Origin of the sequence: Psychrobacter faecalis, assembly GCF_016107575.1 — a bacterium.
Lineage (GTDB): Bacteria > Pseudomonadota > Gammaproteobacteria > Pseudomonadales > Moraxellaceae > Psychrobacter > Psychrobacter faecalis.
Genome location: NZ_JABAST010000006.1, coordinates 1 through 57,671 on the forward strand (window position 1 = coordinate 1; position 57,671 = coordinate 57,671).

43 protein-coding genes and 1 pseudogene (1 of these 44 running past the window's edge) are annotated in these 57,671 nt (G+C 43.3%); 31 read left to right on the forward strand and 13 right to left on the reverse strand.

Features of this window, described 5'->3' with window-relative positions:
• A pseudogene (locus JFC07_RS03080) lies at positions 1-358 on the reverse strand (IS982-like element ISPsma1 family transposase); the annotation flags it as partial.
• Between the two features lie 168 nt (positions 359-526).
• Between JFC07_RS03080 and JFC07_RS03085 the strand changes: the two are divergent.
• The 7 genes from JFC07_RS03085 (at position 527) to JFC07_RS03115 (ending at position 7,901) form a co-directional block, all read left to right on the forward strand.
• Positions 527-1,627, forward strand: coding sequence for a DUF2157 domain-containing protein (locus tag JFC07_RS03085; RefSeq protein ID WP_193030367.1), 1,101 nt, complete (start codon positions 527-529; stop codon positions 1,625-1,627).
• Positions 1,620-2,795 carry a DUF4401 domain-containing protein gene (locus tag JFC07_RS03090; protein ID WP_193030369.1) on the forward strand — a complete coding sequence of 392 codons (1,176 nt, stop codon included), beginning with the start codon at positions 1,620-1,622 and terminating at the stop codon, positions 2,793-2,795. Before JFC07_RS03085 ends, JFC07_RS03090 begins: the two co-directional genes overlap by 8 nt.
• The gene (locus JFC07_RS03095) at positions 2,792-3,418 is read left to right on the forward strand and encodes a GDYXXLXY domain-containing protein (protein WP_198328097.1); all 627 of its coding nucleotides are present in this window, start codon (positions 2,792-2,794) and stop codon (positions 3,416-3,418) included. Before JFC07_RS03090 ends, JFC07_RS03095 begins: the two co-directional genes overlap by 4 nt.
• 159 nt (positions 3,419-3,577) lie before the next feature.
• A complete protein-coding gene (locus JFC07_RS03100; RefSeq protein ID WP_193030373.1) occupies positions 3,578-4,555 on the forward strand; it encodes a zinc-binding dehydrogenase in 978 nt (325 codons plus the stop codon).
• Positions 4,556-4,821: 266 nt separating this feature from the next.
• Positions 4,822-5,802 carry a zinc-binding dehydrogenase gene (locus JFC07_RS03105; RefSeq protein ID WP_198328098.1) on the forward strand — a complete coding sequence of 327 codons (981 nt, stop codon included), beginning with the start codon at positions 4,822-4,824 and terminating at the stop codon, positions 5,800-5,802.
• Between the two features lie 53 nt (positions 5,803-5,855).
• On the forward strand, positions 5,856-6,860 hold the full coding sequence (locus JFC07_RS03110) for a YhdH/YhfP family quinone oxidoreductase (protein ID WP_193030377.1): 1,005 nt from the start codon (positions 5,856-5,858) through the stop codon (positions 6,858-6,860).
• Positions 6,861-7,052: 192 nt separating this feature from the next.
• Entirely contained in the window at positions 7,053-7,901 is an 849-nt protein-coding gene (locus JFC07_RS03115) for an HNH endonuclease (protein ID WP_193030379.1), read from the forward strand.
• 75 nt (positions 7,902-7,976) lie between these two features.
• Here the strand turns inward: JFC07_RS03115 and JFC07_RS03120 are convergent, their stop codons facing one another.
• Both JFC07_RS03120 and guaA read right to left on the reverse strand, forming a co-directional pair.
• Positions 7,977-8,963, reverse strand: coding sequence for a tetratricopeptide repeat protein (locus tag JFC07_RS03120; RefSeq protein WP_102076599.1), 987 nt, complete (start codon positions 8,961-8,963; stop codon positions 7,977-7,979).
• 48 nt (positions 8,964-9,011) lie between these two features.
• Positions 9,012-10,622 (reverse strand): glutamine-hydrolyzing GMP synthase, encoded by a 1,611-nt coding sequence (gene guaA / locus JFC07_RS03125; RefSeq protein WP_193030381.1) that lies wholly within the window; start codon positions 10,620-10,622, stop codon positions 9,012-9,014.
• A gap of 403 nt (positions 10,623-11,025) precedes the next feature.
• Here guaA and JFC07_RS03130 point away from each other — a divergent pair, with 403 nt between their 5' ends.
• The 3 genes from JFC07_RS03130 (at position 11,026) to JFC07_RS03140 (ending at position 16,209) form a co-directional block, all read left to right on the forward strand.
• Entirely contained in the window at positions 11,026-12,768 is a 1,743-nt protein-coding gene (locus tag JFC07_RS03130; protein ID WP_198328099.1) for an FAD-binding oxidoreductase, read from the forward strand.
• Positions 12,769-12,792: 24 nt separating this feature from the next.
• Complete coding sequence (locus JFC07_RS03135) at positions 12,793-14,475, forward strand: glycerol-3-phosphate dehydrogenase/oxidase (RefSeq protein WP_193030385.1); 1,683 nt, start codon at positions 12,793-12,795, stop codon at positions 14,473-14,475.
• Between the two features lie 165 nt (positions 14,476-14,640).
• A complete protein-coding gene (locus tag JFC07_RS03140; protein ID WP_193030388.1) occupies positions 14,641-16,209 on the forward strand; it encodes an FGGY-family carbohydrate kinase in 1,569 nt (522 codons plus the stop codon).
• A 79-nt stretch (positions 16,210-16,288) separates the two neighbouring features.
• On the opposite strand, the gene JFC07_RS03145 is transcribed toward JFC07_RS03140, so the two are convergent.
• Positions 16,289-17,452: a MalY/PatB family protein gene (locus JFC07_RS03145; protein ID WP_227678307.1), complete on the reverse strand. Its 1,164-nt coding sequence runs from the start codon at positions 17,450-17,452 to the stop codon at positions 16,289-16,291.
• Positions 17,453-17,485: 33 nt separating this feature from the next.
• Positions 17,486-18,292 (reverse strand): crotonase/enoyl-CoA hydratase family protein, encoded by an 807-nt coding sequence (locus tag JFC07_RS03150; RefSeq protein ID WP_193030390.1) that lies wholly within the window; start codon positions 18,290-18,292, stop codon positions 17,486-17,488.
• Positions 18,293-18,534: 242 nt separating this feature from the next.
• Here JFC07_RS03150 and rlmF point away from each other — a divergent pair, with 242 nt between their 5' ends.
• The gene (gene rlmF / locus JFC07_RS03155) at positions 18,535-19,587 is read left to right on the forward strand and encodes a 23S rRNA (adenine(1618)-N(6))-methyltransferase RlmF (RefSeq protein WP_068405776.1); all 1,053 of its coding nucleotides are present in this window, start codon (positions 18,535-18,537) and stop codon (positions 19,585-19,587) included.
• Positions 19,588-19,701: 114 nt separating this feature from the next.
• Here rlmF and JFC07_RS03160 read toward each other — a convergent pair whose 3' ends face one another.
• From JFC07_RS03160 to dnaA, 6 genes are all read right to left on the reverse strand, one after another.
• Entirely contained in the window at positions 19,702-20,310 is a 609-nt protein-coding gene (locus JFC07_RS03160; RefSeq protein WP_144297356.1) for a manganese efflux pump MntP, read from the reverse strand.
• A gap of 59 nt (positions 20,311-20,369) precedes the next feature.
• A complete protein-coding gene (locus tag JFC07_RS03165; RefSeq protein WP_198328100.1) occupies positions 20,370-21,851 on the reverse strand; it encodes a DUF6880 family protein in 1,482 nt (493 codons plus the stop codon).
• Positions 21,852-21,991: 140 nt separating this feature from the next.
• Positions 21,992-24,526 (reverse strand): DNA topoisomerase (ATP-hydrolyzing) subunit B, encoded by a 2,535-nt coding sequence (gyrB, locus tag JFC07_RS03170; protein WP_227678308.1) that lies wholly within the window; start codon positions 24,524-24,526, stop codon positions 21,992-21,994.
• A gap of 658 nt (positions 24,527-25,184) precedes the next feature.
• Positions 25,185-26,444: a DNA replication/repair protein RecF gene (gene recF, locus JFC07_RS03175; RefSeq protein ID WP_193030396.1), complete on the reverse strand. Its 1,260-nt coding sequence runs from the start codon at positions 26,442-26,444 to the stop codon at positions 25,185-25,187.
• Between the two features lie 80 nt (positions 26,445-26,524).
• Positions 26,525-27,700, reverse strand: a complete 1,176-nt coding sequence (dnaN, locus tag JFC07_RS03180; protein ID WP_068405050.1) for a DNA polymerase III subunit beta — start codon at positions 27,698-27,700, stop codon at positions 26,525-26,527.
• Positions 27,701-27,890: 190 nt separating this feature from the next.
• On the reverse strand, positions 27,891-29,336 hold the full coding sequence (gene dnaA / locus JFC07_RS03185; RefSeq protein WP_068405048.1) for a chromosomal replication initiator protein DnaA: 1,446 nt from the start codon (positions 29,334-29,336) through the stop codon (positions 27,891-27,893).
• 647 nt (positions 29,337-29,983) lie between these two features.
• Here dnaA and rpmH point away from each other — a divergent pair.
• The 8 genes from rpmH to JFC07_RS03225 all read left to right on the forward strand — a co-directional run bounded on the left by rpmH (position 29,984) and on the right by JFC07_RS03225 (position 37,662).
• A complete protein-coding gene (gene rpmH, locus JFC07_RS03190) occupies positions 29,984-30,118 on the forward strand; it encodes a 50S ribosomal protein L34 (RefSeq protein ID WP_007394757.1) in 135 nt (44 codons plus the stop codon).
• Positions 30,119-30,323: 205 nt separating this feature from the next.
• Positions 30,324-30,695 carry a ribonuclease P protein component gene (rnpA, locus tag JFC07_RS03195; protein ID WP_068405046.1) on the forward strand — a complete coding sequence of 124 codons (372 nt, stop codon included), beginning with the start codon at positions 30,324-30,326 and terminating at the stop codon, positions 30,693-30,695.
• A 1-nt stretch (position 30,696) separates the two neighbouring features.
• A complete protein-coding gene (gene yidD, locus JFC07_RS03200) occupies positions 30,697-31,074 on the forward strand; it encodes a membrane protein insertion efficiency factor YidD (RefSeq protein ID WP_198328101.1) in 378 nt (125 codons plus the stop codon).
• Between the two features lie 214 nt (positions 31,075-31,288).
• Complete coding sequence (gene yidC, locus JFC07_RS03205; protein WP_068405044.1) at positions 31,289-32,971, forward strand: membrane protein insertase YidC; 1,683 nt, start codon at positions 31,289-31,291, stop codon at positions 32,969-32,971.
• 351 nt (positions 32,972-33,322) lie between these two features.
• Positions 33,323-34,768, forward strand: a complete 1,446-nt coding sequence (gene mnmE / locus JFC07_RS03210; RefSeq protein ID WP_193030430.1) for a tRNA uridine-5-carboxymethylaminomethyl(34) synthesis GTPase MnmE — start codon at positions 33,323-33,325, stop codon at positions 34,766-34,768.
• A 108-nt stretch (positions 34,769-34,876) separates the two neighbouring features.
• Positions 34,877-35,335, forward strand: coding sequence for a transcriptional regulator NrdR (nrdR, locus tag JFC07_RS03215; RefSeq protein WP_068405041.1), 459 nt, complete (start codon positions 34,877-34,879; stop codon positions 35,333-35,335).
• A gap of 131 nt (positions 35,336-35,466) precedes the next feature.
• Positions 35,467-36,522: a bifunctional diaminohydroxyphosphoribosylaminopyrimidine deaminase/5-amino-6-(5-phosphoribosylamino)uracil reductase RibD gene (gene ribD / locus JFC07_RS03220; RefSeq protein ID WP_193030400.1), complete on the forward strand. Its 1,056-nt coding sequence runs from the start codon at positions 35,467-35,469 to the stop codon at positions 36,520-36,522.
• Between the two features lie 465 nt (positions 36,523-36,987).
• On the forward strand, positions 36,988-37,662 hold the full coding sequence (locus JFC07_RS03225; RefSeq protein WP_193030402.1) for a riboflavin synthase: 675 nt from the start codon (positions 36,988-36,990) through the stop codon (positions 37,660-37,662).
• 57 nt (positions 37,663-37,719) lie between these two features.
• On the opposite strand, the gene JFC07_RS03230 is transcribed toward JFC07_RS03225, so the two are convergent.
• Positions 37,720-40,653, reverse strand: a complete 2,934-nt coding sequence (locus tag JFC07_RS03230) for a response regulator (RefSeq protein ID WP_198328102.1) — start codon at positions 40,651-40,653, stop codon at positions 37,720-37,722.
• 183 nt (positions 40,654-40,836) lie between these two features.
• Here JFC07_RS03230 and fmt point away from each other — a divergent pair, with 183 nt between their 5' ends.
• From fmt to JFC07_RS03275, 9 genes are all read left to right on the forward strand, one after another.
• Positions 40,837-41,943, forward strand: coding sequence for a methionyl-tRNA formyltransferase (fmt, locus tag JFC07_RS03235; protein ID WP_198328103.1), 1,107 nt, complete (start codon positions 40,837-40,839; stop codon positions 41,941-41,943).
• An 84-nt stretch (positions 41,944-42,027) separates the two neighbouring features.
• The gene (locus JFC07_RS03240) at positions 42,028-43,614 is read left to right on the forward strand and encodes a transcription antitermination factor NusB (RefSeq protein WP_198328104.1); all 1,587 of its coding nucleotides are present in this window, start codon (positions 42,028-42,030) and stop codon (positions 43,612-43,614) included.
• A 41-nt stretch (positions 43,615-43,655) separates the two neighbouring features.
• Positions 43,656-45,077: a threonine synthase gene (gene thrC, locus JFC07_RS03245; protein WP_198328105.1), complete on the forward strand. Its 1,422-nt coding sequence runs from the start codon at positions 43,656-43,658 to the stop codon at positions 45,075-45,077.
• 239 nt (positions 45,078-45,316) lie between these two features.
• Positions 45,317-46,414 (forward strand): LysM peptidoglycan-binding domain-containing protein, encoded by a 1,098-nt coding sequence (locus JFC07_RS03250; RefSeq protein WP_198328106.1) that lies wholly within the window; start codon positions 45,317-45,319, stop codon positions 46,412-46,414.
• A gap of 79 nt (positions 46,415-46,493) precedes the next feature.
• Positions 46,494-47,744: a DNA-processing protein DprA gene (gene dprA, locus JFC07_RS03255; RefSeq protein WP_198328107.1), complete on the forward strand. Its 1,251-nt coding sequence runs from the start codon at positions 46,494-46,496 to the stop codon at positions 47,742-47,744.
• Positions 47,745-47,850: 106 nt separating this feature from the next.
• On the forward strand, positions 47,851-48,486 hold the full coding sequence (locus tag JFC07_RS03260) for an L-threonylcarbamoyladenylate synthase (protein WP_198328108.1): 636 nt from the start codon (positions 47,851-47,853) through the stop codon (positions 48,484-48,486).
• A gap of 159 nt (positions 48,487-48,645) precedes the next feature.
• Positions 48,646-49,608, forward strand: coding sequence for a TIGR01777 family oxidoreductase (locus JFC07_RS03265; RefSeq protein WP_068405021.1), 963 nt, complete (start codon positions 48,646-48,648; stop codon positions 49,606-49,608).
• Between the two features lie 195 nt (positions 49,609-49,803).
• Positions 49,804-50,877 carry a metallophosphoesterase gene (locus JFC07_RS03270; RefSeq protein ID WP_068405019.1) on the forward strand — a complete coding sequence of 358 codons (1,074 nt, stop codon included), beginning with the start codon at positions 49,804-49,806 and terminating at the stop codon, positions 50,875-50,877.
• Between the two features lie 116 nt (positions 50,878-50,993).
• The gene (locus JFC07_RS03275; protein WP_068405018.1) at positions 50,994-52,130 is read left to right on the forward strand and encodes a metallophosphoesterase; all 1,137 of its coding nucleotides are present in this window, start codon (positions 50,994-50,996) and stop codon (positions 52,128-52,130) included.
• 107 nt (positions 52,131-52,237) lie between these two features.
• Here the strand turns inward: JFC07_RS03275 and JFC07_RS03280 are convergent, their stop codons facing one another.
• Positions 52,238-53,725: an alpha/beta hydrolase gene (locus JFC07_RS03280; protein WP_198328109.1), complete on the reverse strand. Its 1,488-nt coding sequence runs from the start codon at positions 53,723-53,725 to the stop codon at positions 52,238-52,240.
• 477 nt (positions 53,726-54,202) lie between these two features.
• Between JFC07_RS03280 and grpE the strand changes: the two genes are divergently transcribed.
• The 3 genes from grpE to JFC07_RS03295 form a co-directional block, all read left to right on the forward strand.
• The gene (grpE, locus tag JFC07_RS03285) at positions 54,203-54,817 is read left to right on the forward strand and encodes a nucleotide exchange factor GrpE (protein ID WP_068405014.1); all 615 of its coding nucleotides are present in this window, start codon (positions 54,203-54,205) and stop codon (positions 54,815-54,817) included.
• Positions 54,818-55,060: 243 nt separating this feature from the next.
• Positions 55,061-57,004, forward strand: a complete 1,944-nt coding sequence (dnaK, locus tag JFC07_RS03290) for a molecular chaperone DnaK (RefSeq protein ID WP_068405012.1) — start codon at positions 55,061-55,063, stop codon at positions 57,002-57,004.
• 330 nt (positions 57,005-57,334) lie between these two features.
• Positions 57,335-57,671, forward strand: the 5' portion of a protein-coding gene (locus JFC07_RS03295; protein ID WP_068405010.1) for a porin family protein. The gene runs 200 nt beyond the window's last position; the window shows 337 of its 537 coding nt (coding positions 1-337); its start codon is at positions 57,335-57,337; its stop codon lies off the right edge, out of view.

A 57,671-nucleotide genomic window follows, 5' to 3' on the forward strand; every position in this document is an offset into this window, starting at 1 on the left:
CATAATGACAGACGGGTATCGGAAAGCCGTCCATAAAATGAATGTTGTCACGGCCTTCAATTTGACTGACGTTATCTTGTATCTGCTGTTTGACTTGCCACAGATTGGCGCAGTGCTTTGCGAAGTTAGGGTATGAGCCGATGGCTGGAAACCAGGCTTGCCAATGCTGGGAAAAGTATTGCCAAATTTGTTTGTCTTGATCAAGGTGTAAAAATTCACCGACCATCTCCATGCAAATAACCTCAGGATCACTTAGCTTTGGCGCGTAACCTGCACTTCGCAAGGGTTTGGTGACGACTATTTTGTAATATTGCTCTACCATTAAATAGATATTGATGATAAATTCGTCTATGGGCATCTCACAACTCCATTGTATTCTTGGTCGAAAACAATAGATTAGTGAGGTGCTCTTCTTTTTTCAATCACTTTCGAAGTTGAGAGTGGGGTAATTTATAAACTTTAGTACATTATGCCAGCGTAAAAACAGCTAAGATAGGCTACAAACCGTTTTTAATCAGAGGCGACTATGAGCCAAGCACGGCGTACTATCGAGCAGTTGCTACATCAAGGTCTTCTTCCCCTTAAAAATACCGAGGCGGCAGCAACGCACCTAGAAGTCTATCCTAGCAAACGCACCTGGCTGATATTTTTTGATAAAGCGCTGCTGATTATTGGCACGGTGGCGCTGGTACTATCCCTTGTGTTCTTTATCGCCTATAACTGGCAAAGCTTGGGCAAAATAGGCAAATTCGCTTTAGTTGAAGGAGCGCTGACGATCACTATTGCGCTTTATGTAGCACTGTCTTTTAGGCGACAATTTCAACTGATTCGGCAGTTATTATTACTTATCGCTAGTATTATTACCGGTAGCTTATTGGCGCTATTTGGGCAGGTCTATCAAACAGGCGCTGATACGTGGCAGCTTTTCTTTGCTTGGGCGATACTGATTACACCTTGGGTAGTTATCGCCCGTTTCCCTGCGCTCTGGCTGCTGTGGTTAGGCTTAATCAATGCCTGCTTGGTACTCTATTTAGATGTCGCAAATCTACAATTTATTAAATATAGCCTGCAAAACATCTCTCAAGTAGCCATCCTTGCGCTATTTAATTTTATTGCCTTTTATAGTTGGCTGATTGGTTTCGATAATAAAACTTCCTCTTCTACTCCCTATCTGTTTCATCGCATTAACGTTAAAAAATCCACTGCTCAAATAAACAGCGCTCAAACCAATTCCAGCTTGCATTGGAGCACTTATGTCGTCGGTTTATTAAGCACGTTTTTTATGACGTATCTGGCGATTGTCACGGTCTTTGATAATGGCAATATCTGGGCGACGCTTATCGCTACCATAGTATGGTTAGGCTGGTGCGGCTTTATGCTTTGGCAGTTTTATCAGCGCCGTCTTGATTTACTGATGCTGACCTATTTGTCGTTTTCTATCATTATTGTGGTGATGTTTTGGGTCGGCAAATGGCTGTTAGATGATTTTGAGGGGGGTGGATTTCTGCTATTAGCCCTGCTACTTATTGGCATGAGCTCGGCAGCAGTTGTGTGGCTGCGCAAAGTTGCTTATATCAACAATGATGACACTACCTCTTTTATTATTAAGGGAGACAGTGATGAATAATGAGCTGAATAATATCAATCATAACAAGCAACAGCCCGAGATTTTGCTATTACAACAGCAGGGATTCATCGACGCACAAAACGTCAATGATAAGCTTTTAAATAATGCAGCTGCAGCGCCTAGCCCGTGGTTTATCAGTTTGCTTTTTGGTTTTAATGGCGTATTTGCCAGTTTATTTTTTATCGGGTTTTTGACCTTAATTTTAGACAACACCGGTTTGCTGGATAGTACGCTAGCGCTATTTATTATTGGCGGCATATTAAGCGGCATTGGCGGATTCTTATTCTATAGCGCCCGCTTGCGCCATAGTTCTTTTTGGAATAGCTTAGCTTTTGCAGTTACGCTAGCAGGTCAAGGTTATATCGCCTATGCTTTACTGGCGAGTGAGATTACAGAGCCACTCAATATAATGCTATTGCTCCTTGTGCAACTGTTAATGACGGTTGTCATTCCCAATTTTATCTATCGTTTATTGAGCGCGACCTTAGCTTTAAACTGCCTGTTTTACTTATTAAATTACTATCACTTATCCGAAATCAGCTTAGGATTATTGGCGCTAATCACTAGCGTGACTCATTTACAGCGCTATACGCTGGCTGCTTTTATTCCGACCAAATGGCGCGCCAGCTTCTTTGATATTAGTAATGCTATTGGCTATGCGAGCGCCTATATTTTACTCAGTGTTTCCGTCTATTTTATTGCTGCGGAATATGGCAATAGATTTAATAACCTTGATAATTACGGTGAGTCCTTTAGCCATAACTACTATCTGTCCCAAGGGCTATTAACGCTTGCCAGCCTTTATGCCGCTTATCTCATTTTAAAGCGCTATCAGGTCAAATTGCGATCAACAGCAGGACTGCTCATTAGCGCTGCGATTGTACTACTTGGGATAATGTCTATTTATGTCTCAGGCTTATTGGCCACCAGTTTGATTATTATCATTGCTACTGCTAATAGCCAACGCGTGCTGTTAGGACTGGGCGTTATCGCCTCGGTCGGTTATATCTTTTGGTATTACTATCAGCTCGATACGTCTTTATTGGTCAAGTCTGCCTCTATGCTGGTCATCGGTAACGCACTACTGCTGCTGCGCTGGCTGCTTATCAAAAACTATTTTGCGCAGATAAAATCAAGCGCTAACGATCATCAGGAGCGGCTGTCATGAATGATAAAATTTTGACCAAGCGCTTGCTTAAAGCCACATCAAAGACCCATTGGCTACAAAAACCGGCAGTCACGATTATTATTGCCCTTCTTGGATTGGCGCTCGTATTGGTGGTGATGACGAGGAATATTATTAAATATGAAGCCCATCTGACGACTGGCGATACGGTTTTATTAGCGCTTGCACCCGTTGATCCACGCGGCTTTATGCAGGGCGACTATATGACCCTCAGCTATGCGCTAGAGCGTGACGTATTTGCCGCCTTAAATAAAGACCCCGGTAGCTATCCTATTAACGAACAAGGCTATGTCATTGTCGCTTTAGACCAACATAATGTCGGACAGTTTAAGCGCTTAGCGGCTAATCAGCCTAGAAATCTAGCCTCTAATGAGATGGCGCTTCACTACCGTATCCGTAACGGCGTAATGCAGCTTGCGACCAATGCTTTTTTCTTCCAAGAAGGTCATGGCGAAGCATTTGAGGCAGCAGAATATGGGCTATTTCGGATTAATGATAAAGGGGAGCCGCTACTGACCAATTTAGTAGATGACGATTTTAAGGTTATTAGTCCAGAGCAGGCACATGCAGAACAAATAACCACAGAACAAACTGCTAATGATTAATGAAACCAACTAAATGCTGCTCACTTAACGCTGACTACTTTGCTTTACCAAAGTAATATTGCGATAAGCAAGCTGGGTTTGCTACTGTTGATGGCTACAAATTTATTCGCTTGTCAAAAACATTTGAAAAAAACGTAACAATTAAAAAAAGGATTTATTATGCGTAGTGCAACTTATGATCATTTTGGCAAACCAACTGAAGTATTAAGCCTCGGCGACCGTCCTATCCCCGAGCCAAAAGCCAATGAAGTGCGCGTCAAAACCATTCTCGCCTCCATCCATAACCATGACCTGCTTACCATTCGCGGTCAGTATGGCTTTAAACCTGAAATGCCGGCTATCGGTGGTAGCGAAGCGTTAGGTATTATTGATGCCGTTGGTAGTGAAGTTAAAGACTTAAAAGTCGGGCAACGCGTGGCGGCTGCCAGTGTACAAGCAACGTGGGCAGAGTATTTTGTCGCATCAGCGGATATGGTGTTTCCTATCCCTGATAGTTTAGAAGATGAAATGGCCGCGCAGTTAATTGCCATGCCGCTGAGTGCGTTGATGCTATTAGAGTTCTTAGAAGTAGAAAGCGGTCAATGGGTTATTCATAATGCCGCCAACGGTGCCGTTGGTAAATCGCTTGCCATGCTAGCGGCGGCGCGCGGCGTCAAAACCATTAATCTGGTAAGAAGTGACGATGCCATAAAAGAGTTAGATACTCTCGGTATCAAAAACAATATCAACACCTCAGATGATGACTGGAAAGAGCAAGTCAAAGCGATCGTCGGTAATGATAAAATCAGTGCGGCGGTGGATTCGGTCGGCGGTGAAAATAGTGGCGATTTGTTATCGTTACTCGGTCATGGTGGCACCTTCGCCGCCTTTGGGGCGATGTCGGGCAGACCTATGGTCATCAATCCGACCCATATGATTTTCAAGCAAGCGGTGATGAAAGGCTTTTGGGGCAGTAAGCTCAGTCAAGAGATGAGTGTGGAGAATAAGCAGCGCCTAGTGAATGAGCTGATCGATAGAGCGGTAGACGGACAATTAAAACTGCCTGTAGAAGCGGTATTTGATTTGGCCGACATCGTAAAAGCGGTCGATGGCAAATTGCAGTCAGGCAAAAAAGGTAAGGTACTGCTAAAACCTTGAATTATTATTCATTTATTATTTAGCTAACCTTCGTTTTATTAACAATGGCAGCGTTCTTTATTAAGAGTGCTGCCATTTTTTATGGCGACTTTTTATAACCTATCTCTTATAGCCTACCGCGCAATATCTTGATAAATAGCAACAACGTTCCTTTACCAAAGTCAGGTTGCAGCTCGCAAGACCCGCTTGTTAAGGTTGATGGGCAATTATCTATTGACGTCGCTTAAAAATTACAACATTGAATTAAAATAATAAAGGAAATCATCATGCGTAGCGCAACTTATAACGAATTTGGCAAACCTTCAGAAGTACTGAGTATCACCGACAGCCCTACCCCAGAACCCAAAAACAACGAAGTCCGTATCAAAACCATCCTGTCCTCTATTCACAATCACGACATCGTGACCATAAAAGGCGAATACGGTCATAAACCTGTTTTGCCTGCCACTGGTGGCTCTGAGGCGGTTGGTACGATTGATGCGTTAGGTAAAGAAGTCAAAGGTTTTGTACAAGGTCAGCGTGTCGTCGTGTCTGGCGTATCAGGCACATGGGCGGAATATTTTGTTGCTCCGGCAAAAAGCCTTATCCCTATTCCAGACGCCATCGATGATGAAATGGCCGCCCAGTTAATTGCCATGCCGATGAGTGCGTTGCTGTTGATTGAATTTTTAAATATTAAGCCCGGTCAATGGCTTATCCAAAACGCCGCCAATGGAGCGGTCGGTGAATCGATGGCGATGCTGGCGCCTAAGCGTCATATCAATACGATTAATTTAGTGCGCAGTAAAGAGTCAGAACAAGAGCTTATCGAGCTTGGTATCACTGAAAATAACATCGTGACCGATGATGACGACTGGAAAGAGCAAGTACAAAAAATCGTTGGTGACGCCAAAATAAGCGGCGCGGTCGATGCGGTCGGCGGCAAATCAGGCGGTGAGCTGCTGTCCCTACTCGGTAAACATGGCGCAATGGCGTCATTGGGGTCAGTGTCTGGCGAACCACTGATGCTAAACCCAAGCAATCTTATTTTCAATTTGACTAAAGTTAAAGGCTTTTGGGCAAGCGATTTGATGCAAGAAATCAGCGCCGATGATAAACAGCGTTTAATTAAAGAGCTGATTGAGCGTGCCTCAAGCGGTATCCTAAAATTACCTACTGGCGGCATCTATAATTTAGACGATATTCAAAAAGCGGTTTCAGAAGACGTCCAATCGGAGAAAAAAGGTAAGATATTGATTGAGGCTTAAGCTGCTTGTGCAAAGAGCATTTACTATAAAAGCAATAAAAAAGGATTCAGACAATGTCGAATAACAAAACCTTTAAAGCCTTAGTGGTTCACGAAACCAGCAACGGTGAATTTGAAAAAAGTATTGAGCAGCGCAGTGCCAGTGACTTGCCTGAAAATGATTTATTAATCGAAGTCCATTATTCATCATTAAATTTCAAAGACGCGATGTCAGCATCCGGCAATAAAAGAATTACCAAACAATACCCGCACACACCCGGTATTGATGCCGCAGGCGTGGTGGTAAGCGATAAGTCTGGCACATTTTCCGAAGGCCAAGAAGTCGTGGTCTTTGGCTATGATTTGGGCATGGATACCGATGGTGGCCTCGCTCAGATGATATCTATCCCTGCCGATTGGGCAGTCGAATGCCCGTCATCGCTCACACTAAAAGAAGCGATGATCTATGGTACGGGCGGTCTGACCGCAGCGTTAAGTGTGCAAAAGCTTGAGAAAATGGGCGCAAAACCTGAAGACGGTCCAGTCGCGGTGACAGGTGCAACGGGCGGCGTCGGTAGTATCAGCATCGCCATATTAAGTCAGCTTGGTTATGAGGTCATCGCCTTTTCTGGCAAGCCTGAACAAAGCGACTATTTAAAAGCGCTTGGCGCAAGCGAAGTCCGTCATCGTGATACCATCAATGAGATCGGCGATAAACCTGTCGGTCGCGAGCTATGGGCAAATGCTATTGACACCATCGGCGGCGACTATCTGGCAAACCTACTAAAGCAAACCAAAGCGGGCGGCGCAGTGACCTCTTGCGGCTTGGCGGGCGGCGCTGAATTTACGATGACGGTATTGCCGTTTATCACTCGCGCGGTGTCCCTACTCGGTATCGATTCGGTCTATATTCCCCTGGCTGATAAAAAGGCTATTTGGGAGCGCGTCTCGACCGATATGAAGCTACCTAATTTAGAGAAGTATGCTGAAGAGATTACGCTTGAGCAAACACCTGAGTACTTAGATCGCTTTATGGCTAGTCAGACGGTTGGGCGTTATGTGGTGAATGTGCGGGGTTAAAGCTTAGATTGTTAACAGCTAAATTTTATAAGCAGTGGCGGTGTTCTTCACTTTGGAGAGCACCGCTATTTTTTTAAATCTTATAATAGAATTTTATAAACTCCAAAAATTGCGATTTAATGCAAGAACCATAAAAACACTTATCAACTATAGTAAACTCTATTAGCTTAATAAGAAAATAAGGAAGCCATAGTGTTTGAAATAGGAAAAATCTATAACCGTCGTTCTGATATACACAGTATATATAAAGGGCAACAATATGGTGGCATAGCAACGCCAGCCGAGCATCCATATATATTTATTTTTACCGGCGATGCTGGCGGCGAATATGGCTATATTGATGATTTTGACCCTAACGGCACCTTTAAATATACGGGTGAAGGCCAAGAAGGCGACATGAGAATGACCAAAGGTAATTTGGCAATTCATGACCATCAAAAAAACAATAAAGAAATTCTACTTTTCGAATCAACATCACGAGGCTTTGTACGGTTTTTAGGGTATTGTAATTATGTTTTTCATCATATTGAAGAACGGCCAGATAGAAATGGCGAGCTTCGTGGCGCTATCGTTTTTCATCTAGATATAGTTAATACTAAAAATATTGATACAACTCAAACTCTGCCATCTAAAGTAGTTGAAGCCCCTAAAGCCGTTTATATCACTAAGCCTAGTAAAGGTAAGTCATTACAGCAATTACGAGAGATTGCCTTAAGTTCAACACCAACCCACGCAAGCACTAAAGAAAAAATTCAATCTATTCAAAACCGTAGTACAGCAATTAAGCTGTATGCTAAAAAAAGAGCTAATGGTTTATGCGAGGGATGTAATGAGACAGCGCCATTTGAAACTAAATCTGGACCTTATCTGGAAGTTCATCATCTAACTAGATTGGCAGATGGTGGTGCGGACTTACCTCAAAACGTTATTGCGTTATGTCCTACCTGTCATCGAAAAGCTCACTACTCTTTAGGCCATTTAGAATTTAATAATAAGTTAATAAACAAAGTTGCTGCTATCGAAGCAAAACTTATCGAGTAAAACTTTTATGTTTAAAATAAAAAACACCCAACCAAGTTGAGTGTTTTAACTAAAGAGAAGTGCCGCTAAATCAAATTATTTTTTCTTCTTTTTCTCAGCACGTTTTTTCTCAATCAGGGTTTGAGCGGTAGTATTTTCTTCCCACCAATCGCCCATATCTTGCCAGTAGAGATAAGCCTGCTCTTTACCACCAATTTCGATACCATAACTATTGATACCCATACCGCGTGGTCTAGGATGACGCTTTTTAAGAATTTCATGCGCCACTTCAGGCAAGTTATCTTTTGCGATATCCCACTCTTTTTCAGCCTTATCTAATTTATCTTGATAACAGTAAGCCAGCACCTTACCGAAAGCGATATTTGCAAGCATATCCTCTGGATAGTTGTCGCAAATTCGAATTATTTTCTGATACTCTTCGGTAAACATGTACCATTCTATCAGCGCTTCACGCATACCTAGGTTGTCATTAGGGCAAACTTGTAGCAGCCTTTCTCCCTGCTCGCAGGCTTCATCAAAGCTCATATTGTCAGCATAGACATTTGCCAGCTGAAACAGCGCTCGCAAAAAGGGACGGTTCTCCATGATGCCCCATGGCAGCTTACTTTTTTGCCAATTAAAGTTTTTGGGGAAATACTCTAAGTATAGGCGCATACATTCGCGGCTACTCAATAGTGCTAAAAAGCTGTCATCATGCTGCTCACACAAAAATGCTAAGTTAAAGTAAGCATCAGGGTCATTCATATTCTCTAATACTAAAAACTGAGCAATATCACGAGCCACTTCATAACCTTCTTTTTCCAGCGTCATCTGTATCACTTGGAATGAGGTTGGCGGCTGCTCATCAAAGTCTTGCACAATTTCATGCTGAAATTTGGTCATGACTTCATTCATAATATCGTTGATATCACGACCTCTTTTTACCTCGGCATCTACAAAGGCTTTTATTTTAAGATTAAGCGCTCTACCAGCGCCAAGCGCATTTGATCTATTGTCAGCCGACTTATCGCTAACGTCATCTTCAAACATCCACTCGTTTTGTCCCACATGAACCAGTTTCATAGTCCATCACTCCTTTGCGTTGATATTACAATCATAGCATATGAATAATTATTCCCACTCAATCGTCGCAGGCGGCTTACTCGACACATCATAAGTCACGCGTGAGACATCAGCGATTTCATTCATGATGCGATTCGATACTGTCTCAATCAAATCATACGGCAGATGGGCAAAGCGCGCGGTCATAAAGTCCACGGTCTCAACCGCACGTAGCGCAATCACCCACGCATAGCGGCGACCATCACCGACCACGCCAACAGACTTGATCGGTTGGAATACTGCAAAGGCCTGCGCGGTTTTGTCATACCAGCCCGAACGCTCCAGCTCCTGCATAAAGATCGCATCGGCAAGGCGCAGGATATCAGCATATTCTTTTTTCACTTCGCCAAGGATTCGCACGCCTAGACCTGGGCCTGGGAACGGATGACGGTAAATCATCTTCTCTGGTAGGCCAAGCGTGATACCAAGTTTACGCACTTCATCTTTAAATAGATCGCGTAATGGCTCAACGAGTTCAAACGCCAAGTCATCAGGTAGACCACCAACGTTATGGTGGCTCTTAATCACGTGCGCCTTACCTTGGTGCGATTTGGCGGACTCAATCACGTCAGGGTAAATCGTCCCTTGTGCTAGGAACTCAATGGTTTTGCCATCGCTTTGTGCGCTGATTTCGCGGGCACTATTGGCAAACACATCAATAAAGGTTTTACCGATGATTTTACGTTTGGCTTCGGGATCAGACTCGCCTGCTAAGGCGTTTAAGAATAAATCTTCGGCATCGACACGGATGACTTTGACACCCATGTTTTCAGCGAACACTTGCATCACCTGATCGCCTTCGTGCAAACGCAAGAGACCATTATCAACGAACACACAGGTCAGCTGATCGCCAATGGCTTTATGCAATAGCGCGGCAACCACTGAGCTATCGACACCGCCGGATAAACCGAGCAATACTTGTTTGTCACCGATTTGCTCTTTGAGCTGTGCCACGCGCATATCGATAATATTATCAGGCGTCCAATCGCCGGCGCAGTCGCAAATCTGATGGACAAAACGACCCAATAACGCTTGACCTTGTAAAGTATGCGTCACTTCAGGGTGGAACTGTAGACCATAGTACTGCTTGTCGTCATTGGCCATAATGGCAATCGGACAGCTCGGCGTACTGGCGATAATATCAAAGCCTTGCGGCGCTTCGATCACTTTATCACCATGACTCATCCAAACGTTTAGCGTGGTCGCGTTGTCTTCACTGACGTGGTCTTCGATACCTTCGGTTAATTTTGAATGACGATCGACATTGATGGTCGCGGCACCAAATTCATGGATATCGCTGGCATGAACTTTACCGCCGAAACGATCCGCCATTGCCTGCATACCGTAGCAAATGCCCAATACTGGCACACCAAGCTCAAACACAGCGTCATTGATACGCGGACTGTTTTCAGCATGCACGCTCTCAGGGCCGCCCGATAGGATGACACCCTTTGCGCCAAAGTCCGTGATGCGCTGGGTGTCGATATCATAAGGGAACATCTCACAAAAAACGCCAGAGTCGCGTACACGGCGAGCAATCAGTTGGCTATATTGCGAGCCAAAATCAAGAATAAGAATACGATCTTCTTTGATAGTAGGGATAGCAGCGGCAGTGGTCATAAATCGATGTCCATCAAGAAAAAATTAGTGCCCTATTTTAACAAGTTTGCGCCTATTAATGGCTATTAGATGGTGAATTATTGACGATTTTTGCGAGATATTACGCCTTGATAAGAATAATACGCCAACGCGAACCCCAATAATGCCGCTACTAAATAAAAGTCATAAATTTTTATTATACAAAAGACGAGTCTATATGAAATATTTGTTTATATTGTGCTATGCTCAAACGATAAATATGTTTGCTTTAGGATTGGTGATTGGCATAAGCGCTTAATATCGTATGATTTTTACGATAACCCTGAGCCTAATCATTCATCTATGCTGAGTAGAAAAACTGAATCAGCTTCAACCGAATCCTTTAGTATAAAAACTGTGATAACGAATCGACAGGTATGTCCCTATGAGCATAATCAAATCTCTTATTCGTAAAACCACCAACTTTCCTGCTACCAAAAACACTGATAATAATTTAGAACCTATCCAAAAAAATAATACGGCTACTAATTCGACTGCCAATACGCCTATTGAGCAGACGCGCTGGAACGGTTGGGGCAATGTCAGTATCAATAAAACTGTCTCGCCGCATGGTGCAAAATTAATAAAATCACATATCGGTAAAACCAAAAAACTGTCCTCTGTGAGCTTACAACAGGTACTCAACACCGTACCAAAATCACGCCTGCCTGCTGCGCTCACCGACCTTAATATCGTCTCAACTGATAAAGAAGTGAGGCTCAGACACGCGCGCGGGCAAAGTTTTCCTGATTGGATAGCGATGCATGGCGGCGACTTTGAAGTATTTCCTGATGGCGTCGCTTTCCCAGAGTCGACCGCTGATGTCGAAAGCTTATTAACACTAGCCAGCGAGCATGACTTAATTGCCATTCCCTTTGGTGGCGGCACCTCCGTGGCCGGTCATATCAACCCACAAAAGGGCTCACGTCCAGTCCTTACCATCGCCATGAGTAAGATGGATCAGCTGCTTGACTTAGATACTGAGAGCCAAATTGCAACCTTTGGCGCGGGTACACAAGGACCAGCTGTCGAAGCGCAATTGGACGCGCACGGTTACCGTTTAGGCCATTATCCGCAGTCTTGGGAGCTATCCACCCTTGGCGGCTGGATTGCCGCGCGCTCTAGTGGTCAGCAGTCATTGGGCTACGGACGTATCGAACAGCTATTTGCGGGCGGTACACTCGTTACCCCGCAAGGTGTGCTTAATATCGCTGATATTCCAGCGTCATCAGCAGGACCTGATTTGCGTGAGATGATGATGGGCACTGAGGGTCGTGCTGGTATTTTTACGACAGTCAAAATGCGTGTACAACCGCAGCCTGAGGAAGAACTGTTTAAAGTGGCTTTCCTGCCTAATTGGGAAGCAGGTAAAGAAGTGCTTAGACAAGCGGTGCAAAAAAATGTTCGCTTATCTATGTTACGTCTCAGTAATGCCGTCGAAACTGATGCGCATCTGCATTTAGGCACGTCACCGAGCCAATTTTTAGCCATTAGCACCTATCTAAAAGCGCGCGGACTAAGCTCAGATAAGGTTATGCTCACTTACGGCGTATCAGGCGATAAAGCGCAGAATAAATTGGCGCTGACACAGTTTAATAAGCTGTTAAAGCAGCACGGTAGTGTCACGGGTAAAATCACTGATATCATGGGCAGTGTTTGGGCGCATGGGCGCTTTAAATTCCCTTATTTGCGTGGCACTTTATGGGACAAAGGCATCATGGTCGATACCTTTGAAACTGCTACTAATTGGAATAGTATCGACGAGCAGATGCAGCAGATGCAAGAAGCGGTGAGAACCTCTTTAACAGAGGAAAGCGAGGAGGTCATGGCCTTTACCCATATCTCACACGTCTATAAGCAAGGTGCGAGCCTTTATACCACCTACTTTTTCCGCGCGGCAAAAGACCATGCGACTACCTTACAGCGCTGGCAAAAAATTAAACATGCTGCCAGTGTTAGCCTTGCTCATGGTAAAGCGACCATCTCGCATCAACACGGCGTTGGCCGTGATCATGCGCCGTATCTTGCCGTCGAAAAAGGAAAGCTTGGCATGCAAGTAACCCATGATATGCTCAAAAGCCTAGACCCTGAACAGCGTATGAACCCAGGTGTATTGCTTGAGAAGTAATAAACAAATTAAGAAGAGTGAGATATGACTCAAACCAAGCAACGCCAACAAGCATTAGCGCCTTTATCTTGTGGCTCGTCTCAAGTAAAACCTTGGGACATGCTTATCATCGGTGGCGGCATTACTGGCGCTGGGATTGCGCGCGAAGCGGCACGGCGCGGCTTAGCAGTATTGTTAATCGAACAAAAAGACTTTGCTTGGGGCACCTCCAGCCGTTCAAGCAAGATGGTACATGGCGGATTGCGCTACATTGCCTCGGGTGATTATAAAACCACCTTGCTGAGCGTGCGCGAGCGTGAGCGTATGCTCAGTGAAGCAAGCGGCCTTGTGAATGAAATGCACTACATCATGCCGCATTATAAAGGCAAGTTTCCGCCGCCATGGATATTTAAAATTTTATTACGCGTTTACGATGGACTGGCGGGCAAGCGCTACTCTAAGTACTTTAAAAAAGATGCCTTTCTTAGCCTGAACCCAAATATCAAACAAGACAAATTTTTGGGTGCCAGTCAATTTAGCGATGCGGTGACCGATGACTCGCGGCTGGTGATGCGCGTCCTTGCTGAGGCGATTCACGACGGCGCGCAGGCGATTAATTACCTAAAAGCCGAAACGTTGATTACCAATGAACAAGGCTTGGTAGTAGGCGCAACACTAAAAGACACTTCTTCTGAGGACAATGCTCAAAATAATGTTCAAAGCAATGCTGAAAGTTACAATGTTTACGCCAAAGTGGTGGTCAGCGCGACTGGTGCTTGGGCGGATACTTTACGGATGCAAGCCAGTAAGCAAACCGAACAAAGCTTCCATAAGCAAATCCGTCCGTCACGCGGCAGTCATTTGGTCGTGAGCAAAGAGCGTTTGCCGATCGAGCAAGCCTATACCTTTTTGCATCCTGTCGATAAAAGAGCGGTATTTGTCTTTCCGTGGGAAAATCGTACGGTACTTGGCACCACTGATTTGGATCATCCACCTTTGGACGATAGCGAGGTCGGCATCACGAATGAAGAGGTCGATTATCTATTAACGGCGACTAACGAACTGTTTAATGATGTCAAGCTTAACCGAAAAGATGTCATCAGTACGTGGGCAGGTGTGCGTCCGCTGATATCAGAAGGCGGCGATGGCAAACGCGTCAGCCCCAGTAAAGAAAAGCGCGACCACAGCGTGTGGCTCGACAATAACCTCGTCACCGTTAGCGGCGGCAAGCTAACAACCTTTCGCCTTATTGCTTTAGATGTCCTTGAAAAGTGTCAAGAAGTGCTCACCCTTGATAAGTCTGTCATTCAAAAGCAAACCTTAAATGATGATCACGTTTTTAGCAATACCGCGCCAACCAATCCTAAATTTTTTACTTTACCAAAAGCTCTACAACAACGCTTACAAGGGTTTTACGGTCGCCAGCTTGATACTTTACTTGAGCTTGCGCATGAAGATGATTTGGCTTATGTCACCGACAGCAATACCATTTGGGCAGAGATCCGTTTTGCCGCGCGCCATGAGCAAGTCATGCATTTAGATGATTTATTACTGCGGCGTACGCGCTTGGGTTTAATCCTACCGAATGGGGCAATGACGCCGTTAATTAGCGCTAGACTGAAGCAGATATGTCAGCAAGAGCTCGGCTGGAATGAGCAAAAATGGCAGCAAGAAGCCCAGCGCTATCAAAATTTATGGCAACGCTATTATCATTTGCCTGCGGCTTAGCGCTTTTCTATTATATTAATAGCCATTGCTACTGGTATAACTTTTTCTTGCTCGCTGTGCCTGCGTAGACAGAGGCTGCGGAAAATTTACATCAGTAGCAAGCGATAATCATAGTGTGTTTTTATTTTGCGCTACCTATCTATTTTTACATAGTTAAGGACGACTATGACCACTACTTTTGATGCACCTATTTACTTCTTAGCCATCGATAATGGCACCCAAAGCGTCAGAGCACTTATCTTTGATCAATTTGGCACTGAGATTGTTAAAGCGCGCGTTCCTATCGAGCCTTATTTCTCTACTGAGCCCAATTTTGCTGAGCAGCACGCTGACTATTATTGGCAAAAGCTAAGCGAATCTTGTCAGCAATTGTGGCAAAGCTGCGATATTAAACCTGAGCAAATCGCGGGCGTTAGTCTCGCCACCCAGCGCTATACCATGATATGTCTGGATAAAGATATGCAGCCACTGCGCCCAACTATTGTATGGATGGATTTACGCCGCGGCGAAACCAACGATATTGGTTTTTTAAGCCCACTAACCAAAATTATTGGCATGGGCGAATTGGTACAAGAGGCACAGCAAAAAGCCCGCTGTAATTGGCTTGCATACCATGAGCCAGAGATGTGGGCAAAGACCGCCCATTACGTCAATCTATCTGCGTATCTTACTTATCAGCTGACAGGCGAATTAGCCGATTCCAACGGCCATGCCCTAGGCTATCTGCCTTACGATTATAAAGCGCAAACATGGCTGAAACCTAAAGATCTTAAATGGCGCTTCTTTAGCTGTCGACCTGAGCAAATGCCTAAGATTGTTCCGCCAGGTCAGCCACTTGGTCATATTAGCGCCAAAGCGGCTAAAGCCACAGGGATTTTAGAAGGTACGCCGATGATTGCTGCCGCTAGCGATAAAGCGTGCGAAGCGTTGGGGTCGGCAGGTCTCGCTGCTGACACTGCCTGCTTAAGCTTTGGCACTACTGCGACTATCAATACCACCTCGAGCAATTACGTCGAAATCCTTAAGCATATGCCCGCCTACACCGCAGCCGCGCCAAACTACTACAATCATGAGTACATGATTTATCGCGGCTTTTGGATGGTCAGCTGGTTTAAAGAGCAATTTGCTCACTATGAAGAACAACTTGCGAAAACCCAAGGCATCGATACCGAAAAACTCCTCGATCAAGCAGTTAAAGATATTCCAGCCGGTTGTATGGGGCTGATGATGCAGCCGTATTGGTCACCTGGCGTCCGTCATCCGGGACTTGAGGGCAAAGGCGCGCTCATTGGTTTTGGTGATGTGCATACGCGGGCGCACGTTTATCGCGCTATCTTAGAGGGGCTGGCTTACGAGCTGAAACTGGGCTTTGATACCATTGAAAAACGTACGAGTAAAACTATCAAAAACCTCCGGGTCTCGGGTGGCGGCTCGCAGAGTGACTCAGCGATGCAGCTTACTGCCGATATATTTGGCATGCCCGCTTATCGACCGCATACTTATGAAGCGTCAGGCTTAGGCGCTGCCATCAACTGCGCAGTTGGACTCGGCGTCTACCCTGACCATGCAGCCGCAACTGAGGCAATGACTCATTTGGGCGATGAGTTCATCCCTATTGAGGCCAATGTCCAACTCTACAAACGCCTTTATAATGAAGTTTATCTAAAAATGTATGAGCGCTTAAAACCGTTATATCAAAGTATCCAAGACATCACAGGATATCCCGCCAAATAATATAAAATGTCTGCGTCAGGCTAGTCTTAATACAAATAAGGCATTTTGACTTTCGTAACTGGTTAACCGTCATTATTGTTTAAGGAGTGCTATTTAAAGCGCTATGAACACGATTTAATCCCTCTATCAATAGCGATTTAGGACAAGCAACATTCAGGCGCATTTTCAGATGCCCCTCCGCGCCATATTTAATCCCTGCATTAAGCTCAACTTTCGCCTCTCGCAGCTTGTCATAAAGCGCCTGATCATCATCACCGTAAGCCGAACAATCTAGCCAAATCAAGTACGAGGCTTCTGGGCGCATAATCTTAATGTCAGGCAGATACTGCTCTAAAAAGCCAATGGTTAAGTCAATATTGGCTTCGATATAATGAAGCGCCTGCTCCAGCCATTCTCCGCCATTTTCATAAGCGCTACGCATTACTTCATAAGCAAATAAATTGAGCTCATATTCATCATTTAACTGCTGCTGCTGACTTATTTTTTTGATTAATGAATTATCTTTAGTAAATATCATCGAGCCTTTAATACCCGCTATATTAAAGGTCTTGGTCATTGAGGTTAGACTAACGACGTTATGCGCGTAACCTGCTGCTTCTGCCAATTTTAAAAAAGGCGTAAAGGTATAACCACTCAAGGTTAAATCTTGATGAATCTCATCACTGACAATCGCCACATCATATTTTTTGCAAAGTGCCAGTAACGCTTCAAGCTCATCGGTCGTCCACACGCGTCCGCCAGGATTGTGCGGATTGCACAACAAATATAACTTTACCTTATGCTCGATAATTTTGGCTTCGATATCGACTAAATTCAGATGATACTTACCATCGACCTCCTTCAATAGCGATGTCACAAGTGTGCGACCGTTTTGCTCAACCTTGGTCATAAAAGGCGTATAAATAGGGTCATTAACCAGTACCGCATCGCCTGCTCCGGTAAAGACGTTCATCATCAGTGCGAGGCTTGGCACAACGCCCGGCGAAAACAAGATATTCTGCTTATCGAGTAGCAAGCCATAACGACTGCTATGCCACTGAATAATCGAATCATACAAAGCCGCAGTGGGTCTGGTATAGCCCAATATGCCATGCTGCGCGACTTGCTCAATCGCCTTTAAGATAGGCTGGGCAGTCTTAAAGTCCATATCCGCAACCCATAACGGAATCGTGTCATCGCTATAATGCCATTTAACTGAACCGGTATTACGTCTATCAATTATTTCATCGAAGTTGTATTGCACCACTATTCTCCTAAGGGGAAAATCTTTGAATAACTAACGTCCCTGAAACTCAGCTTCCCTTCTCTCAACCATCGCCATCGCTCCCTCTTTCGCATCTTCTGAATAAAATAAAGACGGCAGATAGCCATGAATATTGGCTAAAGCCGCTTTTGCGCCATTCCGACTGGCATCTTGCGCTGAGGACAATAATCCTTGTACGCCGAGCGGAGCTGCTTTACATATCTCTTGAGCAATAGTCATTGCTCGTTCGTATTCTGTGCCATTTGCCACTACTTCACTGACCAGATTTAACCTATCTGCGGTTTGTGCATCAAAGGCTTTACCAGTGAGCAAATACGGCATGGCTTTTTGCCAACCTGCTGCTGCGACGAAACGTACCGTTGCGCCACCAAACGGCATGATACCGCGCTGGACTTCCATCTGTGCAAAGTTGCAGTTATCACTTGCGATAACCACATCACTGTTTAGCATAAGCTCAATGCCCGCGGTAAAGCAGGTTCCTTGTACCGCGACGACCACAGGTTTGCTGCGTAATTTACCGCCAATTCCCCATGGGTCAATCTCATTATCACTAAACTCAAACGCGCCTTTATCCCACTTATCTTGCAACTCCATCAAATCAAGTCCGGCGGTGAAGTGCTCGCCATGGGCAAATATGAGCGCACAACGTAAGTTCTCGTCGTTTTCATAACGCGTCAGTGCTTCGGATAATTGCTTAATCATATGGCTATCAAAGGCGTTGCGTTTATCGGCACGATTGAGCCCGATTAGGCAGATATAGCCGTCAGTTTCATAGGTGATGCGGTTATCGGTACTGGGTTTATTACTTTCCGTTGTCATATTTTTATCCTTTTAAATGCATTTTTGTCATCTGCTGCGCTTATAAAATAGCCGCTTTATGCTCATTTGGCTTAGTTTCAATATAGACACCCCCATGCGATAACGCAAGGACAGATATACGCACTCAGGCAGATTGCGATTCTTATTTGCTATAGGCAAATCAGTAGCCATGGATAAACCGATAGACGGGCGTGAAATCTGCTAAACTGGGTGATTATATTCAAACATCGCAGTCCGAAACTATGACCAGTAAGCCCAGCACAAATACATCAAACGCCCGTAGAGTAAATGCTAACACTCATCGCAATCGCTCACCTGAGACCGCCAAAAAGCTCGGCAAGCTACACCCGCACAATCCGCACCAAGGGCGCTATGACTTTGCGCTATTGACCCGTGCCCTGCCTGAATTGGCTAAGCACACCATCACTAACCCGAAAGGTGAGCCGACGATTAACTTCTCTGATAGTGAGGCGGTACGCGTCCTCAATCAAGCGTTGCTCGCGCATTACTATGGCGTGAAGTTTTGGGATATTCCAGAAGGCTATCTCTGCCCGCCGATACCGGGTCGCGCCGATTATATCCATTATATTGCTGATTTACTCGCGCAAACCACGCACGTTAATGACGACAATACCCCGCCGACGGGAAAAGAGATTCACGCCCTTGATATTGGTACCGGTGCCAGTGCCATTTATCCGATTATCGGTAGCCAAAGCTATGGTTGGCGCTTTACCGCGAGCGATATTGACCCTATTTCAGTCAATACCGCCGCGCTGATTTGCGAAGCCAATCCAAAGCTAAAAAGTGCCGTTAAAGTGAAACTACAGCCTGAGCCTAAGTTTATTTTTAAAAACATCATCGGTCGTCAAGATTACTTCGATGTGGTCGTTTGCAACCCACCGTTTCATGCGTCATTAGAAGAAGCGATGCAAGCTAATACCCGCAAGCAGCATAATCTGCAACGCCATCGTGGTAAGAATGAAAACGAGCAAATCAGCCGCCATTCAACCAAGGCTGGAAATGCTGCGCAAAATCTCAACTTTGGTGGTCAGCATAAAGAGTTGTGGAGTGAGGGCGGCGAAATTGCCTTTTTGACCAAAATGATAAAAGAAAGTCAAGATTTTGCCGAGCACGTTGGCTGGTTTACCAGCTTGGTGTCAAAGTCAGAGAACGTGAAACCATTACAACTGTTATTAAAACAGCTTGATGTTGCCCAAATGCGCATCATCGAGATGAGCCAAGGTCAAAAGAACACCCGTGTTCTAGCGTGGCGCTTTAATATTGACGAAGCGTAATTAATAAAAAATGACTATCTAAAAAATATTTATTTAACGTTTCACGTGAAACAAAAAAAACCGCTTTGTTTATCAAGGCGGTTTTCTTATAAGTAAGAACTTGAGGTTAATAAACTAGCTAAAGAAAATCACTTTTAAGCCAATGAGTATAAGTACAAATCCGCCAAGCGCTTCCGCCTTATCCTCAAGATACGTACCTGATTTTTTACCCAAATAAACACCAAAAACGCTAAAAATAGCAGTAATAATAGCGATAATCAAACAGGCTAGCCACGCATTAAGCGCCAACAAATTCAGCGTAAAGCCAGCTGCCATGGCATCAATACTGGTCGCTATCGCAAGGGTAAACATGGTGCGATGATTGATATTTTTCTTTAGGTTGTCATTTACAGAAACTGTCTCACTATTTATATGCAGGGCTTTATCTACAACCTCTTCTCCATCTCCAAAAAACACTTCATAAAGCATTTTTCCGCCAAGACCGATAAGGATAAAGCCACCAATCCAAGGTGCAGCCGCAGCCAACCAGCCTAATAAAGCGGCGCCCAATAAATAACCAATCAACGGCATCACGCCCTGCGCAATGCCAAAATACAAGCCCGCATAAATTGCCAAATGCAACACATAACGATGATGTTGTTTTTGTGATTTAGCTCCTAACCCAATCGCAACAGCAAACGCATCCATCGCAAGAGCAATAGCAAGTAATATAACTTCAATCATTTTATTCTTCGCTTATTTCTGCTTATTGCCATAAGTTTCACGTGAAACACTATATCAATCTAATCGTTTACCTTTTCCCAAAAACTACGCTTTTTACCATGCTTGTCTTTAAGGGTAATGACATATTCTTTATGGGTCGCAAGTTCACTGTAAGGCTTAGACGATTTACTAATAACCGTATCAAGCCTGGTTAGACGATCGAAGTAGCGAGCGGCGTGACCATAAGCTTTGCTGCGAGAGCTGTCTAGAATATCGTTAAGTAAAGTGCGGTAAATAATAACTTGAAGTAAATCTGTCTTAGTTGGCAAATCTTTTAACATGCTTGTGAGATCTGTGTAATGCACATCAGCAAACTGGGAATGACGGGCAACTGCAACCTCATTAGCAAGCTCAATCTCTCCTATTTCTAGCAGTAGCGATGTGGCCATAAATACATTTTCTTGTTGTTCTGCCAGCTCATAAGCTCTTTTTCGCCACTTAGATTGCTGAGCAGGACTGGCCACAGCCATGATAGCTTTTAACCGCGAAGGGGTTGATTGTAGCTCAAACGCCTCGCCTAGCACCTCCATGAGCGCGTCGGTATCTTTTTGCATGTGATATATGTGACTCAGCCAATCCAAACGTCTGATCTTATCTAACAGACCATCGCTTTGCCACTCTTCATTTAAGTAGTGTAATGCCTTATCAAAAGCTCTTTGATTTAGCAGAAATGTTAGCAACTCTTCTAATCTTCGAGGATGAACCGGTCTAGTCTCTTGCATCTCAAAGAATATGGTTTCAAAAAAACCCACATCACCTAGCGCCCTTGTTAGGTTTTTTATGGCGATCTCAATTACCATTTTTTCATAGTTAATTGAAAAAGCATCATCACTTAAAGGGCTGTTTTGCCTTTCATTGAGCGTATCTTTAATTGCTTTTTTTGTTTGGATATTCTCACGCTCTTGTTGATAATCACCGATCAATCCACGTATCTCAGTCTCAGATAACAGTTGATCAATATTTTCTAATAAACTATCTTTGGTACCATAATCATTATCGTCAGCCAGCACTTTTACTTTCTTTATCCAAGCTTGACTGAGTATATCGCGCTCATCAACAGGTATGTCTCGCTTTTCTTGCTCATAGCAAGTGCTAGCCACTGCTAGCCAAAATGACGTCAAACTCCTATAAATATCACCGATATAACCGTTGGAATCATCAGCACGTTCTAGGCTAGCATTAGTAGACTCTATAAATAACTCAAGTAACGTCAAGCACTCTCGTGGTTGCGCAGGATAAAGGCTCATTATATCGCTGGCTAAGTGCTGAAGCTCAGTAGCAAATTCACTAGATTCCCAGTAATCTACAAACTTCCTTCGTCTTCTAAGTCCTTTTAGTGTAGTGGTTAACTTTTTTATAAGTTTAGGTTTATCTGATTGTAATAGCAGACGCTCAATTTTTTTATCGAGCATTTTATCTATACCATACACCTCAGAGACAAAATCAATTAAGGTCTTTTTTGATAGTTGTGACAAATACTTCTTTTGTTCTGCGTTTAGCATAGTATTCCCTTCACTACTTTATTGATAATATTTCACATGAAAAAAGCCACCTTGCGAGCAAGATGACTTTATACCAATAAACAATTATATTCAAACTTCAAAACTATAACTTCAAGGTCTATAAACTAAAAGCTTAAAAGCTAAATATCCAAATTAGACACGGTCAGCGCATTCTCTTCAATGAAAATACGACGTGGCTCGACATGGTCACCCATTAGGCAGGTAAACATATGGTCAGCGGCAATCGCATCTTCAATTGTCACGCGTAACATACGGCGGTTTTCAGGATCCATGGTGGTATCCCAAAGCTGATCAGCGTTCATCTCGCCCAGCCCTTTATAACGCTGAATCGCCAAACCACGACGCGCCTCAAGCATCATTTGTTGCCAGAGATAATCAAAGTCGCGTACTGGGATATCTTTGGTCGTACCTGCGCTTGCTTCACGGCGGATAAAGGCATCTTCTGCAAGCAAGGTATTCCATTCAGCGGATAAGCGCAGCAGCTTGGTATACTCACCTGAATTGATAAAACTGGCATCTAACAAATAATGATGCGCCAATTGATGCACATAAACGGTGATACGCGGTAACCATTGAGCTTTGGCAGATAAAGAATCACTGTCATCAGCAGATGTTTCACTTTCATCAAGTTCTACCACTGCGGTCATACCCAATAAATCAGCAGCGGCAGCATCCATATTTTTTGGTTGCGGCGCATGGATATTGACCAGTTCAATCTCAGGATTTAAATCACTACCAAAGTGCTCAAGCTGTGTTTGTAATGACGCTTTCCACGCTTCCATTACTGACTTATCATAAGTCATATCGGTGCTAAGCTTCGGCGTATGCGTCAATGCATCCAATAATACTGCAGGATAACGAATCTGCAAACGCGCTTTGATAAGCTGGGTTTGGTTATAGTCATTGAGCAAGGTCTCAAGCGCTTGCCCAGTAATAGCAGGCGCATCAGCACTGATATGCAACTTAGTATTATCGATCGTCGAGGATAATAAATACGCTTTTAAGGCTTCATCGTCTTTTAAATACAGCTCTTGACGACCTTTTTTTACTTTATAAAGTGGTGGCTGAGCGATATAAATATAACCGCGCTCAATCAATTCTGGCGTTTGACGGAAGAAAAAGGTCAACAGCAGCGTACGAATATGCGAACCATCGACGTCCGCATCGGTCATGATGATGATTTTATGATAGCGTACTTTGTCAGGATTATATTCATCCGGACCAATGCCGCAACCAAGCGCGGTAATCAAGTTACCGACTTCAGCAGATGACAGCATTTTGTCAAAACGAGCACGCTCAACGTTAAGAATCTTACCTTTTAGGGGCAAAATTGCTTGGGTCTTACGGCTACGACCTTGCTTAGCTGAACCACCAGCAGAATCCCCTTCCACAATATAAAGCTCTGACAATGCCGGATCTTTTTCTTGACAATCTGCCAATTTACCCGGTAAACCTGCGATATCTAGCGTGGTTTTACGGCGAGTCATCTCGCGGGCTTTACGCGCCGCATCACGCGCACGCGCCGCATCGATAATCTTATTGGCAATTGCTTTACCGGCACTTGGGTTTTCAAGCAAATAGTCGTTAAACTTATCATGCATGGCCGATTCAACGGCAGATTTCACTTCGCTTGAAACCAGCTTATCTTTGGTCTGACTTGAGAATTTTGGATCGGGCACTTTTACCGAGACAATCGCTGTCAAACCTTCACGCGCATCATCACCCGTGGCGACGATTTTCTCTTTTTTGAATAAGTTTTCGCGATCCATATAGCTGTTAAGACCGCGCGTCAAAGCTGAGCGGAAGCCAGATAAATGCGTCCCACCATCACGCTGTGGGATATTATTGGTAAAACACAATACTTTTTCGTTATAGGTGTCCGTCCACTGTAGCGCCACTTCGACACTGATGCCATCGTCTTGCTCGCTGGTGAAATGAAAGACTTCATTGATACCGTCTTTGCCCGCATTGATGTAGCTGACAAATTCTGACAAGCCGCCCTTGTGCTCAAACTCATGACGTTTATCGATGCGCTCATCGGTTAGGACAATGCGCACACCAGAGTTTAAGAATGATAGCTCACGTAAGCGTTTGGCTAAAATATCGTACTCAAAAATGGTACCAGTAAAGACATCGTTACTTGGATAAAAACGGATTTGCGTACCAGTTTTATCGGTCGCCTCCATCTGCTGAATATCGGCATCAGGAACGCCATCGGTATAGGTTTGATGATAATGATAGCCTTCGCGCCAAATATTCATCTCAAGCTTTTTAGACAAGGCGTTTACAACTGAAACACCGACGCCGTGTAGGCCGCCCGATACTTTATAGCTGTTGTCATCAAATTTACCGCCAGCATGCAGTACGGTCATAATAACCTGTGCTGCCGATACGCCCTCTTCTGGATGGATATCCACAGGGACGCCGCGACCGTTATCCAAGACACTGACCGACTCGTCTTCATGGATAATGATATCAATTTGGTCGCAATGACCAGCCAGCGCCTCATCGATAGAGTTATCCACCACCTCAAAGACCATATGATGCAAGCCGGTACCATCATCGGTATCACCAATATACATACCCGGACGTACGCGCACCGCTTCTAGTCCGCGCAATACACGAATATCTTTGGAGCTATAATCAGAGGGCATTCCTTCAGGGGCTGCAGCAGGCGCAGTAATCTCTACAGCGCTGTCGCTCATCAATTGTTCGTGGTCGGTAGGTAATGAATCACTCATGTGTATTCCTTAATCTAGCCATTATCAGCTATATGTCATCTGCTCACCACAATGGCAACGCTCGACGACGTTATCTTAAATTTAACGTTTCATGGTCAAAATATGTAGTTATAGAGTTAGCAAAAGTTTTATCAGAAGTCGCCTAAAAGAAGATAAAACAGTAATAAAAAAGTGGACTTAAATACAGCCAATTTCTCAAAGACTGTTTTTAATATACGCTGTCATTTCTTTTACGTTTCATTAAAACAGCTTAGAAATAAGCATATATCTATCAAGCACTTAGAAGCTGAATATTATCAAAAAACCCTTAAACAATACTGATAAAAATTTATAAGATAACTTGCTGAGAACAGGGCAAAAATAAAGCTCTATTTTAACATTTTTCTGGCGCTAAGTCACTGTTTACTGACAGTTTTCTCGGTATCAAGCAAGTATTTTAGCAAGATCACTTTTCTACTACACCCACAAGCATAACAATGAAATTTTTCGGAAAATATGAAGTGTGGTTGATAAAAATGAAGCCCAAACTTAGCTGATATTCACCATCAAAACCAGTTTATAAAAGCGTTTTTTATAAACGTATTAGGCTTCCTTGTTTCACGTGAAACACGTTAGGTTCTGACCAATACTCATGCACCAACGGTAAGATATCTTCGGTTAAGCTGGTCATAAATACCTGACATGGCAGCTGCGCCAATGTCGACAACAGAATCTCTATCGCCCTAGCATCAAGTTCAGCGGTAATATCGTCTAGTAGCACTACTGGCGTGGCTCGCGCTTTATTATGGTCATTTGGCAAAATAACACTGCTATTGTCCTTTTCTATCGCATGGGTAGAAGTGTTTTCATTAAGCAATAACGGCAATTGTGATAAGCGTAGAGCGGTAATTAACAGTTTTTTCTCGCCGCGAGAGAGAACGTTAGCAGCCTGTTCTTTTATAGTCGGTAGTTTGGCCGCGGTGTCTGCTTTTTCTATGGTTTTTGATACTGCGTTCGCATTGCTGTCTGCTTCGTTGTTAGCATGCTCTGATAAATCACTAGAGCGCCAATGTACATGAATATCGGCGCGGTGATTACCTATCCGCGTATAACCCAGCTGCAAATCCTGCTCCAAACGCTCGTTAAGCTGGATATCTAACGGGATATTGGTGTCGTAGCCAGCGTTATAGCTTAAGCTTAGTTGCTCAGCGTAGGTAGGCAATAACTGCGTGATACTCTTCGCAAAGTAAGGCTGCCAATCGCTAAAGACTCGCTCACGATAATGATCAATAAGAGCCGCATGACTAGCAAGCCCTTTGTCCCATGATTTTAACTCAGCAAGCTGCACTGGCGTTAAGTAACGGCTCTTTTTTAGCAAACTATTGCGCTGTTTTAGTAAACGCTGATAAGCGACCCATTGCGGATGGAAACCCTGTTTCATGTGAAACACTAGCCAATCTAATAGCTGCCGGCGACTGGCACTGCCCTGCTCTAACATATCCATCGACGACGGATCTATCAGTAATGTGGGTAGTTGCTCGGTTAAGATACTTTGGTTATAAACCGTGGTTTGATTCAGCCGTAGAACCGTCGTCGCATCTGTTTGCTTTTGAATAGCTAAGGTATTGCTATCATTGAGCTTAGCGTGCACCGTTGCCGCATTTTGATGGTGCTGAATATAGCGTTTAGGCTGATGATGGCGGAAGCTTTTACCTCTTGAAAGCAAGAATATCGCTTCAAGTAACGAGGTTTTGCCACTGCCATTTGCACCGATAATAACGTTGCAAGCAGCAGTATTTAAACTGATCTGGGTTAGATTACGCAGGTGTGAAATTTGTAGACGTTCAATCATAAGGGTGACAGCCGCCTATATTACGCCCACTATTTAGTAAGCAAAAGTTTATTACTGTTATTTTTCATAAGGTCACCAAGTTATATACGCATAGGCATAATAACATACTGATGAAAGTCATCATTGAGCTGATTGACCAATACCGAGGCATTGGATTGGCTCATATGCATTTGCAAATCACCTTGAATCACGCCCAAAACGTCTTGTAGATACGCCGCATTAAATGACAACTCCATCGGCTCGCCTTGGTACTTTGCTTGTATCATCTCGACTGCCTCGTCTTGCTCAGCATTATTAGCACGAACTTCTACCATGCCATCACTGGCAAAATTAAACACCACACCGCGAGATTTCTCATTACTTAAAATTGCCACACGGCGCAGCACATCAGTCATTTTTTCTTGGTTAAATAGTGCCAATTTATCTGTATTACTTGGCATGACACGGCGATAATCCGGGAATTTACCATCGATAAGACGCGCGGTAAAGGTCACCATTAAATCATCACTCACCTGCCCTGTACTATCCACATCACCAAAGGGTAAGCTTACTTGTAAGAATTCACGGCCAAAACTCAATGTCACAGCGTTATCTTTGTCGCCCAGCATCTTGCCAAGCTCAGAAGCCAAACGCTCAAGCTCAATCACCGCTTTACGCGGCAAAATCGCTTGCATACTTAAGTCGCTACTGACATCAATAGCACTACGCGCTAACGCCAATCTATGGCCGTCAGTCGCAACCGTAGTCAGTTGCTGCTGTGACACATCAAATAGCATACCAGTCAAATAGTAACGAACATCTTGGATAGCCATTGCAAATTGGGTTTTATGAATTAAGTCGGTCAAACGACTACGACTGATAGTCAAAGGTGTGATATTTTCAGGATTACCAAGACTTGGATAGTCTTCGCTTGGTAATGTGCCTAAAGTAAAACGACTTTTACCACTGGTCAGCAGGCAACGCTCATTTTCTTGAGTGGTCAGATTGACCTGCGCTTGCGACGGCAATGATTTACAGATGTCTCTGAGCTTTGTGGCAGGTAATGTGGTGGTACCTGCTTCGATACAGGCACCAGCAGGCAATTTTAATGTCGATGTCAGCTCTACTTCTAAGTCAGAAGCAGTTAAAATAAGCGCCCCCTCAGACAATTGCAGCTTAATATTGCCCAAGATAACCATGTTGTGGCGCTTATCGGCGGCCTTGGCAATCAAGTTAATGGCTTTTAGTAACGACTCTCGATTAATCGATAATTGCATGCTTAGTTACTCTTGTTTATTAGTTGCTCTTATTAAAAGAATTTTTATACGTTTTTAAATCATAGGGTTTTAAAATAATGGCTTAATAATACCTTGTCTACTGATGATAATCCATACAGCGTCTGTCCGCTAATCATTAAAATATTATAAATCATATCGACTCGTGACAACATTATGACGCCATAAGCTTCTAACCCGCTTGCAACATCAAGGCAAGCGTTTTGTAATCCTTATCAAACGCGGGGTCAGCGGCGCGTAGCTCATTGACCTTATCACAAGCATGCATCACTGTCGTGTGGTCGCGTCCACCAAATGACTGACCAATCTCAGGAAAGCTATCACTGGTTAATTCGCGTGATAACGCCATCGCTATTTGTCGTGGTCTAGCAATGCTGCGCGTACGTTTACGACCCATGATATCTTTTACGCTTACATCGTAGTATTCGGCGACCACTTTACGAATATTATCCATATTTACCGCTTGCACACGCATCGCAACGATATCTTTTAGGGCGTATTGCACCATCTCAAGTGTAATGGGCGCTCCCGTCAAGTTGGCATTGGCAAACACTTGGTTTAATGCACCTTCTAATCGCCTGACATTAGAAACCACGTTTTGAGCGATGAATAGGGCACACTCTTTAGGCAGGCTCATGCCGTACGATGCCGCCTTTCTTTGTAAAATTTGTACTCGAGTGTCAATCTCAGGTGGATCTACTGCAACCGTCAAACCCCAAGAAAAGCGCGACCTGAAACGCTCGTCAAACTCCGTCATTTGTGATGGATGACGATCTGATGCCAGAATCAGTTGCTTATCACCGCTGGTAAAATCTGCAAATAAGGTTAAAAACTCATTACTACTTTTTGTTTTACCAGCTAATACATGAATATCATCTACAATTAATAAATCTACTTTTTTTATTTTCTTTTTAAAATCTTCTATTTTATTATTTCTTAATGAATAAACTAATTGATTAATAAATTTTTCGGAAGTGAAATAGTAGAAAGTTAGATTATTTTTTAAATAGCGATGCGCTACAGAATGCATTAAATGCGTTTTTCCCAAACCAGAAGGTCCGTATATAAATAAAGGATTGTGACGATTTTTTGATTGGCGTTTTCCAAGCTCGTAACAGGCCTTATAAGCTAAGTTATTAGACTTACCAGTGACAAAGGTTTCAAAGGTGAAGTCAGGATTCAGATAGCTTAATGATTTGGCATCGGCAGACTCAATCAGTTCTGCATGACGCATATTGGCATCGATATCCGCTCTAGCAATATCATTATGCGTGCTTTGAAAGTTGTAATCAGCAGGGGGAGGGGAGGGCTGGTCTTCTTCAAACAATGAGCCTGACTGGGCCAGATTACTATCAACCATCTCACGGCCAGCATTATCAACACGTACAATAACGGCTTCAATACTACCTTGGCTATGTTTAGCAACCAACTGCTCGATGTCGTGTAAATGATTCTTTTTGATATAGGTTACAAAGTAATCATTAGGAGCAAGAATAATCAAGCTATTGGCTTCTTGATGTGCAGATAACGGTCTCAACCACATCGTAAAGACATTATCTTTAACATGATAACGTAAGTCGTTTAGGCATTTATCCCAAATAGTTGCTGTATCAATCATGAAAAATACTAACCCCATAGTCCAAGGTGATCGGTCAAAAGAACGTCATTTTTATAGTGTAAATTTATCAGCTTTAAGCCCCAGAAAGCCTCTTTTCTTAACAAAGATATCTTATGATCACATAACTTAAAATCATACATCTAGTAGGGCGCCAATCTAACACAAACAGCCTGTGGATAATACCTCGTTTTTTGTGGATAAGACTGTGGATAGTTTTGTGGATAAGTATATATCATGAGTTATCCATATTCCACCCACAGGTTATCCACAACCTTACCCATAGTCTATCCTATTGATAAAAAAGTAAAAAAACAAGTTAACCACAGATAATACGACCCCCAATAACAATAATACTTATATATATTAATAGTTAATTATTATAGAGTTCGATACAAACTGTGGATAAGTTTTAAAAATTGATTATCAAAATAGCTTTTCTAAAAGATAATTTGGGTCTACTGATATGAGTTTATTTAACTAAATCTCTTAGCTGTAAATATCTCATTACGGATAAATATAAGAAAACTCACTCTGTTGTAAAATCATCTGTATAAAAACAGAGCAAATTAGTTCATTGACCAAAATACTATGCGGTGGTATAATCCTCCGCTATTACGAATTTAGTCCATTATTTTGATAGGTGAGTTATGAAACGTACATTCCAACCAAGCGTGATCAAGCGTAAACGTACTCACGGTTTCCGTGCACGTATGGCAACCAAAAAAGGCCGCCAAGTCTTAGCTCGTCGCCGCGCTAAAGGACGTCATCGCCTTACTGTATAATTAATCAGTAGATTGCGATAAGCATGGCCGATAGTGCTTGTTGTGTTTCTATTATTTTATAGATTGCGATCGTCAAGCATCACAACTGTCACTTAGCCATATATTAAAAGCGCCCACATCGGCGCTTTTTTTGTCTCTATACTTTGTTATTCTTTCTACGCTATTATCTCTGCTAGTGTTATTAGCTCTTATATTAGGTTGTATTATGCCCAATACCGTTTCAGCGCCCCCTAACGCTCGCTTTACCAAAGCGCAGCGCCTGCTCACGCCTTCGTCCTTTCGCGAGGTATTTGACGCGCCTGAGCGCAAGCTGCATCAGAGTCATTTAATGGCATTTGTACGTAGCAATCATTGTGAACAGCCTCGAGTCGGTATGGCCATTACCAAACGTAAAGTACCGACGGCTGTCACACGAAATTTAATCAAACGCCATGTTCGTGAGCAGTTTCGTATAAAGGCAAGTCACTTAGAAAACAAAGATATTGTATTTATTGTCAAAAAGTCTATGAAGCAATTAAATAATAAAGAAATAATAAATGAAATTAATAATATCTTTAAAAAAATAGAAAAAAAATAAAATGAATTACTTATTAAAAGTTATAAATAATTTTTTTTATAAACTATTTTATTATTTTATTGTTTTCTATCAAAGAATAATAAGCCCTATTTTACCTGCGCGCTGTCGTTATTATCCAACTTGCTCAAATTATGGTAAACAAGCTTTAGCATGGCATGGGGTTTGGTCGGGTAGTTGGCTATTATTAAAACGTATCAGTAGCTGTCATCCGTTAGGCGGACATGGCATCGATTTTGTGCCACTCCCTTTGTCTTCTTATCATTATCAATATATATCGCCTACGACGACACCAGCTTATGATAAATCGCAAAGCTGGTATGTTTATAAAGATACTAAGAGCTATGTGGCTCGCCTAAATTATCTAATGAAGTCGATATAAACTTTATTATCGACTAAGCAGTTGTGGATATCTTTCAGGTTACCCACAAGTTATCCACACGCTTGTATCATTTAGAGCGGTTTTTTAGTAAAATGATGAACATTTTATGTGATTGACTGCTGGTATGACTGCTAAGGAAAGGGTTTGATACTGTGTGGTGGTCATGACACATGCCTGATTTTTCATTCCCTAATTTTTAATCTAGGAAAGGTTTATGCAAAAGATATTTCGGGTGATGATCATCATTGCGATGCTAATCACCGCTTATCTGCTGATTTTAGCATGGCGAGATGATTATGCCGATGCACCAGCTGTAGACGCGGTACCAGAAACGTCAACATCGGTAGGTGCTGATATTCCTGCTACCACTGGCGCAGCAGGTGACATTCCAGCACAAACGCTACCAGTTGATGCGGGCGCTGTGGCAGAGGCACCTGCGACCAATACGGGTCTAATCACGGTCACAACCGATCGCTATGACATTAAAATCAATCCAGAAGGCGGGGATATCGTTTATGCGGCGTTAAAGCAATATGATGCCACACTCAATAGCGAAAAACCTTTTGTGTTGTTAGAAAATAATAGCGGTCGCGTTTATGTGGCGCAGTCTGGTCTTATCGGTCCAAACGGTATTGATACCGCCGAAGGTCGCGCCAAATATAGCCACGCTGCCAATAATTATGTGATGGAGAAAGGTCAGCAAACGTTATCAGTACCACTTACCTATCAAAAAGATGGCGTGACGGTTACTAAGACCTTTACTTTCACCCAAGATAAATATCCGATTGATATCAGCTATCAAATTCAAAACGCTTCTGCCAATCCTTGGCAAGGACAGATGTTTGCGCAGTTAAAGCGTGACGATAGTAAAGACCCCGGCATGTCTGATAAAGGCGCGCTAAGCATGGCGACGTATTTGGGCGGCGCTTGGGGCACACCTGAAGATCCTTATAATAAGTTAAAATTTGGTAAATTTAACGATGGTGAGTTGACTACGACCAGTGATGAAGGTTGGGTTGGTATCGTTCAGCATTACTTCGTTTCTGCTTGGACGCCTGAAAACTTTACGGGTAAGTTCTTTAGCCGTGAAACGGGCAATGATTACTTTATTGGTTTTAACAGTCAACCTGTTAATGTGGCACCAAACAAGCAAATTACCTTAAAAGCAACTCTCTATGCTGGTCCAAAAGTACAGTCTGAGCTAAAAGAAGTGGCAGTAGGTCTGAATCAGACCGTCGATTATGGATTGCTGTGGCCAATATCAAAAATATTATTTGCGATTTTGGATGGTATTCATAAAGTTATCGGCAACTGGGGCTGGTCAATTATTCTATTGACGCTGTTGGTTAAAATCGCCTTGATGTGGGTATCTAATAAAAGCTACTACTCAATGGCGAAAATGCGGGCTATCGCCCCAAGACTGGCGGCATTAAAAGAAGAGCACGGCGACGATCGCATGAAAATGTCGCAAGAAATGATGGCAATTTATAAAGAAGAGAAAGTCAATCCGATGGCGGGTTGTTTACCTATTCTGATGCAAATGCCGATTTTCTTAGCGCTATATTGGGTGTTGGTTGAAAGTGTTGAGCTGCGTCATGCGCCTTGGATACTGTGGATTCAAGATTTATCAGCGATGGATCCATGGTTCATTTTACCGCTCTTAATGGGTGCGTCGATGTTTATCCAGCAGCAACTAAATCCGCAGCCCGCTGATCCAATGCAAGCTAAGGTGATGAAGTTTTTACCGATTATTTTCACCGCATTCATGCTGTTCTTCCCAGCAGGTTTGGTACTATACTGGACGGTGAACAACTTATTTAGTATGACCCAGCAGTACATCATCAACCGTAAGGTTGAAGAAGAACAAAAACGTCGTACCGTCAAAGTTCTGGATTAAATAAAGTTCAAGTCTATAAAAACCATCGCTAAGGCGGTGGTTTTTTTATGTGTTAAGCTTTATTGTTTCTATCCAATATAGTGAGAGAAAAGTAATATCGTTACATCACACACTGCTGATATCAATTTTTTTTGCTTGCTGTGCCTACGCAGACAGAGGCTACAAAAAATTGATATTAGCAATACCGTAGCGTTTTTAGGATATTTTTACTATAGCTACCGACTAAAATAGCTATATAACCATACTTTAGGATTTTAATAATCTACTCGTTGAAGTTTGCTTTGTCAGTGCCTGCTAAGCCGTCTATAATGGGGTTTTTGCTTATTGAGAGTGATTGTGGATTCTTTAAAGATGGCACTAGCCGCCGATAATTTGGATGAATCACCTAAAAATTCTAATATATCTGGCCTTCCGACCATTGCGGCGATTGCTACACCGCTTGGGCGTGGTGGCGTCGGGGTTATTCGTCTGTCAGGCGCGCGTGCTTACGATATCGCTTGTCAGCTTACTGGCAAGTCGACTTTCACGCCGCGTATGGCCAGTTTTTGCCGTTTCTATCAGGCTGATGGCACGACCATTGATGAAGGTTTGGTGCTGTACTTTAAAGGTCCGCACTCGTTTACTGGCGAAGATGTGATTGAGCTACAAGGTCACGGCGGCATGATTTTACAAAATCAGCTGCTAGCACGCGTGTTTGAATTGGGCGCAAAACAAGCGGGCGCAGGAGAGTTTTCTTACCGTGCTTTTGATAATGACAAATTGGATTTGGTACAAGCAGAAGCCATTGCTGATGCGATTGATGCTACCAGCGCCGCCGCTGCCAGTAGTGCGATTCGCTCACTTAGTGGTGAGTTTTCACAAAAAATTAATCAGCTACTTGAGCAATTGATTCATCTGCGCTTGCACGTCGAAGCGGCGATTGATTTCCCTGATGAAGAAGACGTTGATTTCTTATCTGATGGCGTTATTCAAGATAAGCTTGAACAAACCCAATCCAAAATACAGCAAGTGCTAGCGACCGCCAAGCAAGGTCAGCTATTACGCGACGGTATTCATGTAGTGCTTGCTGGCAGACCAAATGCGGGTAAATCAAGCTTGTTGAATCGTTTGGCAGGGCAAGAGCGTGCTATCGTGACCGATGTCGCTGGGACAACACGCGATACCCTGCAAGAAACCGTCGTGCTTAACGGCTTAACCTTGCATTTAACCGATACTGCAGGTCTGCGCGAGACTGAAGATACGGTCGAGCGTATCGGTATTGAGCGTGCGCGTAAGGCGATTACGCAGGCTGATATGCTGCTGATGGTTTATGACGTGACTCGTGACCTTGCAAGCGATAGCACGCCATTACAACTGGCTGAACAGCTATTTGGCGAGTTGCCAGAAGCCAAGCGCTTACTGATTATTGCCAATAAAAGCGATTTATTAAACGATAACAGCAGTAAAGAAAGAATCGCTACTTCACAAGCAGAAATAAAAAATCGTGGCTATGAGCAGGTCAATGTTTCATGTGAAACAGGCACAGGAATTGATGATTTGGTTGAAACCTTATGTGCTAAAGTAGGTTTTCATCCGCCAGAAAATAGCTTAATCGCCCGTACACGTCATTTGGACGCGCTAAGACGTACCGCTGATTCGTTAGTAGAAGCACATGAGCAGCTGACGGTGTTTAAAGCAGGTGAGTTAGTGGCAGAAAGCCTACGCCAAGCGCAGCAAAGTTTGGGAGAAATTACGGGTGAATTTAGCGCTGATGATTTATTAGGAAAAATCTTTGGTAGCTTTTGTATTGGTAAATAACGAGTAAAAGTCTGCTTCTTTATCTGCATAGTAAAATTATCATTTTTTAGAAAATTTAGTTTTATCAATAATTATATTCGCCCTCACTATTAACCTAAGGAAAAGCGTATGCATTGCCCATATTGTAATGCGTCAGATACCAAAGTTATCGACTCACGGCTAGCAGCTGATGGCGCGCAAGTACGGCGCCGCCGCTCATGTAATAGCTGTCAGGAACGCTTTACGACCTTTGAAGTGGTAGAAGTAGTGATGCCGCGTATTATCAAATCAAGTGGCAAAATTGAGCCTTATGACAATGATAAATTGCGCCGCTCGATTTTATTGCCCTTACAGAAGCGCCCAATTACTATTGATGAGCAAGAAGCGATGATTAGTCGTATCGAAAAGCGCGTACGCCAAATGGGTGAGCGCGAGGTAAGCAGTAAAGTCTTGGGTGAGATTATTATGAGTGAGCTTAAGACGCTTGACGATGTCGCTTATGTACGTTTTGCCAGTGTCTATCGTGATTTTCAAGATATCGACGCCTTTCATCAGGAAATTGCCAATATTCGCCCAAATGAAAAGTAGGTTAATTTAGCTATCAGTCTATAAATCTGCCTTAATACTGAGTAATCCCTTTAATTTAAGCTATTTGAAGCTATTTGAAGTTATTAAGGATTTATTAAAACTATTTTCCAAACTCTATTAAGTACGCCTTTATGTCGAACTCAAAACACTCTCAAGACGCCAAAGACCGCTATTTTATGATGCTCGCCGTTGAGCAGGCCAAGCATGGTCTGTATACCACGCGTCCCAATCCAGCGGTCGGCTGTGTGATTGTGCAAGCAGATGAAGTAGTCGGCCAAGGTTTTCATCCTAAAGCGGGGCAGCCGCATGCTGAGGTTTTCGCCTTAAAAGATGCGGGCACGCGCGCGATCGGCGCGACCGCTTATGTTACTTTAGAGCCTTGTAGTCATACCGGACGTACACCGCCCTGTGCCTTGGGTCTTATCAAAGCTGGAGTAGAGCGTGTTGTCATTGCTGGTCTCGACCCCAATCCACAGGTGGCTGGTCGCGGTGTGAAACTTTTAGAACAAGCAGGCATTGCTGTTACCGTCGGCGTGCTAGCTGCGCAAGCAGAAGCTTTAAATAAGGGCTTTTTAAAGGCGATGCGTAGCCAAATGCCTTATGTTAGGCTTAAGATTGCTACCAGTCTTGATGGCCGTACGGCGATGGCATCCGGTGAGTCAAAGTGGATCACGGGTACAGCAGCGCGCGAAGATGTACAGAAACTGCGTGCGCAAAGTGGCGCTATTATCACAGGCAGTGAAACGGTCATCATTGATAATCCGCAGTTAAATGTACGCTCTAGTCAACTAGGTATTAATCCTGAACAAGTACCACAACCTAAAATAGTGTTACTCGATAGACGAGGGCGATTAGAACACGATTTACAGTCTGACTATCAGCTATGCCAGAGTCCAAAAACTCTTTATTGGCGTGAAGAGAGTTTAATAGAGTTATTAAAGAACTTAGTGAGTGAACATCACTGTTATGACGTCTTAGTAGAGGCGGGCGCAAACGTTGCAGGAAGCTTTTTACAGCAGCAACTGGTGGATGAGCTCATTGTTTATCAAGCACCGTGCTTATTAGGAAGTGAGGCGCGTCCTATGGTTGCTATCAATCCATTATCGTTAGCGCAGCAGCTACGTTTTGATATCCACGGTCATGAGCAGCTTGGTTCTGATCTTAAGCTTACCTTATTACCTTTATAGTCGGCGTTATAAAAGCCTTGTCTTTCAATATTTTACCCACAAGATTAAACTTACATACAATGTATGTGGATAAGTGGAATAGTTTTATAAAGGTTTCACATGAAACTGTGTATAACTTTGTTTCACATGAAACTTACTAGTAATTGTTAATAATGTTTTAAAGTTATAATTTATTTAAAATCAGTTACTTATGTATATAGCTCAAGTGTAGTGAATAATTATTAAAAAGCAGACTTATTGTGGATAACTCTTTAAAAACCAAGTTTCTCATACTACTACTCCTTATGTCAGCGCTAGTTATCCACAGTTTATTCGCTGAGTCTTTTTATTCTCGCTAATTTTATAGTAAGCGCTATAAACAGCTTAAAGACTAATAGCGATTATCGTTATTGATTTTGAATGAAATAATAGGTTTAAATAATATATGCTGCCTTTAACGGCCATAAAAAATACCAAGAGGTTAATATGTTTACTGGAATTATAGAAAGCGTTGGCAAAGTAAAGTCCATGCAGCCAACGGGCGGTGATATCCGCTTGACCATAGAATCTGCTGGCTTAGATTTTAGCGATGTGAAACTAGGCGACTCGATTGCTTCAAATGGCATTTGCTTAACGGTGGTGGAGTTTGGTAGTAATTATTACTCTGTCGACGTTTCACGTGAAACTATTGCTCGTACAGCGCTGGCAGATTTAAAGCCCGGTTATGCGGTGAACTTAGAAAAAGCCATGCTACCAACTACCCGTTTTGGTGGGCATATCGTTGCCGGTCACGTTGATGGGGTAGGCGTGGTTAGTAAATTGCAAAAAGATGCGCGCTCACTTTATATTGAAATTGAGATACCACACGAGTTGGCACATTATACGGCTACCAAAGGCTCTATTACCCTTGATGGTATCAGTCTCACTACCAACTTAGTCCGCGATAATATCGTTTCGCTCAATATCATTCCGCATACCGCGCAAGTCACCAATATTGCCCAGCATTGGTTGGTAGGTAGTAAAGTCAATGTTGAGGTCGATATTGTGGCGCGCTATTTAGAGCGGTTATTAAACAAATCGCAAGCGGATACTGCCCATGCTAGCAGCCCGCAAAGTACGATTACTGAGGCGTTTTTAGCTGAGAATGGTTTTATGAAATAAGGGTTAAATAGCCTAAATCATCACCAAGCTGTTATAAAAGACAGATCTTGCAAACGCTTATTGGTTTTTAATCAGCGTTTGCAAAACAGTTTTTAGCTTTTGTTTATTAATAGGCTTGGCCAAAAACTCATCCATGCCCACTTGTAAACAGGCAATTTTATCTTCTTCGCTATTATTTGCGGTTAGCGCAACGATTGGAATATCATCGCCTTGCGCGCGAATCGCTTGGGTCGCTTGCAGTCCATCCATCACGGGCATCCGGCAGTCCATCAAAATAAGCGCAATTTCCTGACGCTGCGCTTGCAATTTGTCCAACGCCTGCTGCCCATCTTCCGCCACGATACTGCGATAGCCAATCTTTTCCAGTATCTTACAAGCTATTTTTTGATTGGTTGGGCTGTCTTCTACCACTAAAATCAGTGGCGCTAACGTTTCATGAGCGGCATCATCTGCGCCTAACGGGCTACTGCTTTGCTGATTGTTTTCTTGGCTAGTTGTTTGCGGTAACAGTGTTTGTCTAACGGGTAGAGTTAATCGCAGTAATTCAGAGAGTAATAATGCCACATCGAGTGGTTTGTTCAAAAAACCGTCACATTGATCCAATAACATAGAGGGAATACGGCGCTCAGCTTTCATACTGACCAATATTTTTGGCAGCGCAGTATTAGACAGTAAGCTATTTAGAGCCTGCTGTTTATCGATATCTATGCGTGCTTTATCTTCTGATTTCTCCAATTTATTTTCAGCGTCTATATTTTTATGATCAATGTTTATTTGAGGTGATAACGCGAGCGTGATGTCTTCATAATATTCGTAATCTAAGAGCAAAATAGGGGCAAGTTTTTGCGCATCTTGCGCCAGTTTATTATTTATTTGCTCAAGCGCCACTCTATCTATAGAAGTGGAAATAGTCGCTGGGATAGATAAATAAGCGCACAAATCGCCTAAATGCTTGGCTCGCAACGGTTGTTTAATGACGGCAATAAGATGAATATAAGTCAATTGCGGATTAAAGTGGTAAATAGGCTGATAGGCTGGTCGCCTACAAGGCAAATACAGGTTAAAAGTACTGCCTTTATTAAGCGTGCTTTTTATCTCAATAAAACCGCCTAATAGTTTAGCGAAGCTATTAACGTCATTTAATCCGAGCCCTTTTATGGCGCTATTTTTGTGTGCGTAGTTAATAGGGCGGTTTTTGATGTGGATACTATTTTGGCTGTTGCTTTCATTAAAATACATCAGCAGTTGGTGCTGCTTTTCGATATCGATGCCTGTGCCGCTGTCTTTTATACTAAACCGAATCCAGTCGTGCGATGGGTGAGTGATAGTGGTTGATTTATCTAGATTGCCGTGATTCGTATCATGGCTGTTATTAGATATGTGCTCTTTATCTACCTCGCCTATACTGGTGCTTTTGATATCAGCTATGTCCGCATTGGTCACCGCGTCGATGGTAAGTGACACATAGCCAGAATTGGTAAATTTAATCGCATTATCTAATAGATTACGTAGGATTTGCCGCAAGCGCCTATAATCGGTATCGATACAGCGCGGGCTGTCAGGCGCAAAAAAATACAAGAGCTCAAGTCCTTGCTGCCTTAAGCTTTCTACCATCGATTGACTGACTTGTTGACCAAGCTTATAAATATCCACTGCTTCAATAGATAGACGGGATGTACGAACCTCTATCTCTCCTATATCTAACATGTCATTCAACATAGTCAGCATAGAGTGACTGGTTTGAGTCAAAGTCGTAACGATTTGATGTTGCTTAGCGCTCAGATTATCGGGATTGATAGGCTCTAACGTGTCAATCATGGCTTCTAACGGCAGGCGTAAATGATGTCCCATCGTCGATTTAAGTGCTTCAAACTCATCAAGCTGACGTTGTAGTTGACGATTTTGTTGCTCTAAATGCGCGGTTTGTTCGACAAGCTCATGGATGTTATTGAGTAAAACGGTAAAACCATGCACCTGCCCGTGTTCGCCAAACCAAGGCGTGATATGCAACTGATAAGCTTTTTTATTGTGCAAACCATAAACCAGTAGCGTGCGCGTGACTCGCAAATCTGCCAGTTTTTGTAGCAGGGCTTGGGTTGATTGGTCTTTAGTAAAGAAAAAATCGGTCAGTTGATAGTTGCTATCGCTGTGAAAGATAATGTCAAATACTTGCTCAAAGCGTTGATTAAAAAAGCTGATTTGACCATGTCTCATGATCATCAGCATTGGCAAGGGCGCATGATCGACCAATCGCTCTAAGCGATGCTTTAGGGTGGTAATGCGTCGGTGGTTGCTGTGCAGCTGATAACTGATACGGCTCAGCGCGTGACCCAAACGCAAAAATTCATCTGTGGTTTTCTTTTCGATAAACGGCGGTGTGACGTAGCCATCCTTAGCATGGCTACTTAACTCATCGGTATACATGAGCAGTTGTTCCCAGTTAGCACGCCGCTTTAGAGTATAGAGTAAGGCCATAGCAAATAGTAAGATGGCTGTCATCAATGGTAACCAATAGCGATACGACATCCAATTGATATCAAGCGGTTCATGCCGCAGTATCAGGTATACCTTATGACCGCTTTCAAGTTCAATGGTGCCGACCAAATTACGATTGTTTAGCTCATAAGCACTATGATGATTGTTAGGAGAAGGTACGGAAGTAATGACGTTAGGAAAGGTAATGCCAGTAAATTCCCGCTCATTAGGGCGGGTACGTCGGTGTATATAGGTTTGCCCAGAAGGCATCATAAAAATCAGCTGATAGCTCATATCCTTTAAAAAAGGCTTTTGTAATATCTTTTTAATTGCTAAGTTTGTAGGGTTTGAGAGCTGGGTTATCTCGTGCTGTAAATTATAAAAGCTTTGGATACTGTGCTGCTCATTATGCTGCCTCATCTCATAAAACATGGTGCCGTAATACACTGCCAACATCGCTAATAATGTCAGTGTATAAAAAATCAGCAGTCGTTGTAGAGACTTAAATTGTTGCATAAAGGCAGGACCCTAAATCGGCGGTAAGTCGGTATGTCTTAATATGAAGTCAAAACTACGCTTAATAACTATTATAAAGATAAAACGCGTGATTAATAGCGCTTGATTGCTGCTATTACAATCATGGCACAACGCTACAAACTCACCTATAATAGGCAAATTAACCATAAATACTGCCTGACTATGACCACACCTGCTGCACAATCTGATTTATCTATTAATGCCACTCAACCTCAGCAAAACGCTGCTATCAAAGTGCCATTTGCTGCTAAACCGCTACGCGTGATATTTGCTGGCACCCCAGAGTTTGCAGCGGTTAGTCTTGAGGCGCTTATCGAGCAGCAAGAAGCGCTGAATATAGATATCGTTGCCGTTTATACCCAGCCCGACCGTAAAGCGGGTCGCGGACAAAAACTGGCGGCGTCGGCGGTCAAACAAGTGGCTTTGGCCAATGACATTGTGTTTGAACAGCCATCTACTTTCAAAAAGTCCAGTACCGAAGGTATGGCAGCGCGCCAAACGCTGCGAAGCTATCAGCCTGATGTGATGATTGTTGCCGCTTATGGTCTGATTTTACCGATTGGTGTATTGACCACGCCGACTTATGGCTGTCTCAATATTCATGCTTCGCTGTTGCCACGTTGGCGCGGTGCCGCCCCGATTCATCGGGCGTTACTAGCGGGTGATAGCAAGACTGGTATCACCATTATGCAGATGGATAAAGGCTTGGATACGGGTGACATGCTTTATAAAGTCAGCGCACCTATCGAAGCTGATGATACGGCCGCCAGCTTGCATGATAAGATGGCAGCACTTGGCGCGGCGGCTATTACTACCGTATTAAAAGACTTGGCGCATTACCAAGCACAAGCGGTTGCTCAAGATGACAGCCAAGCCAATTATGCGGAAAAATTGGTTAAAACCGAAGGCGAAATCGACTGGACGCAGTCTGCTACACAGATTGAACGCCAGATTCGTGGACTGACACCTTGGCCTGGCGCCTACACCTTTTTAGCAGGGCAGCGCGTCAAAATTTTGGCCAGTCTGCCTGTAAATCCATTACAGCAAACCGTTAAGCCTGCGGGCACTGTTATCAGTGTTGGGCGAAAAGCCATACTGGTCGCTTGCGGCAGAGACACTATTAGCGAACCACAAAGCAATGAATACTCAGCGACGACTTTGGCGATTACCAGCTTACAATTTGCAGGTGGTAAGCCAGTGACTGCTGAGCAAATTTGCCATGGTAATCAATTAAACGATGGTGATCAGTTTATGGCAGAAGTAAAGTAACTTACTTATGCTTAATGTATTTAATAACAAGCAATCTAACTTTTATCAGACGCTGTCGATCAGACGTCAAGGAAATTCAATTTAATGAGACAAACCAGCACTGCACCAAGAAATAATAAGCTCAAACCGTCAAGCAACCTTATTATGAATGGTAGCGTCCGTGTCCGGGTGATTCGCACTTTAGTGGCCATTCAAAATGGTCAATCACTTGCCAGCGTCCTTGACCCGTTACTCAACAGTCTGCACGACGGCGATAAAAGCTTTGCCCATGCCTTACTACTGACGACACTGCGCCAGTGGTACGCGCTGGCACGTTTGCTCGATACGCTAGCGGACAATCCTATCGATGAGGTCGAAGTTCGTACGACTATTCAAGTGGGTTTAGCGCAATTGCTGTATTTAGAAGTGGCGGACCATGCAGCGATTCATGAAACGGTCGAAGCGGCAAAAGAGATTGATTTTGCCCATGCAACAGGTTTGATTAACGCTATCTTGCGTAAAGTCGCTAAGAATCCTAGCAAATTTCGTAAAAAATGTGATAAAAAGCACAGTCTGCCGAACTGGCTTGCTTATCAGCTTAAGCAGGACTGGAGCGAGCAGTATGACGAGCTGATGCAAGGTTTGCGCCAAGCAGCACCGATGTTTTTACGCGTCAATTCGGCGGTTAGCTCAGTAGAGGATTATCAGAAAATACTTGATGGGGCAGAGATTGAGGCGGATGTGGTTGAGCTAACGACTGGTTTTAAATTAGCGCACTCGTCAGATACCGCTTTAAACACCACGCTATCTACTAAAGGGTTGCGACTACAGCAAAGCACCGCTGTTAGCGCTTTGCCTGATTTTGCTTTAGGAGTTGCCAGCGTACAAGACATGCATGCTCAACTTGCTGCGCCGATTATTAACAAAGCGTTGATGGCTAAAATAAGCACTGATAAATCCAATACAGACATTGATTCAGAAGCCCATAATAATGAGCTGCATATCTTAGATGCTTGTGCGGCACCTGGTGGTAAATTGGCGCATTGGTTAGAGCTCATAAGCGCTAATGACGAATCATCGTTGTTTCACGTGAAACAAGATGATGCAGAAGCGACACCAGTAATTACTGATATCAAGGTAACGGCTATCGATAACGAAGCGCCGCGTATTGAGCGTATTCGTGAGAACTTACAGCGCTTGAACCTAAGTCAGCACGACTTGCAGCAAGCAGAGAAAAGTGTCGAACTGAATATCGTCTGTGCGGATGCCACCAGATGGCAGTATGGGAAAAATAAAAAAGCGGCTACCAATGAGCCGGTATTTGATGCAATATTACTCGATTCCCCTTGTACCGCGACTGGCGTGATTCGTCGTCATCCTGATATCAGTATCTTACGTACCGAAGAAGACGTTGAGCAAACCGCATTGTTACAAGCGGATATTTTGCATAACCTGTGGCCACAGCTAAAAGCGGGTGGTTATTTGCTATACGTCACTTGCTCCATCTTAAAGCAAGAGAACGTCGAGAAAATGCAGGATTTTATGACTCATTATAGTAATGTAGAAGCCATTGAATTTAGCGATGAGTGCAATTGGGGTATCGAACAAGCAATTGGTCGCCAGTGCTTGCCAATTGATAGCGAGAGCGGCGACGGTTTCTATTATGCCTTACTGCACAAAACTGCTGAATAAACTGTTTTAATTAATCATCTCATTGTAGACAGGACAATCTAATGAAATATATCAGTACCCGTGGTCAGACAGCGCCGATGGATTTTAGTGATGTGCTATTGATGGGTCTTGCGCCAGATGGCGGTTTGATGCTGCCTGAGCAGTATCCAAATATTGATAATGCGACGCTTACCGAGTGGCGCTCGCTTAGCTATCCACAGTTGGCGCTGGCGATTATGCAGCGCTTTGTCACTGATATTCCTACGGCTGATTTGCAAGATATTATCGAGCGTACTTATACTGCTGAGATATTTGGTTCTGATGAGATTGTTCCTGTCCGTAAGCTTGAAGATGATTTATATATTTTAGGGTTGTCGAACGGTCCGACATTGGCATTTAAAGATGTGGCGATGCAGTTCTTGGGCAATGCCTTTGAGTATGTGCTAAAAAGAAAAAACGCGCGTATTACTATCATTGGTGCGACCAGTGGCGATACCGGTAGTGCGGCAGAATATGCCTTGCGCGGCAAAGACAATATCGAAGTCTTTATGTTGTCACCACACGGTAAAATGAGCGTATTCCAGCGCGCGCAAATGTATAGCTTAACTGATGCTAATATCCATAATATCGCCATTGACGGTATGTTTGATGATTGCCAAGATATCGTCAAAGCATTGCAGCAAGATGCCGAATTCAAAGCCGCTTATAACCTCGGAACCGTCAACTCTATCAACTGGGGGCGGATATTGGCGCAAATTGTTTATTACTTTAAAGCCTATTTTGCGGTCACGACGAGCAACGATGAAAAAGTCAGCTTTAGCGTGCCATCAGGTAACTTTGGCAATATCTGTGCCGGTCATATCGCTCGCGAAATGGGTTTGCCAATCGAGCGTCTAATCGTCGCGACCAATGAAAACGATGTGCTTAACGACTTCTTTAATCAAGGGGCCTATCAGCCGCGTCCGACTGATAAGACTTACGTCACCTCAAGTCCGTCGATGGACATCTCTAAAGCTTCCAACTTTGAGCGCTTTGTTTATCTGCTACTCGACAAAGACAGTGCCCGTGTCAGTGAATTATTTGAAGGAGTGAAATCTGGCCAAGGGTTTGATTTGTCTGATTTGCTGCAAGCGGTCAATACCCGTTATGGCTTTGCTGCGGGCAAGTCCACCCATAGCGACCGCTTGCAAACTATTAAGGTACTTTATGAGCAGCATAGTGAGCTAGTCGATCCGCACACGGCTGACGGTATTAAAGTCGCTAAAGAATTACAGCGTGAGGGAGAAGTGATTGTTTGTGCCGAAACAGCATTACCGGTGAAATTTGCCGATACTATTTTTGAGGCGGTTGGAGAGATAGAAATTGCGCGTCCTGCGCATACCGATGGCTTAGAAGCCTTACCGCAGCAAGTGGTGGTATTAGATAATAATGCTGAATTGGTCGCTGAGCAAATTCGTCAGCATGTGACACCAAACCCAGCTTAGGCAGCTTATTTTTATTAACCGCTTATCAAAATTAATATCCAGTTATCAATAACTAAATTTAGGTTACGCCATTGTAATAAAATGTTTATGATTGTGTTATGGTATATATAATTGTAATATTGAAAACGGCGTCGGTAAGTCATTATTAGGCTAGGCGATTTTTACAACTAAACCTGTCAATCATACTGAATAGCTGCTTTATAGACATTATATTAGCGGTATGTATTGTGGATATAACAATGAAGATGAGCTTAAAGAAGATAGCAAACGCACTATTACTGACGACATTTAGTGGTGCAATGCTGCTGACCACTGCCCACGCCAATAATCCACCGCCTACTATTAAGGCTGATGCGCCCAATCGCTATATCGTCAAAAAAGGCGATACCTTATGGGATATATCAGGGCGTTATCTAGACAGTCCTTGGCGCTGGAAAGAGATTTGGGCAACCAACAAGCAAATTAAAAATCCCAACCTTATTTATCCTAACGACGTTCTTATCCTCTGCGTGATTCAAGGTAAAACCTTGGTCGGGGTCGATACCGGCGAAGGTTGCGCAGGGGTTGAAAAACAATTGACTGGTAATGTGGTTGCCAGCTCAGTCACGGTGACCTCTACCGCTAATAGTATTCCCCCTATTCCATGGTCTGCTATTCAGCATTGGCTCGACAAGACCATCATTGTTAATCCAGCAGATTTTAATACCACCCCATACATTTTAGCCTCAAAAAAAGGCAATTTGATTACCGCTAGTGGCGATAAGGTCTATGCCAAAGGCGTACCACTTATCGTTGGCCAGCGTTACGGTATTTACCGTGAAGGCGAAAAGTATGTCGAGCCTAAAACACAAAAAATTATCGGTTTAGAAGTGACTCAAGTCGCTACCGGTTTGGTCACGTCTACCGAAACCAATGGCGTGACCAGCTTGCAGCTTATCGACAGCTATGGCAAAGAAGTGCGTGAAGGCGACCGCGTTTTTGTGGAGCTAAATAATTCAATTCCGCCAGTATTTTATCCAACGCCAGCAACCGTTAATCGCGGCGGTATGATTGTTCGCGTGATGGATTCTATTAGCTCAGCCGCTAAGGGCAGCGTCGTTGCGATCAATTTGGGCAGCGCACACGGTGCCAAGCCTGGTGATGTATTGACCGTTTTTCAAAAAGGCGCGGTCATACGCGATATCAAGGATAATGACACGCCAGTACGTTTACCAAGCGAGCCTACTGGTATGGTAATGGTGTTTAATACCTTTGATAATATCAGCTATGCATATGTGCTTGACTCTGAGCTACCGCTTAATGTCGGTGATCAGCTGTTACCACCGCCGTATCTATAATAAGTGCAATATCTATAATGAGTACAATACTTGTTCTTTGAGCTAAGAGTTTAACTTAAACTAAATGAGCTAGATGATTATGACCGCAGTCACTTCTCTTTTATCCGCCGAGCAGCGTGCCGTTTTGGCGCTGTGGGCTGAAGTGAATGCGTCATTATCAGCGTATCATAAACTCATCTCTAATTTTGGTACGGCAGGGCTTGCTTGGGACGCTAAAGTAGAGGCATGGCGTCAATTGGGCATTTACAGTACCCATCTTAAGCGTCATGAGCAGCTAGAACAAACGCTCACTACTATCGATAAAATCCAGCAAGCATTGTTAGACGGAAAATACGGTCTGCTATTTGCAGACCAGCCTGCTTATCCAGCGCAGTTGCTAGAAATATACGACCCACCACCTGTGTTATTTTATCGCGGTAATAAAGCGCGTTTGCAGCAAGCGCAAATCGCCATCGTTGGTAGTCGAAAACCCACTGCCCACGCGCAAAAAATCACCTTTGATATGGCGCAATACTTAGCACAAGCTGGTTATATTATCACTAGTGGTCTTGCGCTGGGTGTCGATAAGCGTGCCCATTTAGGTGCTTTAGCTCAGTCTGATGAACAATATCAAGGCCGTACGGTTGGCGTGATGGGGACGGGGATTGATGTCAATTACCCCAATCATCATGATAAATTATTTAGTCAGATTATTGATCAAGGCGGCTGTATCGTCAGTGAGTTACTACCGCACACGCAGCCGCACAAACACACTTTCCCGCGCCGTAATCGTCTAGTTGCAGGACTTAGCCTCGCGACCATTGTCACTGAAGCGACCATTCAAAGCGGCTCACTGATTACTGCGCGCCTAACCTCCGAGCAAGGTAAACAAGTTTTTGCCATTCCAAGCCATATTGATAATAGTAATGCCGAAGGCTGCCATCATTTAATACGTGAAGGCGCAACGTTGATTTATCATCCGCAGCACGTCCTTGAAGATATTAATAATCAGTTGGACTATAGAGCGCATACTTATCAGCCGTCATCTAATGCAGAGTCTAGTATTGAGCAAGCAACTCTTAGCCAAAGTTCCAATTCTCTAAATACACAGAAACTCTCTACCAAAAGTATTAATCAATCGCCACAATCTAATCTTAAACCTTCTTCCCATACTAGTGTTATTCCTGAGCATTTAGCGCTCATTTATGAGCAACTTGATTGGCATGGGCAGGATTTAGATGCGTTGTTAAATACTACTGATATGTCGGCCGCGCAATTGATTGGGCAACTTATGGAGCTGGAGTTATTAGGCGTTATCAGTGTACAAGGTGGGCGTTATTTGCGCGTGTAGTTTTATTATTAATCAAAACGCGATTTTAAGAAATCTTTAAACCTGCTGTTTTACTCATCGTTTAAGTTGTATTATATCTCCTCATACTTTCCTTTCTCATTCCGCTATGTCTACATCTAAAGCTCTTATCACCGATTCTGTCATCGAAGCTGCGCATTGGCTACAACAAGGACAGCTGCTTGCTTATCCAACCGAAAGCGTTTGGGGTATCGGCTGTGACCCCTTTAATCAACAAGCGATACAGCAGCTTTTGGCCATCAAGCAACGACCGTTAGAGAAGGGTATGATTGTGGTCACCGATAGTGTCAGTCGACTTAAGATGTTGTTAAATAGTCTAAATGAAGATCAACGCCAGCAAGTGTTAGTCAGTTGGCGTAACGATACTGATTCCGACGTCAATAGCCAGCAGGCGCATACGTGGTTATTACCGTTATCAGAAAACTTACCCGTTTCTATCCCTGCGTGGATTACCGGTTCCCATCATAGTGTGGCGGTGCGGGTGATTGACCATCCTTTGGTGCAGCAGCTGTGCCGTCAAGTGGTGTCCGTCCATAATCCCTATGGCTTTGTCGTTTCGACCAGCTGTAACCCGTCCGGTCAGCCGCCTGCTTTAACGCTCTCACAAGCACAGGCTTATTTTTCTGATAGCAATGAGCAAGTTGGCTATCTAAAGGGCGAGACGCTTGGTTATCAGCTCCCTAGCCAAATCAGCGATGCTCGAACGGGTCAAGTGATTCGTTAGTAACCATTTAAAAGCTAATATTTTTTATATTAGTAGTTCAGTCCTCTATTTATACCCAATCCTACTTTACGCCTTATACCTATAATTCATCTCTTGTTTTTGTAGATGGTTTTTTGTCACACTGAGAAAAAGGCAAGAAAACTATAAGGATAAAAAGCGATGGATATTCTAATCAGTGGTGGCTCGGGATTCTTAGGTAGCGCGTTTAGTGAAGCAATCATTAAGCGCTATCAAAAGGATGATAAAAAAGTGCAGATTACGTGGCTGACGCGCGATAGTAAGCAGGCGCATCCTAATGATATTAAAATGATGACCTATGATGAGCTGGTGAAGTCAGATAAAAGCTTTGATGTTATTTTGAATCTAGCAGGCGCAGGGATTGCTGATAAACGTTGGAGTGACGCGCGTAAAGAGCAATTGCTTGCCAGCCGTATCAAACCTACTGAGGCGCTACTGGATTTTATTGCGCGTAGTAATAGCAAACCTAAGCTACTGGTTAGCGGTTCAGCGATTGGCTGGTATGGTCCTCAAGGTGATAAGTCTTTGACAGAAAGCAGTGGTTTTAACGCTGATTTTTCGCATAAACTCTGTGACGACTGGGAACAGTTGGCGCTAAAAGCTACCGATTACGGTGTCCCTGTTGCTATCGTACGCACTGGTGTGGTTATCCATCCTAAGGGCGGTATGGTCAGTAAATTATTAACGCCGTTTAAAATGGGTGTCGGTGGTCAATTGGGTGACGGTAAGCAAATTATGAGCTGGATCAGTCGTACTGATTGGGTAAGAGCGGTAATATTTATCATTGAGCAACATCTTAGTAGTCAGAGACAGCAAGTGAATAGTATTGATAATACTCTAACAACAGCAAACGCTACGCCAGCGCTGGTTTATAACTTGACCGCGCCCAACCCTGTGACCAATCATACTTTTACTAAGATGCTTGGCGCATGGCTACATCGTCCGACATTTTTTACTTTACCAGCATTTTTATTAAAGCTGATGTTTGGTGAGATGTCGACCTTGTTGATTGATGGGCAAAAGGTGCTGCCACAAGCGCTACTAGGCGCAGGCTTTGAATTTGAACACACAGCTTTAGAGCAAGCGTTGGAGCAGCAATCGTAAACTTTAAAAGATATGTTTCATGTGAAACAATGGGTTTGAAACAACGTTTTTAAAGCATTGATTTAAAAATAGCGTTAAATTACTAAGTGCTTTATATTTCTAGTTCTATAAAGTTTCAATAAACCATCATGCTGTCTACAACAGGTAAGAATATTGGCGTACTATAAGCCCGTCTTTGTCTGATTCAATTTTATTATGTGGCCTTTTATCATTCTTACCCAGCTGCTCGCCCTGATGAGTAGCGTGATATTTTACTGGTTCTTTCAACCAAAACAGCGCTTAGCTAAAGCCGGTTTGTTTTTAAGTGTTTTTATTATCAACAATGCTTTTCTGCTCTACGGCTTGAGTGAATTTTGGCGCGAGCGCTTTCATGTCTATCTGGTTGTCGGTATTTTACAAGGCTTTATGTTTTATGCCGCATTAATAACTGCGGTTATTGCCTTGGTCTATGGTTATATTCTTAAGCAAAAAATTCAGCCAAAACTTATACGCGCCGTTGCAGCGATAACTTATATTGGTATTGTAGGTTTGGCGGTATTTAATGCCTATTCACCTGTCGTCCATCGTCTAAACGTCACGACAGATAAGCCACTTAAGCGGCCGCTGCAAATTGCTTTAGTGTCTGATACGCATTTAGGGAGATGGTTTGGCAATCGGCAGATAGATAAGATGGTGAGGCTGATCGATGCCCAAAATCCTGATGTCGTGGTCATCGCAGGCGACGTCATGAATGATTCTACTGACGCTTATGATAAAACCAATATGCATGCGCACTTATCAAAACTAACAGCGCCGCTCGGTGTCTATGCCACGTTGGGAAATCATGATTATTCTGGTAACGAAGTGGCAATTGCCAAGGCCGTTGAACGCGCAGGGATACAGGTAATTGACAATAAAAGCGTTTGGTTAGACGATTCAGTGTTGCTGATAGGGCGTTCAGATGAGACAGATCCCGCACGTCCGGCTGCGACAGATTTGCTTAGTGAAGTGAGGGCGGATAAACCAGTAATATTTTTAGAGCACAGCCCTGCTGACTTGGAGCAAATAAAAGGTTTGCCGATCGATTTGCACCTGTCAGGGCATACGCATGGCGGGCAGATATTTCCTTTAACGATATTACTAAAGTGGTTTACGCCGCTGGTTTATGGGGCAAAGTACAGTGAGGGCACGCAGTTTTTGGTGACTTCTGGCTATGGTATTGGCGCAGTACCCTTTAGGCTTGGCACGCGCTCTGAGATATGGATGATTACCTTGCAGTCGGCGCAATAGTAGTCATCCCAGCGCTCACAAGTATTGAAAAAGCAGTCGCTATAATCCGCTAATTTATAAATACTGCCACAACCCAGCAAACGCTTTATCAAAATATTATCTCGCTAGGAATTTTCATGCGTTACGCATTTATTATCACTATTATTGTCCTGCTGCAGCTGTTTAGTTTTGGCGCAGCGTGCAGTCTAGAATGGTGGCTACAGCCTTGGAGCACGCCTTTATTAATACAGGTGACTTGGCTTGCTGTCTTTGCGATTACCAATGTTTTTTTGCTGCTTAGCGTCACAAAATCATTTGCCAATAGCTATCGCTGGATAAGCGCTTGGATGATGGTGATGCACTTTATGCTACTAACGGCGCTATTGAGCAGTGTATTATATGGTGGTTTTTGGCTTTTACATGCTTTGGGTATTCCTACTTTTTATGATACAGGCGTAATTAGTATTGGCTTACGCATTTTTGCCCTAGTTTTCTTTATAGGCCTATTTAGCTATACGCTGTATAACGCTTACGTGCCGGCGGTGCGCGAGCTGTCTGTCAAGATTAATAAGCCGCTAAATTACTCGCTGCGTATTGCAGTAGCCAGTGATTTGCATTTGGGCCGTTTATTTGGCAATAAATCTATCGAACGGCTCAATGACATTGTGCAGAGCTATCAAGCAGACATATTGTTGATGCCAGGCGATATTATGGATGACAATACCAAGGCGTTTGCGGCCTATAATATGGCAGAAGATTTGGCAAAGCTGGTAAGTAGTCTGCGCTACGGTGTCTATGCGACGTTAGGTAATCACGATTTGTACGGTCACGAGCAGCCAATTAGTGAAGCTTTACAAGCTGCTGGCGTGCAGTTGCTCAACGATGAAGCGATTTGTCTGTCGCATCAAGGTCAGCCGGTTTGGCTCATTGGACGTTTTGATAATCATAAACGGCAGAGGGTAGCGACGACCGAATTGCTCGAACAAGTGAATACTACTGAGCCAGTGATTTTGTTAGACCACCGACCGAGCGATATTATGGCGCATAGCCAGTTGCCGATTGATTTACAGGTTTCAGGACACACCCATAATGGGCAGATATTTCCAGCTAATTTTATTGTAAAGGCGATTAATCGCTTGGGCTACGGCTACGAAAAAGTCGGTAAAGGTCACTTTGTGGTATCGTCAGGTTATGGGTTTTGGGGCATACCTTTTCGTTTAGGCTCACGTTCTGAAGTTTGGCTCATTACGTTAAACGGTCAGCCCAATTCATAAAAACTATCTTTATCATATTAATGTCCTTGACGATTTAGTTGTCATAAGTCCTTAATTGCCCATTAAACGCCAACCTCACTTTTTAGTGATAACGGCTATTCTATTTCTTAGGCTGCTAATAAATTTTGTGTACTTATAATGTCACGTACAAAACCAGCAAAGCCATGGATAATATGATTGGTTTCCTGCTCAAGTCCTTGGTGCACGCTCATAAAATGAATAAAGCCATGCGGCGCACCGTAGACCGTATAAGTTTGGACAGCTCTACCATAATCTTCTAACTGCTTGGCATACGCAAACGCCTCATCACGTAAAACGTCCAATTCTGCTGCAACGACATAGGTCGGGCAAATGTGGCGATTGTCACCGAGCATAGGCGACGTCAAGATATGTTGACGTGGCAGCGGACTATTTTCTAAACAAGCCGCATCAAAAACCGCCACATCGGCGTGATCGAGCAATAACCCTTCGCCGTATAGCTCCCAGCTTGGATAATCATTTTCGATATCTGTCACAGGGTATAAAGGCATTTGTGCCAGTGGCTGCGGCAGGCGCTGTAATATCTCAAACGTTTTTTGCCCATCAATCCCTAAGTCTTGCCATGCTTTTGCAGACGGCGTGATGACTTGTTGCGCAATCATGGTTGATAAGCCGCCGCCTGCACTATCTCCTGCCAAAACAATACGTGACGCTAGTGCCCCAAATTTATGGCAATTATCAGCTAACCAAGCATAAGCGGCAATACAATCTCTTAACCCCGTAGGCGCAGGATGTTCAGGCGCTAGGCGATAATCGACACTGACCACTGGCCATCCTGTTCGCTCACAGACAGCATGACAAAACTCGTGATGGGTGTTGATGTCGCCAATACAAAAGCCACCGCCATGGAAAAATAGCATGACGGTTTCATCAGGATTGCGTTTGGCTTTCTTTTTAAAACTAAAGCCTGCTGCGTTTACTTGCTTTTGATAACAACGAACCAGCATATCGCCATCATCAGCGTTGGCAATCGTCTTATCTTCCCAATTGACGCTAGGTTCATTTTTCTTAGTAAAAGGTTTTATCATGTCGAATAAGGATGAGCTTGCCTGCTGCCAAACTCTTGGCGTTTGCATAGCAACGGCGTCAGTGGCAAAGCGTTTACGCAGCTCGCCCATCTCTGAGAGCTGTAAAGGGGTTTTAAGCTTGCTATTTACCGCCAGAATCAAACGCAAATGCGCATCAACGTGTTCATACTGCTTAGCCGTAGGTCCATCTAGATAATCAACCAAGCTGTCTAATACTGTTTCTGGCAAGAGACCGATACTTTTCATTGCATAGTGCAGCAAATGTGGCTGATAAGTCGTCAGCAAATTGTGATGCAGTACTTTATCTCTAATGGATAGGTGCTCGCTGTCAATGCAGGATTGCCTATCGTCAGTGCTTATTTGCAAAGTATTGATGGGCAACGGCTCATTTTCAACATTCTCTGAAGGGTTGTTTGATGAGTTAACAGATGAATGCTGACGTTTTTCTTGACCTAAAGACGTAAGGTTTAGTGTCCTTACTGCTTTATTAAGTAAGGTGTTGACTGATAATGTCGCTGAATAAGGCATAACACCTCCCATAAATGATAAATTATATTTGTAAATATCATAAGATAGGCGAAAATAAAGTTGAGTATTCTTTGGTAAGAGTGTGCAGGCTAATAGTAATTTATCTGGCTTAACTGACGTTTTTTTGTAGGTTTTGTTAGTGAAATGAATTACTTATTGACAATAAGCGTAAAGGGAATAAGGTTGTTTTAAAGTAGGTAATCATCTCAAGCATCACCATATCGTTATCATGGATTAAGGTAGTATTCATAACCAGCGATAAAAATTCTACACAGTAGGCTTGAAATTTACCCTCATCACCTTTATTAATCAGCTATCAGAAGGTAGTTAAAAGTTATTGCTAACCATAGGTGATTTATAAAATCACGGTTTGGCTAATGGTCGATTATTTCATTGTCTGGCCAATTTATGGTGTCGTTTTCTAATCCATCATTATTCAGTTAATAGCCTTATTCATAATTATATAAAGGAGCCATCATGAACGAGCAGAATAATAATCACGAAAATATTGATCAAAACGTGCCACACGACAACGTTTCGCATGACAATGTCGAGCACGATGATAGTATCTTAAAAGAAACGCTAGAAGAGTTTAATCCACAGCAAAACTCAGGGGAAGAAAGCACTATCGAAAACGATATCGATTTAGATACTTTTAAAGCCCGTATCGCCGAGTTAGAAGGCGAGGTCAAGCAAGCGAAAGAAGGGACAGCGCGCGCCAATGCTGAAGCTTACAATGCGCAAAAACGCATGGAGCAAGAAGCCGATAAGAGCAAAAAATTTGCCCTGCAAAAATTTGCCAAAGAGCTATTAGAAGTGGTCGATAATTTAGAGCGCGCTATCGAAAATGCTCAAGCAGATGATCCTGTTATCGAAGGCGTCAGATTGACGCATAAAGCATTATTAGATGTCTTAAACAAAAACGGCGTAGAAGTGGTTGAGCCACAAGGCGAGAAATTTAACGCTGATTTGCATGAAGCAGTTGGTATTGATCCAGAAGCTGAAGCCGATACTGTGGGTACAGTACTGCAAAAGGGCTATAGTCTGAACGGTCGTTTGCTGCGCCCCGCAATGGTTCGTGTTGGACAATAGGTTCTGCCAGCTTAACCATTTAAAATTAATATTTTAAATAATAAGTCTTTAACCACGCTAAACCTTACTATTAATAAGGGTTTACACAAAAAATCACATAAAAGACATTTTTTGCCGGTTAAATGACTTGAAATAATACAGCGCCAAACCTATATAGAACAACAAGTGACCGTCTAGTATCTGCTAGATTAGGTCTGATGAGATAAATAGCTTATTTAAAAAATAAATTAGGAGCAATTAATTATGGGTAAAGTAATTGGTATTGACTTGGGTACAACGAACTCATGTGTCGCAGTGATGGAAGGTGATAAAGTTAAAATCATCGAAAATGCTGAAGGTACACGTACCACACCATCGATTGTCGCTTACAAAGATGACGAAATCTTGGTCGGTCAGTCAGCAAAGCGTCAAGCGGTGACCAACCCAAACAACACTTTATTTGCCATTAAACGTCTGATTGGTCGTCGTTTTGATGACAAAGTGGTACAAAAAGACATCGGTATGGTGCCTTATAAAATCGCTAAAGCCGATAACGGTGATGCATGGGTTGAAATTAACGGTAAAAAATTAGCGCCACCACAGGTTTCTGCTGAAATCTTGAAAAAAATGAAAAAAACAGCGGAAGACTATCTTGGTGAAAGCGTCACCGAAGCTGTTGTAACAGTACCTGCGTACTTTAATGACTCACAGCGTCAAGCAACCAAAGATGCGGGTAAAATCGCTGGTCTTGATGTAAAACGCATTATTAACGAGCCAACCGCTGCCGCACTTGCTTACGGTATGGATAAGAAGCAAGGCGATAGCACCGTTGCCGTTTATGACTTGGGTGGTGGTACTTTTGACGTATCAATCATCGAAATCGCTGACGTTGATGGCGAGCAGCAGTTTGAAGTATTAGCGACCAATGGTGATACCTTCCTTGGCGGTGAAGACTTTGACTCAGCGTTGATTGATTATCTGGTTGATGAGTTCAAAAAAGACCAAGACGTCAACCTAAAAGGTGACTCGCTGGCGATGCAGCGTTTAAAAGAAGCCGCTGAAAAAGCAAAAATCGAGCTATCAAGTGCCCAAAGCACTGAAGTCAACCTACCATATATCACTGCCGATAGCAGTGGTCCTAAGCATTTGGTTGTCACTATTAGCCGCTCAAAACTTGAGAGCTTAACGGAAGATTTAGTACAACGCACGATGGGTCCTTGTAAAACTGCCCTTGAAGATGCTGGTCTAAAAGTTGGCGATGTTGATGACGTCATCTTAGTTGGTGGTCAGACTCGTATGCCATTAGTGCAGCAAAAAGTACAAGAATTCTTCGGCCAAGAGCCACGTAAAGATGTGAACCCTGACGAAGCGGTTGCCGCTGGTGCTGCGATACAAGGTGCGGTATTGTCTGGTGACAAAACTGACGTCCTATTGCTTGACGTAACACCATTGACGCTCGGTATCGAAACCATGGGCGGTGTCATGACGCCAATCATTGAGAAAAACACCATGATTCCAACTAAGAAATCACAAGTTTTCTCAACGGCGGAAGACAACCAGCCAGCCGTAACGATTCAGGTGTATCAAGGTGAGCGTAAAATCGCTAACCAAAACAAACAGCTTGGTCGTTTTGACTTGACGGATATTCCACCAGCGCCACGTGGTTTGCCGCAAATCGAAGTTACCTTTGACATTAACGCTGACGGTATCATGAACATCTCAGCGAAAGATAAAGGTACTGGTAAAGCGCAAAGTATCCAGATTAAAGCGGATTCTGGTTTGTCGGATGAAGAAGTCGAACAAATGGTGCGTGATGCTGAAGCCAACGCTGCTGAAGATGAGAAATTTGCTAACCTTGCGCAGGTACGTAACGAAGCAGATGGTCGTATTCATGCGGTACAAAAAGCGCTAAAAGAAGCTGGCGATAAAGTCACTGAAGATGAAAAATCAACAGTAGAAACTGCCATCTCTGAGCTTGAAGCGGCTGCTAAAGAAGATGATTATGATGATATCAAAGCCAAACTTGAAGCGCTAGACAATGCTTTCTTACCAATTAGTCAGAAGATTTATGCTGACAGCGGTGCTGGTCCAGAAGGTATGGATCCAAGCCAGTTCCAACAAGGCGCTGAAAATGCTGGTAACAACAACCAAGCGGATGACGATGTCGTTGATGCTGAGTTTACTGAAGTTGACGAAGATAAAAAATAAGCTTAATTAAAGCTTAAATCGACGTTGATTTCATAATAAAAGGCGTATCTTTCGGGATGCGCCTTTTTAATGTTGACTCTCAGTCGCTGTTAATGAGTAGGGAATATTACTCAAACTAGGTTATTGTAACAAAAGATTTCATATCTAGCCCTTTGTAACCCAAGGGCCGACAAACACTTGCAAAAGTTAACTTTCTTACCATTAAACACTGACAGAGTTTTTGACATGGTTTGTTACTATGTATACATCGTTAGCAAACAAGGCGATATGGCTAAAAAGCCCACATAAATAAATAACTTGTTTGTCCAAATTGATTTTAAGGAGCTACACATGAAAACTCTACAAAAAACTTTACTAGCCCTAGCTGCAGGTTCTTTACTAAGCGTAGGTGCACAAGCAGCCGTAGCATACGGCAATGGTTATACTGGCCAGCCATACGTTGGTGTAAAAGTCGGTCAGTTTGACCTAGACGTAGATGGTGCTGATGATCCAACTGCTTATGGCGTATACGGTGGCTATAACTTTGATCCTAACTTCGGTATTGAAGCTGAATATGTAGGTTCAGATGATGCTGATTATCGTGGCGGCGATATCGATGCCAAAACTTACGGCGCTTACGGTACTTACCGTTATGCATTCCCAAATACTGGACTATACGCTAAAGGTA

Coding starts and splice junctions, on each gene's coding strand:
- JFC07_RS03085 (WP_193030367.1), top strand. CDS start 527: ATGAGCCAAGCACGGCGTACTATCGAGCAGTTGCTACATCAAGGTCTT.
- JFC07_RS03090 (WP_193030369.1), top strand. CDS start 1,620: ATGAATAATGAGCTGAATAATATCAATCATAACAAGCAACAGCCCGAG.
- JFC07_RS03095 (WP_198328097.1), top strand. CDS start 2,792: ATGAATGATAAAATTTTGACCAAGCGCTTGCTTAAAGCCACATCAAAG.
- JFC07_RS03100 (WP_193030373.1), top strand. CDS start 3,578: ATGCGTAGTGCAACTTATGATCATTTTGGCAAACCAACTGAAGTATTA.
- JFC07_RS03105 (WP_198328098.1), top strand. CDS start 4,822: ATGCGTAGCGCAACTTATAACGAATTTGGCAAACCTTCAGAAGTACTG.
- JFC07_RS03110 (WP_193030377.1), top strand. CDS start 5,856: ATGTCGAATAACAAAACCTTTAAAGCCTTAGTGGTTCACGAAACCAGC.
- JFC07_RS03120 (WP_102076599.1), bottom strand. CDS start 8,963: ATGAAACTGGTTCATGTGGGACAAAACGAGTGGATGTTTGAAGATGAC.
- guaA (WP_193030381.1), bottom strand. CDS start 10,622: ATGACCACTGCCGCTGCTATCCCTACTATCAAAGAAGATCGTATTCTT.
- JFC07_RS03130 (WP_198328099.1), top strand. CDS start 11,026: ATGAGCATAATCAAATCTCTTATTCGTAAAACCACCAACTTTCCTGCT.
- JFC07_RS03135 (WP_193030385.1), top strand. CDS start 12,793: ATGACTCAAACCAAGCAACGCCAACAAGCATTAGCGCCTTTATCTTGT.
- JFC07_RS03140 (WP_193030388.1), top strand. CDS start 14,641: ATGACCACTACTTTTGATGCACCTATTTACTTCTTAGCCATCGATAAT.
- JFC07_RS03150 (WP_193030390.1), bottom strand. CDS start 18,292: ATGACAACGGAAAGTAATAAACCCAGTACCGATAACCGCATCACCTAT.
- rlmF (WP_068405776.1), top strand. CDS start 18,535: ATGACCAGTAAGCCCAGCACAAATACATCAAACGCCCGTAGAGTAAAT.
- JFC07_RS03160 (WP_144297356.1), bottom strand. CDS start 20,310: ATGATTGAAGTTATATTACTTGCTATTGCTCTTGCGATGGATGCGTTT.
- JFC07_RS03165 (WP_198328100.1), bottom strand. CDS start 21,851: ATGCTAAACGCAGAACAAAAGAAGTATTTGTCACAACTATCAAAAAAG.
- gyrB (WP_227678308.1), bottom strand. CDS start 24,526: ATGCCCTCTGATTATAGCTCCAAAGATATTCGTGTATTGCGCGGACTA.
- recF (WP_193030396.1), bottom strand. CDS start 26,444: ATGATTGAACGTCTACAAATTTCACACCTGCGTAATCTAACCCAGATC.
- dnaN (WP_068405050.1), bottom strand. CDS start 27,700: ATGCAATTATCGATTAATCGAGAGTCGTTACTAAAAGCCATTAACTTG.
- dnaA (WP_068405048.1), bottom strand. CDS start 29,336: ATGATTGATACAGCAACTATTTGGGATAAATGCCTAAACGACTTACGT.
- rpmH (WP_007394757.1), top strand. CDS start 29,984: ATGAAACGTACATTCCAACCAAGCGTGATCAAGCGTAAACGTACTCAC.
- rnpA (WP_068405046.1), top strand. CDS start 30,324: ATGCCCAATACCGTTTCAGCGCCCCCTAACGCTCGCTTTACCAAAGCG.
- yidD (WP_198328101.1), top strand. CDS start 30,697: ATGAATTACTTATTAAAAGTTATAAATAATTTTTTTTATAAACTATTT.
- yidC (WP_068405044.1), top strand. CDS start 31,289: ATGCAAAAGATATTTCGGGTGATGATCATCATTGCGATGCTAATCACC.
- mnmE (WP_193030430.1), top strand. CDS start 33,323: ATGGCACTAGCCGCCGATAATTTGGATGAATCACCTAAAAATTCTAAT.
- nrdR (WP_068405041.1), top strand. CDS start 34,877: ATGCATTGCCCATATTGTAATGCGTCAGATACCAAAGTTATCGACTCA.
- ribD (WP_193030400.1), top strand. CDS start 35,467: ATGTCGAACTCAAAACACTCTCAAGACGCCAAAGACCGCTATTTTATG.
- JFC07_RS03225 (WP_193030402.1), top strand. CDS start 36,988: ATGTTTACTGGAATTATAGAAAGCGTTGGCAAAGTAAAGTCCATGCAG.
- JFC07_RS03230 (WP_198328102.1), bottom strand. CDS start 40,653: ATGCAACAATTTAAGTCTCTACAACGACTGCTGATTTTTTATACACTG.
- fmt (WP_198328103.1), top strand. CDS start 40,837: ATGACCACACCTGCTGCACAATCTGATTTATCTATTAATGCCACTCAA.
- JFC07_RS03240 (WP_198328104.1), top strand. CDS start 42,028: ATGAGACAAACCAGCACTGCACCAAGAAATAATAAGCTCAAACCGTCA.
- thrC (WP_198328105.1), top strand. CDS start 43,656: ATGAAATATATCAGTACCCGTGGTCAGACAGCGCCGATGGATTTTAGT.
- JFC07_RS03250 (WP_198328106.1), top strand. CDS start 45,317: ATGAAGATGAGCTTAAAGAAGATAGCAAACGCACTATTACTGACGACA.
- dprA (WP_198328107.1), top strand. CDS start 46,494: ATGACCGCAGTCACTTCTCTTTTATCCGCCGAGCAGCGTGCCGTTTTG.
- JFC07_RS03260 (WP_198328108.1), top strand. CDS start 47,851: ATGTCTACATCTAAAGCTCTTATCACCGATTCTGTCATCGAAGCTGCG.
- JFC07_RS03265 (WP_068405021.1), top strand. CDS start 48,646: ATGGATATTCTAATCAGTGGTGGCTCGGGATTCTTAGGTAGCGCGTTT.
- JFC07_RS03270 (WP_068405019.1), top strand. CDS start 49,804: ATGTGGCCTTTTATCATTCTTACCCAGCTGCTCGCCCTGATGAGTAGC.
- JFC07_RS03275 (WP_068405018.1), top strand. CDS start 50,994: ATGCGTTACGCATTTATTATCACTATTATTGTCCTGCTGCAGCTGTTT.
- JFC07_RS03280 (WP_198328109.1), bottom strand. CDS start 53,725: ATGCCTTATTCAGCGACATTATCAGTCAACACCTTACTTAATAAAGCA.
- grpE (WP_068405014.1), top strand. CDS start 54,203: ATGAACGAGCAGAATAATAATCACGAAAATATTGATCAAAACGTGCCA.
- dnaK (WP_068405012.1), top strand. CDS start 55,061: ATGGGTAAAGTAATTGGTATTGACTTGGGTACAACGAACTCATGTGTC.